General features: G+C 65.1%; 48 protein-coding genes and 1 pseudogene (1 of these 49 running past the window's edge). 32 read left to right on the forward strand and 17 right to left on the reverse strand.

The window, feature by feature from the left end; all coding sequences use genetic code 11:
- The 4 genes from infB to M529_RS42125 all read left to right on the forward strand — a co-directional run.
- A partial coding sequence (gene infB / locus M529_RS42110; protein WP_021319237.1) for a translation initiation factor IF-2 occupies positions 1-2297 on the forward strand: 2297 nt, incomplete at its 5' end.
- Between the two features lie 123 nt (positions 2298-2420).
- Positions 2421-2813 carry a 30S ribosome-binding factor RbfA gene (rbfA, locus tag M529_RS42115; protein WP_021319238.1) on the forward strand — a complete coding sequence of 131 codons (393 nt, stop codon included), beginning with the start codon at positions 2421-2423 and terminating at the stop codon, positions 2811-2813.
- Positions 2814-3112: 299 nt separating this feature from the next.
- A complete protein-coding gene (locus M529_RS42120; protein WP_021319240.1) occupies positions 3113-4015 on the forward strand; it encodes an alpha/beta hydrolase family protein in 903 nt (300 codons plus the stop codon).
- A gap of 8 nt (positions 4016-4023) precedes the next feature.
- Complete coding sequence (locus M529_RS42125; protein WP_021319241.1) at positions 4024-4602, forward strand: thymidine kinase; 579 nt, start codon at positions 4024-4026, stop codon at positions 4600-4602.
- 4 nt (positions 4603-4606) lie between these two features.
- Here M529_RS42125 and M529_RS42130 read toward each other — a convergent pair whose 3' ends face one another.
- Complete coding sequence (locus M529_RS42130) at positions 4607-5302, reverse strand: HAD family hydrolase (protein WP_021319242.1); 696 nt, start codon at positions 5300-5302, stop codon at positions 4607-4609.
- Positions 5303-5399: 97 nt separating this feature from the next.
- Between M529_RS42130 and truB the strand changes: the two genes are divergently transcribed.
- The 8 genes from truB to ligA all read left to right on the forward strand — a co-directional run bounded on the left by truB (position 5400) and on the right by ligA (position 15839).
- A complete protein-coding gene (truB, locus tag M529_RS42135) occupies positions 5400-6392 on the forward strand; it encodes a tRNA pseudouridine(55) synthase TruB (protein ID WP_021319243.1) in 993 nt (330 codons plus the stop codon).
- Between the two features lie 17 nt (positions 6393-6409).
- A complete protein-coding gene (rpsO, locus tag M529_RS42140) occupies positions 6410-6679 on the forward strand; it encodes a 30S ribosomal protein S15 (RefSeq protein WP_021319244.1) in 270 nt (89 codons plus the stop codon).
- A gap of 178 nt (positions 6680-6857) precedes the next feature.
- Positions 6858-9179: a polyribonucleotide nucleotidyltransferase gene (pnp, locus tag M529_RS42145; RefSeq protein WP_021319245.1), complete on the forward strand. Its 2322-nt coding sequence runs from the start codon at positions 6858-6860 to the stop codon at positions 9177-9179.
- Between the two features lie 149 nt (positions 9180-9328).
- Positions 9329-10342, forward strand: coding sequence for a sensor histidine kinase (locus tag M529_RS42150; RefSeq protein WP_031295298.1), 1014 nt, complete (start codon positions 9329-9331; stop codon positions 10340-10342).
- Positions 10343-10409: 67 nt separating this feature from the next.
- Positions 10410-11195, forward strand: a complete 786-nt coding sequence (locus M529_RS42155; RefSeq protein ID WP_031295300.1) for an outer membrane protein assembly factor BamD — start codon at positions 10410-10412, stop codon at positions 11193-11195.
- Positions 11196-11296: 101 nt separating this feature from the next.
- Positions 11297-12961, forward strand: coding sequence for a DNA repair protein RecN (gene recN, locus M529_RS42160; protein ID WP_021319248.1), 1665 nt, complete (start codon positions 11297-11299; stop codon positions 12959-12961).
- Positions 12962-13052: 91 nt separating this feature from the next.
- The gene (locus tag M529_RS42165; RefSeq protein WP_021319249.1) at positions 13053-13424 is read left to right on the forward strand and encodes a putative quinol monooxygenase; all 372 of its coding nucleotides are present in this window, start codon (positions 13053-13055) and stop codon (positions 13422-13424) included.
- Positions 13425-13727: 303 nt separating this feature from the next.
- A complete protein-coding gene (gene ligA, locus M529_RS42175) occupies positions 13728-15839 on the forward strand; it encodes an NAD-dependent DNA ligase LigA (protein ID WP_021319251.1) in 2112 nt (703 codons plus the stop codon).
- Positions 15840-15848: 9 nt separating this feature from the next.
- On the opposite strand, the gene chrA is transcribed toward ligA, so the two are convergent.
- The 3 genes from chrA to M529_RS42190 form a co-directional block, all read right to left on the reverse strand.
- Positions 15849-17174 (reverse strand): chromate efflux transporter, encoded by a 1326-nt coding sequence (chrA, locus tag M529_RS42180; RefSeq protein ID WP_021319252.1) that lies wholly within the window; start codon positions 17172-17174, stop codon positions 15849-15851.
- A gap of 146 nt (positions 17175-17320) precedes the next feature.
- A complete protein-coding gene (gene yghU, locus M529_RS42185; protein ID WP_021319253.1) occupies positions 17321-18193 on the reverse strand; it encodes a glutathione-dependent disulfide-bond oxidoreductase in 873 nt (290 codons plus the stop codon).
- An 86-nt stretch (positions 18194-18279) separates the two neighbouring features.
- On the reverse strand, positions 18280-18714 hold the full coding sequence (locus tag M529_RS42190) for a universal stress protein (protein ID WP_021319254.1): 435 nt from the start codon (positions 18712-18714) through the stop codon (positions 18280-18282).
- A gap of 356 nt (positions 18715-19070) precedes the next feature.
- On the opposite strand from M529_RS42190, the gene groES reads away from it, so the two are divergent.
- Positions 19071-19358, forward strand: coding sequence for a co-chaperone GroES (gene groES / locus M529_RS42195; RefSeq protein WP_021319255.1), 288 nt, complete (start codon positions 19071-19073; stop codon positions 19356-19358).
- A gap of 58 nt (positions 19359-19416) precedes the next feature.
- The gene (groL, locus tag M529_RS42200; RefSeq protein WP_021319256.1) at positions 19417-21060 is read left to right on the forward strand and encodes a chaperonin GroEL; all 1644 of its coding nucleotides are present in this window, start codon (positions 19417-19419) and stop codon (positions 21058-21060) included.
- A gap of 530 nt (positions 21061-21590) precedes the next feature.
- On the opposite strand, the gene M529_RS42205 is transcribed toward groL, so the two are convergent.
- Positions 21591-22274 (reverse strand): GNAT family N-acetyltransferase, encoded by a 684-nt coding sequence (locus M529_RS42205; RefSeq protein WP_021319257.1) that lies wholly within the window; start codon positions 22272-22274, stop codon positions 21591-21593.
- A 66-nt stretch (positions 22275-22340) separates the two neighbouring features.
- On the opposite strand from M529_RS42205, the gene M529_RS42210 reads away from it, so the two are divergent.
- Entirely contained in the window at positions 22341-23252 is a 912-nt protein-coding gene (locus tag M529_RS42210) for a bifunctional helix-turn-helix transcriptional regulator/GNAT family N-acetyltransferase (protein WP_021319258.1), read from the forward strand.
- A gap of 73 nt (positions 23253-23325) precedes the next feature.
- The gene (locus M529_RS42215; protein ID WP_031295305.1) at positions 23326-25317 is read left to right on the forward strand and encodes a putative bifunctional diguanylate cyclase/phosphodiesterase; all 1992 of its coding nucleotides are present in this window, start codon (positions 23326-23328) and stop codon (positions 25315-25317) included.
- Positions 25318-25323: 6 nt separating this feature from the next.
- On the opposite strand, the gene M529_RS42220 is transcribed toward M529_RS42215, so the two are convergent.
- On the reverse strand, positions 25324-26181 hold the full coding sequence (locus M529_RS42220; protein ID WP_408021302.1) for a crotonase/enoyl-CoA hydratase family protein: 858 nt from the start codon (positions 26179-26181) through the stop codon (positions 25324-25326).
- Between the two features lie 321 nt (positions 26182-26502).
- On the opposite strand from M529_RS42220, the gene M529_RS42225 reads away from it, so the two are divergent.
- Together M529_RS42225 and tgt are read left to right on the forward strand one after the other, a co-directional pair.
- Entirely contained in the window at positions 26503-26682 is a 180-nt protein-coding gene (locus M529_RS42225; RefSeq protein WP_031295307.1) for a hypothetical protein, read from the forward strand.
- A gap of 47 nt (positions 26683-26729) precedes the next feature.
- Entirely contained in the window at positions 26730-27875 is a 1146-nt protein-coding gene (tgt, locus tag M529_RS42230; RefSeq protein WP_021319262.1) for a tRNA guanosine(34) transglycosylase Tgt, read from the forward strand.
- 14 nt (positions 27876-27889) lie between these two features.
- On the opposite strand, the gene M529_RS42235 is transcribed toward tgt, so the two are convergent.
- Complete coding sequence (locus M529_RS42235; RefSeq protein ID WP_021319263.1) at positions 27890-29428, reverse strand: sensor histidine kinase; 1539 nt, start codon at positions 29426-29428, stop codon at positions 27890-27892.
- A gap of 91 nt (positions 29429-29519) precedes the next feature.
- Positions 29520-29807, reverse strand: coding sequence for a NepR family anti-sigma factor (locus M529_RS50380; protein ID WP_021319264.1), 288 nt, complete (start codon positions 29805-29807; stop codon positions 29520-29522).
- A 233-nt stretch (positions 29808-30040) separates the two neighbouring features.
- Between M529_RS50380 and M529_RS42240 the strand changes: the two genes are divergently transcribed.
- The 5 genes and pseudogenes from M529_RS42240 to M529_RS48600 all read left to right on the forward strand — a co-directional run.
- Entirely contained in the window at positions 30041-30832 is a 792-nt protein-coding gene (locus M529_RS42240; RefSeq protein WP_031295311.1) for a response regulator, read from the forward strand.
- Positions 30833-30911: 79 nt separating this feature from the next.
- Complete coding sequence (locus tag M529_RS50615; RefSeq protein WP_031295313.1) at positions 30912-31043, forward strand: hypothetical protein; 132 nt, start codon at positions 30912-30914, stop codon at positions 31041-31043.
- A 119-nt stretch (positions 31044-31162) separates the two neighbouring features.
- Positions 31163-31825 (forward strand): sigma-70 family RNA polymerase sigma factor, encoded by a 663-nt coding sequence (locus M529_RS42250; RefSeq protein WP_021319267.1) that lies wholly within the window; start codon positions 31163-31165, stop codon positions 31823-31825.
- Between the two features lie 127 nt (positions 31826-31952).
- A complete protein-coding gene (locus tag M529_RS0125000) occupies positions 31953-32135 on the forward strand; it encodes a hypothetical protein (protein WP_021319268.1) in 183 nt (60 codons plus the stop codon).
- Between the two features lie 70 nt (positions 32136-32205).
- A pseudogene (locus M529_RS48600) lies at positions 32206-33042 on the forward strand (DUF817 domain-containing protein); the annotation flags it as partial.
- 31 nt (positions 33043-33073) lie between these two features.
- On the opposite strand, the gene M529_RS50385 reads toward M529_RS48600, so the two are convergent.
- On the reverse strand, positions 33074-34438 hold the full coding sequence (locus tag M529_RS50385) for a methyl-accepting chemotaxis protein (RefSeq protein ID WP_031295319.1): 1365 nt from the start codon (positions 34436-34438) through the stop codon (positions 33074-33076).
- Positions 34439-34580: 142 nt separating this feature from the next.
- Between M529_RS50385 and M529_RS42260 the strand changes: the two genes are divergently transcribed.
- From M529_RS42260 to M529_RS42285, 6 genes are all read left to right on the forward strand, one after another.
- A complete protein-coding gene (locus tag M529_RS42260; protein WP_021319270.1) occupies positions 34581-35756 on the forward strand; it encodes a vWA domain-containing protein in 1176 nt (391 codons plus the stop codon).
- A gap of 219 nt (positions 35757-35975) precedes the next feature.
- Positions 35976-38300 (forward strand): GH92 family glycosyl hydrolase, encoded by a 2325-nt coding sequence (locus M529_RS42265; RefSeq protein ID WP_031295321.1) that lies wholly within the window; start codon positions 35976-35978, stop codon positions 38298-38300.
- Between the two features lie 291 nt (positions 38301-38591).
- Positions 38592-39980, forward strand: a complete 1389-nt coding sequence (locus M529_RS42270; protein WP_031295322.1) for a TIGR03013 family XrtA/PEP-CTERM system glycosyltransferase — start codon at positions 38592-38594, stop codon at positions 39978-39980.
- Between the two features lie 10 nt (positions 39981-39990).
- Positions 39991-42072 carry an XrtA/PEP-CTERM system histidine kinase PrsK gene (gene prsK, locus M529_RS42275; protein WP_031295323.1) on the forward strand — a complete coding sequence of 694 codons (2082 nt, stop codon included), beginning with the start codon at positions 39991-39993 and terminating at the stop codon, positions 42070-42072.
- The gene (gene prsR / locus M529_RS42280) at positions 42072-43442 is read left to right on the forward strand and encodes a PEP-CTERM-box response regulator transcription factor (protein ID WP_021319274.1); all 1371 of its coding nucleotides are present in this window, start codon (positions 42072-42074) and stop codon (positions 43440-43442) included. Before prsK ends, prsR begins: the two co-directional genes overlap by 1 nt.
- A complete protein-coding gene (locus tag M529_RS42285) occupies positions 43439-45478 on the forward strand; it encodes a tetratricopeptide repeat protein (protein WP_021319275.1) in 2040 nt (679 codons plus the stop codon). Before prsR ends, M529_RS42285 begins: the two co-directional genes overlap by 4 nt.
- A 45-nt stretch (positions 45479-45523) precedes the next feature.
- On the opposite strand, the gene katG is transcribed toward M529_RS42285, so the two are convergent.
- From katG to M529_RS42325, 8 genes are all read right to left on the reverse strand, one after another.
- Positions 45524-47731: a catalase/peroxidase HPI gene (gene katG, locus M529_RS42290; protein ID WP_021319276.1), complete on the reverse strand. Its 2208-nt coding sequence runs from the start codon at positions 47729-47731 to the stop codon at positions 45524-45526.
- Between the two features lie 175 nt (positions 47732-47906).
- Complete coding sequence (locus M529_RS42295) at positions 47907-48926, reverse strand: hypothetical protein (RefSeq protein WP_021319277.1); 1020 nt, start codon at positions 48924-48926, stop codon at positions 47907-47909.
- Between the two features lie 93 nt (positions 48927-49019).
- Positions 49020-49433, reverse strand: a complete 414-nt coding sequence (locus tag M529_RS42300) for a GFA family protein (protein ID WP_021319278.1) — start codon at positions 49431-49433, stop codon at positions 49020-49022.
- A 38-nt stretch (positions 49434-49471) separates the two neighbouring features.
- Positions 49472-50317, reverse strand: a complete 846-nt coding sequence (locus M529_RS42305) for an AAA family ATPase (RefSeq protein ID WP_021319279.1) — start codon at positions 50315-50317, stop codon at positions 49472-49474.
- A gap of 92 nt (positions 50318-50409) precedes the next feature.
- Positions 50410-51090, reverse strand: coding sequence for a DUF6975 family protein (locus M529_RS42310; RefSeq protein ID WP_021319280.1), 681 nt, complete (start codon positions 51088-51090; stop codon positions 50410-50412).
- A gap of 135 nt (positions 51091-51225) precedes the next feature.
- A complete protein-coding gene (rpoD, locus tag M529_RS42315; protein ID WP_021319281.1) occupies positions 51226-53271 on the reverse strand; it encodes an RNA polymerase sigma factor RpoD in 2046 nt (681 codons plus the stop codon).
- Between the two features lie 42 nt (positions 53272-53313).
- The gene (dnaG, locus tag M529_RS42320; protein WP_021319282.1) at positions 53314-55179 is read right to left on the reverse strand and encodes a DNA primase; all 1866 of its coding nucleotides are present in this window, start codon (positions 55177-55179) and stop codon (positions 53314-53316) included.
- Positions 55180-55191: 12 nt separating this feature from the next.
- Positions 55192-55644 (reverse strand): GatB/YqeY domain-containing protein, encoded by a 453-nt coding sequence (locus tag M529_RS42325; protein ID WP_021319283.1) that lies wholly within the window; start codon positions 55642-55644, stop codon positions 55192-55194.
- Positions 55645-55798: 154 nt separating this feature from the next.
- On the opposite strand from M529_RS42325, the gene carA reads away from it, so the two are divergent.
- The 3 genes in view from carA to carB are tightly spaced (each overlapping or abutting the next) and all read left to right on the forward strand, a layout consistent with a single transcriptional unit that may run on beyond the window.
- On the forward strand, positions 55799-56968 hold the full coding sequence (gene carA, locus M529_RS42330; RefSeq protein ID WP_021319284.1) for a glutamine-hydrolyzing carbamoyl-phosphate synthase small subunit: 1170 nt from the start codon (positions 55799-55801) through the stop codon (positions 56966-56968).
- Entirely contained in the window at positions 56965-57249 is a 285-nt protein-coding gene (locus tag M529_RS49810; RefSeq protein ID WP_161626369.1) for a class II D-tagatose-bisphosphate aldolase, non-catalytic subunit, read from the forward strand. Before carA ends, M529_RS49810 begins: the two co-directional genes overlap by 4 nt.
- Positions 57249-57671 carry the 5' portion of a carbamoyl-phosphate synthase large subunit gene (gene carB, locus M529_RS42335; RefSeq protein WP_021319285.1) on the forward strand. It continues 2913 nt past the right edge of the window, so only the first 423 of its 3336 coding nucleotides appear in the window; its start codon is at positions 57249-57251; the stop codon falls past the right edge of the window. The genes M529_RS49810 and carB overlap by 1 nt, the downstream gene beginning before the upstream one ends.

Consider the following 57671-nt stretch of genomic DNA (forward strand, 5'->3'; position numbering starts at 1 on the left):
GCCATACCCCGCCGCAGAGCCTGATGTCGCGTCAGGAGCTTCAGGCGAAGCTGCTGCGCGAGGCTGAGGAAGCCCGCATGGCCGCGCTGGAGGAAGCGCGCCGCCGCGAGGATGCCGCGCGCCTGGCGGCCAGCGAGGAAGAGAAGCGCCGCGCCGAGGAGAACCGTCTCGCCGCGGAGGCTGCCGAGGCGGAACCCGCGCGCCAGCCCGAGGAACAGGCCCCGGCCGAAGCACCCGCGCCCGCCGCGGAGGCAGCGCCTGCCGCCGAGGGGCAGGAGAGTCCGGCGTCCACCGCCACCACGACTTCGGCTGCCCCGCCGCCGCGCCGCTTCACCCCGGTCGCGCCGGTGAAGCGTCCCGAGCCGGCCAAGCCCGATCGCGCCAAGCGCGGCGACGACAACCGCCGTCAGGCGGGCAAGCTCACCGTCACCCGGGCGCTTGCGGACGACGACAGCGCCCGCGCCCGCAGCCTCGCCGCGCTCAAGCGCGCTCGCGAGAAGGAGCGGCGCGCCCATTATGCCGGCGGCGCGCAGCAGCGCGAGAAGCAGGTTCGTGACGTCGTGGTGCCCGAGAGCATCACGGTGCAGGAACTCGCCAACCGCATGGCCGAAAAGGGCGCGGATCTGGTGAAGGCGCTGTTCAAGATGGGCACCGCCGTCACGCTCAACCAGCCGATCGACCAGGATACGGCGGAGCTGCTGGTCGAGGAATTCGGCCACCGCATCCAGCGCGTGTCCGAAGCCGACGTCGAAATCGGCATGGAAGGCGAGGTTGATGCGCCCGAGACGCTGAAGCCGCGTCCGCCCGTGGTCACGATCATGGGCCATGTCGACCATGGCAAGACCAGCCTGCTCGACGCGCTGCGCGGCACCAATGTGGTGTCGGGCGAAAGCGGCGGCATCACCCAGCATATCGGCGCCTATCAGATCAAGACCAAGGGCGGCGACCTCATCACCTTCCTCGATACGCCGGGCCATGAGGCGTTCTCGGAAATGCGCGCCCGCGGCGCCAACGTCACCGACATCGTCATCCTGGTGGTGGCGGCCGACGACGGGCTGATGCCGCAGACGATCGAAGCGATCAACCACACCAAGGCGGCCGGCGTGCCGATGATCGTGGCGATCAACAAGGTCGACAAGCCGGAGGCCAATCCCCAGCGCGTGCGCGAGCGCCTGCTGGAGCATGAGATCGTGGTCGAGGACATGGGCGGCGACGTCCAGGACGTGGAGGTTTCCGCGCTCAAGAAAACCGGCCTCGACGATCTGCTCGACAAGATCATGCTCCAGGCCGAGCTGATGGAACTCACCGCCAACCCCGATCGCCCGGCCGAAGGCAATGTGATCGAGGCGCAGCTCGACAAGGGCCGCGGCGCGGTCGCCACGGTGCTGGTGCGCAAGGGCACGCTCAAGGTCGGCGACACCTTCGTCATCGGCGCGGAAAGCGGCAAGGTGCGCGCGCTCATCAATGACAAGGGCCAGAATGTGAAGGCCGCCGGCCCCTCGACCCCGGTCGAGGTGCTGGGCCTGTCGGGCGTGCCGATGGCGGGCGACCAGCTGACCGTCGTGGAGAACGAGGCGCGCGCCCGTGAGGTCGCGGCCTATCGCCAGGAGCAGGCGACCAGGAAGCGGACCACCACGGCCCCGACCAGCTTCGAGCATATGTTCTCGGCGCTGCACAACAGCGTCATCGAATATCCCGTGGTCATCAAGGGCGACGTGCAGGGTTCGGTCGAGGCGATCGTCAGCTCGCTGAATCGCATCTCCACCGACGAGATCAAGGTCCGCATCCTGCACTCGGGCGTCGGCGCGATCACCGAAAGCGACGTGACGCTGGCCGCGGCCAGCCGGGCGCCGCTGATCGGCTTCAACGTCCGTCCCAACGCCAAGGCACGCCAGCTGGCGGAGCGCGACAAGGTTTCGCTGCGCTATTATGACGTGATCTACGACCTGATCGAGGAAGTGCGCAACGAGATGGCGGGTCAGCTCGCCCCCGAACGCATCGAGACGATCGTCGGCCGCGCCGAGGTGCTGCAGGTCTTCCCGGCCGGCAAGAAGGACAAGGCGGCGGGCCTGCTGGTGCTCGACGGCATCATCCGCAAGGGTCTGTCGGCGCGTCTCACCCGCGACGACGTCATCGTGTCCCGTACCCACATCGCCTCGCTCCGCCGGTTCAAGGACGACGTGGCGGAGGTGCGCGCGGGCATGGAATGCGGCGCGGTCCTTCAGGACACGAACGACATCAAGGTCGGCGACACGCTCGAACTGTTCGAGGTCGAGGAACGCGCGCGGACGCTGTAACTATGTTCCCCCCTCCCGCGTGCGGGAGGAGGGGGTAGGGGGTGGGCTCGCCCTCTCCTGAACTGAAAGGCCGGTGGGAAGAGCCCACCCCCGGCCCCTCCCGCGAGCGGGAGGGGAGGAAGCATGTCCAACCAACCCGAAGGCCCCTCCGTCCGCCTCCTCCGCGTCGGCGAACAGGTGCGCCATGTCCTGTCCGACATCCTGATGCGCGGCGACGTTCATGACGACGTGCTGGCGAAGCATGTGGTGAGCGTGACGGAAGTGCGCATGTCGCCGGACCTGCGCCACGCGACCGTTTTCGTGAAACCCCTTCTGGGCCAGGACGAGGAGGCGGTGCTGAAGGCGCTGCGCACCAACACCGCCTATCTCCAGCGCGAGGTCGCGCACCGCATCCGCCTCAAATATGCGGCGAAACTCAAATTCCTGGCGGACGAGAGCTTCGACGAAGGCAGCCACATCGACCGACTGCTCCGCGACCCCAAGGTCGCCCGCGATCTGGAGCAGCCCGACGATTGACTCTCCCATCGGTAAGACGCATCTTTTCTTGAAACGGCGTGGCTGTTGCGGTCGCGCTATCGATTGAGCCGCGAAGAGACCGTCACGGCCTTGCAGGTGCTGCTGGAATTGCCGGATGTGGAGATAGAGGCGCGGTAGGGCGTCGTCTGGGCCGTCGAGCGTTTCGCCTTGAGGAGCGACTTCGCCGATCTCGTTCATTTGGTCGCGTCGGCGCAGGCGGACGCTTTCGTTACGTTCGATCGTGCGTTAGCAGCGCATGCAGGCGAACATGCGCCGGTGCGGGTGGAGACGCTTGTCCTATGAGGAAGCTGCATATTCCGGTGTCCCTGGCGATGGCCTTGGCCTGCTTGCCGTCCGCCTCCGCCAAGGAACCGCCCATCCACCCCGCCGTCATCGCCGACCCGGCGCCGGATGCCGCCAATCCGCCGGGCATGAGCGCCTTTGTCATCCCGGCGCAGGACGGCGCGATGAACGCGGTCATGTACACCGCGGCGGGCGCCGGGCGGCATCCCACGCTCCTCCTGCTGCACGGCTTTCCGGGCAATGAGCAGAATCTGGACCTGGCGCAGGCCGCGCGCCGTGCCGGGTGGAACGTGCTGACCTTGCACTATCGCGGCTCCTGGGGCAGCCCCGGCACCTTCTCCTTCACCCACGCGGCCGAGGATGCGTGGACGGCGCTGCTGTTCCTGGAGGAGCCTTCGACCGCCGCGAAATATCGCATCGACCCCAGCGCCATCGTCGTCGCGGGGCACAGCATGGGCGGCTTCATGGCCGCCGATGCGGCAGCGTCGGAACCGCGCGTCGCGGGCCTGTTTCTGATCGACCCCTGGGATCCCTCGCAGACCGTCGCCTCGCTCGCCACGCCGCAGGGCGAGGCGGGGTGGAAGGCGGAGGTGGCAGGCGATCTGCCACCCCTAAATGGCGCGACCTATGAAAGCCTGACTGAAGAGATCAAGGCCGGCACCGAAAAGTTCGACCTCGGCCGCCGCCTTGCCGGCTATGGCCGCCGCCCGGTGATGATCGTCGGCGCGGAACGGGGGATCGGCGCCATGGCGCGCAAGGTCGCCGCCGACGCGCAGGCGGTCAACCCGGATGCGCGGCTGATGGTCTGGCCGACCGACCACAGCTTTTCCGACAAGCGCATCGCGCTGGCCGACGCGCTGGTGCGTTTCCTGGCGGTCGTGGCGCCGACCATCCGTTAGGCATCCCGATGGCCAAGCTCTATTTCTACTATTCCTCGATGAACGCGGGGAAATCGACCACGCTGCTCCAGTCGAGCTTCAACTATCAGGAGCGCGGCATGGAAACGATGCTGTGGACCGCGGCGGTCGACGATCGCTACGGCCGCGGCCGCGTGGTGTCGCGCATCGGGCTGGAGGCGCGGGCCCATCTGTTCGATCCCGCCGTGGATATGTTCGCGGCTGTCGCTGCCCGGCATCTCGAAACCCCGCTCGCCTGCGTGCTGATCGACGAAGCGCAGTTTCTGACCCAGGCGCAGGTATGGCAACTCGGCCGGGTGTGCGACGACCTCGGCATCCCCGTGCTCTGCTATGGCCTGCGCACGGACTTCCAGGGCGAATTGTTCGAAGGCAGCGCCTATCTGCTGGCCCTCGCCGACACGCTGAGCGAGATCAAGACGGTGTGCGAATGCGGGCGCAAGGCGACGATGAACCTGCGCGTCGATGTCCATGGCCGCGCGGTCCATCAGGGCGCGCAGACACAGATCGGCGGCAATGACAATTATGTCGCGCTTTGCCGCCGCCATTTCGTCGAGCGGATGCGCGGCTGAGCCGTCAGTCCAGCGTCGCGATCCAGCCCGGCAGATCGCCGAGCCGCTCCAACTGCACGAACCGCGCATGGTCGGACGGCGCACGGGCGACCTCATGTGCCCAGGCGCCCTCTTGCGGAATGAACGCGGCCCATGCGCCCGCCTCCAGCGCCGGCAATATGTCCGACCGCATCGAATCGCCCGCCATCACCGCCGCCCGCGCCGCGACATCGTGCCGCGCGAACAGGCTGCGGAAAGTGTCGGCCCTCTTGTCGCTGACGATCTCGATCCCGGAAAACAGGTCGCCCAGCCCCGACGCCGCCAGCTTGCTCTCCTGATGCAGCAGGTCGCCCTTCGTCACCAGCACCAGCGGTGCAATGTCGGCCAGCGCGCGCAGTGTCTCCTCCACACCGTCGAACAGCTCGACCGGATGCGCCAGCAGCGCGCGCCCGGCCGCCAATATCTGCTCGATCATCCCGGCCGAAAGCGCCTGGCCCGCCAGCTCCACCGCCGTCTCGATCATCGAGAGGGTAAAGCCCTTCGCGCCATAGCCGTAGAGCGGCAAGTTTCGCGTCTCGCACGTAATGAGCCGCTCGCGCGTCACATCGGCGTCGGCGAAGGGGCGCAGCATGTCGAGCAGCGCATCCTCAGTCGCGTTGAAATGGCGCATATTGTGCCAGAGCGTGTCGTCGGCATCGAGGCAGATGAGCTGGATCGTCATGCGCGTCCCCTTATCGCGCGTGCGTGCTGCACGACAAGTGGTTGGGCCGGGTGGGGGGGGCTGACAGGGCAGGGCAGTGGGGCTAGGGACCGCCGCCATGCACGGCTGGATCATCCTCGATAAACCCCATGGCCTCGGCTCCACCCAGGCGGTCAGCGCGGTCAAGCGCGCGCTGCGCGTCAGCGGAGCGGGCAAATGGAAGGTCGGCCATGGCGGCACGCTCGATCCGCTGGCGACCGGCGTGCTGCCTGTCGCGGTCGGCGAGGCGACGAAGCTTGCGGGCCGGATGCTCGACAGCGACAAGATCTACGACTTCACGATTGCCTTCGGCACGCAGACCGACACGCTCGACCTGGAGGGGCAGGTGATTGCCACCAGCGACCATCGCCCGACGCTTGCGCAGGTGGAGGCGGTTCTCCCCCGCTTCACCGGCCCGATCGAGCAGGCCCCGCCCGCCTACAGCGCCATCCTGATCGACGGCCAGCGCGCCTATGACCTCGCCCGCGCCGGGCAGGACGTGGATATGAAGACGCGGTCGGTGACGATCCATGCACTCACCTTGAAGTCCTCCCCTGCAAGGGGAGGGGGACCGCCCGCGAAGCGGGTGGTGGAGGGGTGTCACCCTCTCGACGGCGGGACACCCCTCCGTCAGGGCTTCGCCCTGCCACCTCCCCTTCCAGGGGAGGATGTTCATCAGATCACCCTCACCGCCCATGTCTCGAAGGGCACCTATATCCGCTCCCTCGCCCGCGACATCGCGCTGGCGCTCGGCACGGTGGGCCATGTCACCATGCTCCGCCGGATCAAGGCCGGGCCGTTCACCCTGGATTCCGCGATTTCGCTGGACAAACTGGACGAAGCTGCTAGGGGCGGCGCCATCGCGCAGCTCATGCTGCCGTTGACGGCGGGGCTGGACGACATCCCGGCTCTCTCCGTCTCTCCCGATGAAGCGCTGGCTCTCCGACAGGGGAAAGTGCTGGTCGGGAAACCGCACACCGGTCTCCTGCTGGCGATGGAGGGCGATACGCCCGTCGCGCTGGTGGAGTCCAGTGGCCCGGAAATCCGGGTGGTGCGCGGCTTCAATCTCTAGATACGAAAGGAAGCCCGATGTCGATCACTGCGGAGCGCAAGGAAGCGCTTATCAAGGAACATGCCCGTGCCGAGGGCGACACCGGTTCGCCGGAAGTCCAGGTTGCGATCCTCTCGGAGCGCATCGCCAACCTGACCGAGCACTTCAAGGGCCACCACAAGGATAACCACAGCCGTCGCGGCCTGCTGATGCTGGTCAACAAGCGCCGTTCGCTGCTGGACTATCTGAAGAAGAAGGATGAGGGCCGCTACAGCGACCTCATCGCCAAGCTGGGCCTGCGCAAGTAAGCCTGCTACAGAAGGGACGGCCCCCCAGCGGGGCCGTTTCCGATTCCGGAAGAGGCGCAATCCGGCGACCTGTTCCGTTCAAGGGGCCAGACGATGCCCCAAAACCGCTGCGGGCCGGTTTAGTCCGCAAGACAGGCCCCGCCCGGCAATAGGGCCGCGCGGGCGAAGGAAAAAACCAATGTTCGATGTAAAGAAAGTTTCGATCGAGCTGGGCGGCAAGACCCTCACGCTCGAGACCGGCCGTATTGCGCGTCAGGCCGACGCCGCCGTGCTGGCGACCTATGGCGAGACGGTGGTGCTGTGCGCCGTGACCGCCGCCAAGTCGGTGAAGGACGGGCAGGACTTCTTCCCGCTCACCGTCCACTATCAGGAAAAATATTCGGCCGCGGGGCGCATCCCCGGCGGCTTCTTCAAGCGTGAGCGCGGTGCGACGGAAAAGGAGACGCTGGTCTCCCGCCTGATCGACCGTCCGGTCCGCCCCCTCTTCCCCGAGGGTTTCTACAACGAAATCAATGTCATCGCCCAGGTGCTGAGCTTCGATGGCGACAGCGAGCCCGACATCGTGGCGATGATCGCCGCTTCGGCCGCGCTGACCCTGTCGGGCGTGCCGTTCCTCGGCCCGATCGGCGCCGCGCGCGTCGGCTACAAGGATGGCGAATATCAGCTCAACCCCTCGCTCGACGAAGTGAAGGAAGGCGAGCTCGACCTGGTCGTCGCCGCCACCCATGACGCGGTGATGATGGTCGAATCCGAAGCGAAGGAGCTGTCGGAAGAGGTCATGCTCGGCGCAGTGCTGTTCGCCCATGAAGCAAGCCGGAAGGTCGTCGACGCGATCATCCAGCTCGCGGAGAAGGCCGCCAAGGAGCCTTGGGAAATGGCCGCGCAGGACGATCTGGGCGCGCTGAAGGCGAAGCTCAAGGGCCTGATCGGTGCCGACATCGCCGCCGCATACAAGCTGACCGACAAGTCGGCCCGCTCCAGCGCCCTCAACGCCGCGCGCGACAAGGCGAAGGCGATGTTCGCGCAGGACGGCCTGGACGCCCAGACCGTGATGGCCGGCATCAAGCTGACCAAGAAGCTGGAGGCGGAGATCGTCCGCACGGCGATCCTCAAGGACGGCCAGCGCATCGACGGCCGCACCACCACCCAGATCCGTCCGATCGAGGCGATGGTCGGCTTCCTGCCCCGTACCCATGGTTCGGCGCTGTTCACCCGGGGCGAGACGCAGGCGATCTGCACCACCACGCTCGACACCAAGGACGCCGAGCAGATGATCGACGGCCTGACGGGCGTTCATTATGAAAGCTTCATGCTGCACTATAACTTCCCGCCCTATTCGGTCGGCGAAGTGGGCCGCTTCGGCGCGCCGGGCCGTCGCGAAGTCGGCCATGGCAAGCTCGCCTGGCGCGCGCTGCACCCCGTGCTGCCCAGCAAGGAAGATTTCCCCTACACCATCCGCGTCCTCTCCGACATCACCGAGTCCAACGGCTCGTCGTCGATGGCGACGGTCTGCGGCGGTTCGCTCTCGATGATGGACGCCGGCGTTCCGCTGAAGCGTCCGGTGTCGGGCATCGCCATGGGCCTGATCCTGGAAGGCAAGGATTTCGCTGTCATCAGCGACATTCTGGGCGACGAGGATCACCTGGGCGACATGGACTTCAAGGTGGCGGGCACGGAAGCGGGCATCACCACCATGCAGATGGACATCAAGGTCGCCGGCATCACGCAGGAAATCTTCGAAGTCGCGCTGCGTCAGGCAAAGGAAGGCCGCGCCCACATTCTCGGTGAGATGAGCAAGGCCCTGTCCTCGACCCGCACCGAGCTGTCGGCCCATGCCCCGCGCATCGAGACGATCCAGATCGACAAGGCGAAGATCCGCGACGTCATCGGCACCGGCGGCAAGGTCATCCGCGAGATCGTCGCGGAAACCGGCGCGAAGGTTGACATCGACGACGAGGGCATCATCAAGATCAGCTCGTCCGACATGTCGCAGATCGAAGCCGCCAAGAAGTGGATCCTCGGCATCGTCGAGGAAGCGGAAGTCGGCAAGATCTACACCGGCAAGGTCGTCAACATCGTCGATTTCGGCGCCTTCGTGAACTTCATGGGCGGCAAGGACGGCCTCGTCCACGTCTCCGAGATGCGCAACGAGCGTGTCGAGAAGCCGACCGACGTCGTGTCGGAAGGTCAGGAAGTGAAGGTCAAGGTGCTCGAGATCGACCCGCGCGGCAAGGTTCGCCTGTCGATGCGCGTCGTCGATCAGGAAACCGGCGAGGAGCTGGAGGACACCCGTCCCGCCCGTGAACCGCGGGAACCGCGCGGCGATCGTGGTGACCGGGGCCGTGGCCCGCGTCGCGACGGCGGCGATCGGGGCGGACGCGGTGGCGACCGGGGCGGCGATCGCGGCCCGCGTCGGGATCGCGGTCCCCGCAACGAAGGTGGCAAGGGCGATGATGACGGCTCCAATGCGGGCCTGCCGGACTTCCTGACCCAGGACTGATCCGCCGCATCATCAACGAATCTGCCTGAATGAGGGGTGCCCGGAACGACGGGCACCCCTTTTTGCTGTCATTCGCCGTCAGACTGATCCAGATCAGTGGCGTCCCCGCAAAGTTTTGTTACTGTAACGACAGATTATCAGGGGGCGCTATGCAGCGCAGGAACGAGCGTTTTGTAGAGCGGCTGCCGTTGGTGCTGCCCCACCCGCTATACGCTTATCTTCTGTCCGGCTTGTTATGCCTGGTCGGGCTCGGCATCCGTCTCGTCACCGCGGATATGGTGCCGTCGGGCTTTCCATTCCTGACCTTTTTCCCAGCCGTCATCCTTTCTTCCTTCCTGTTCGGTGTGCGGCCGGGCATTTTCGCCGCGATCTTGGGCGGCCTCATGTCCTGGTATTTCTTCATCCCCGGCGGTCACAGCTTTTCCCTGAACCCTGCCGTGGCGATGGTCTTGCTCTTCTATTCGGGCGTGGTTGCCGTCGACATCACGCTCATCCACTTCATGCAGAACGCAAATTTCAACCTGGCGGTGGAACGGGAGCGCAACCGTGTGCTCGCCGAAAATCGCGAGTTGCTGTTCCACGAGTTGCAGCATCGCATTTCCAACAACCTGCAGGTGGTGGCCGCCATGCTCTCGCTCCAGCGGCGCCAGGTCGACCATGACGCTGCCCGCAGGGCGCTGGATGATGCCTCGGCCCGTCTCGCCCTGGTGGGGAAGATCAGCCGCGAACTCTATGATCCTTCGGGGGGAGGGCGGGACATGCAGGCATTCCTGTCCACGCTCGTGGCCGACGTGATCGAGGCGAGCGGCCGGCGCGACATCGTCGTCGCGGTATCCGTGCCGGGGGAGGTACGGGTGGAAACCCATGTCGCCGTGCCATTGGCCCTGATCGTGGCGGAAGCCGTCGCCAATACGATCGAGCATGGCCTGCCCGACCGTGCCGGCCAGATCCTCATTTCGATGGAAGAGGAGGGGGGGCGGCAGGTGCTTCGCGTGGTCGACGACGGCAGGGGCCTTCAACCCGGCTTCCGGATCGACGGCCAGTCCCTTGGCCTGCGCATCGCCAGCGCGCTGGCGACGCAGCTGGGCGGCAGCTTCGCGCTGGAAGCCGCACCGGGCGGCGGCGCCTGCGCCCGGCTGGACCTGCCGGCCCCGCCTCGTTGACGCGCGGGGAGCGGTGGCCCCCATTCTGCCGCTTGGCGCGGGGCATCGGCTTCGCTATGACCCGGCCATGCTGACGAAAAACCTGACGCGCATCGGCGCGGCCACCGCACCGCTCCTGCTTGCTGGCCTGCTTGCCGGCTGCGCGACGTCGAAGAACAAGGCCGACACCCAATATGTCGCCCGCGATGTCTCCACCCTCTACAATGCGGGCAAATACCGGCTCGACCGCGGCCAGTACAAGCTTGCAGCCGCCCTGTTCGACGAGGTCGAGCGCCAGCACCCCTATTCGCCCTGGGCCCGCCGGGCGCAGCTCATGTCCGCGTTCAGCTACTATATGAACCGCGACTATCCCGAATCGATCTCGGCCGCGCAGCGCTTCCTGTCGATCCATACCGGCAACAAGGACGCGCCCTACGCCTATTATCTGATCGCGCTCTGCTATTATGAGCAGATCGCCGACGTCACCCGCGACCAGAAGATCACGCAGCAGGCGCTCGATGCGTTGGGCGAACTGATCCGCCGCTATCCCGACACCCGCTACGCCGCCGACGCGCGGCTGAAGGTCGACCTGGTCAACGATCACCTTGCCGGCAAGGAGATGGAGATCGGCCGCTTCTACCAGCGGCGCGGCCAGTGGCTCGCTGCCACGCTGCGCTTCCGCACGGTGATCGACAAGTACCAGACCACCACCCACACGCCCGAGGCGCTGGAGCGGCTGGTCGAATCCTATCTCTCGCTCGGCATTCCGGCCGAGGCGCAGAAGGCCGCCGCCGTCCTCGGCCGCAACTATCCCGGCTCGGAATGGTATGAGCGCAGCTACAAGCTGATGGAGCGGCATGGCGGGAAGGCATAAATCCGGGAGGTAAATCCCATGTCCGTTCGCCCTGAGTTTGTCGAAGGGCTCCACTTCTCTTTAAGAAGTCCCGGAACGGTTTTGAGATTGGACCGAGTGGAATGCTGACCAGTCTCTCCATCCGCAATGTCGTGCTGATCGAGGCGCTGGACCTGGAATTCGGTGCGGGCCTTTCCGTGCTCACGGGTGAGACGGGGGCGGGCAAGTCGATCCTGCTCGACTCGCTCGGGCTGGCGCTCGGCGCCCGGGCGGACAGCGGGCTCGTGCGAGCCGGGGAGGCGCAGGCGAGCGTCGCGGCGACCTTCGATCCGCCCGCGCATGATCATCGCGCCTGGGCGCTGCTGGCGGAAAACGGCATCGAACCGGAGCCGGGCGAGTCGCTTCTCATCCGCCGCACGCTGAAGGCCGACGGCGGCAGCCGCGCCTTCGTCAACGACCAGGCCTGCTCCGCCGCCCTGCTGCGGGAGCTGGGTGGCGCACTGGTGGAGATTCACGGCCAGCATGACGATCGCGGCCTGCTCAACCCGCGCGGCCACCGGGCGCTGCTCGACGCCTATGGCCGCAGCGACCTCGCCGCCGTGACGCAGGCGCATGCCGCCTGGCGCGACGCCGTAGATCGGCTGGCGCAGGCCCGCGCAACGCTGGATAACGCCACGCGCGATCGCGACTATCTGGCCCATGCGGTCGAGGAGCTGTCCCGCTTCGCCCCGGAGCCGGGGGAGGAGGCGACGCTAGCCGACGAACGCGCCGCGATGCAGAAGGGCGCGCGTCTGTCCGACGACCTGTCGGCGGTCGCGGAATGCCTCACCGGATCGGACGGCGGCCTCGCCCAGTTGCGGCAGGCGGCACGGCGGCTCGACCGGATCGCGGGCGAGCATCCTGCGCTGGCCGAGGTTCTGGCCTCGCTCGACCGCGCGGTGATCGAAGCGGGGGAGGCGGAGGACCGGCTGGCCGAGGCGGCTGAGGCGCTCAGCTTCGACCCGGCCCGCCTCGATACGATCGAAACCCGCCTGTTCGACCTGCGCGGCCTCGCCCGCAAGCATCAGGTCCAGCCCGACGATCTTGCCGCGCTGGCGCAGGACATGGCGGCCCGGCTCGCCGCGATCGAGGGCGGAGAGGAGCATGTCGCCGCACTGGAGGCGGAGGTGGTGAACAAGGCTGCTGTCTATCGTTCCGCCGCGCAGGCGCTGTCGGCCGAACGACAGATGGCTGCTGGCCGGCTCGACGCGGCGGTCGCGGCCGAACTGGCGCCGCTCAAGCTCGATGCCGCGCGCTTCCGCACCGTCGTCGCGCCGCTCGACGAGGGGCAATGGGGCCCGCAGGGCATGGACCGGGTGGAGTTCGAGATTTCCACCAACCCCGGCGCGCCCTTCGCGCCGCTGGTCAAGATCGCCTCGGGCGGCGAGCTGTCGCGCTTCATCCTGGCGCTGAAGGTCGCGCTGGCGGAGCAGGGCGGGGCGGACACGCTGATCTTCGACGAGATCGACCGGGGCGTGGGCGGCGCGGTCGCCTCCGCCATCGGCGAACGGCTGGCGCGGCTTGCCCGGACTAACCAGATCCTCGTCGTCACCCACAGCCCCCAGGTCGCCGCGCGCGGCGCCGGCCATATGCTCATCGCGAAATCCAGTGACGGTACCGTGACCCGCACCGGCGTCCACGCGCTGGACGAGGCCGAACGGCGCGAGGAGATCGCGAGAATGCTCTCCGGCGCGGAAATCACGGCGGAAGCACGTGCGCAGGCCGAGCGGTTGCTGGAACGGGTGTGACCCTCTTCCCGTTCGCCCTGAGCTTGTCGAAGGGCCTTTCTTTCTTCAAGAAAAATGCAGGACTTCAAGCGCAGCCCGAACGGAGTAGAGGATGCAAAGTCGCCGCGAACTGATAGCGATTGGCTCCGGGATGCTCGCCGCCAGCGTGCTCCCCGCCGCAGCGCAGGAAACCAAGCCCCGCTACGGCCTGATCGGCCAGATGCTCGCCCAGCCTGGCAAGCGCGAAGACCTGGTCGCCATTCTCACGGAATCGACGCAGGCCATGCCCGGCTGCCTGTCCTATGTCGTGGCGCTCGACACCGCGAACCCGGACGCGATCTGGATCACCGAAGTCTGGGACAGCCGCGAAAGCCATGCCGCCTCGCTCAAGCTCCCCACCGTCCGTGCCGCCATCGCGAAAGCCCGCCCGATCATCGCGGGCTTCCCGCAGCATTTCGAAACGGTGCCGGTTGCGGGGGTGTGATGGTCACGATGCTTGCGATCTGGGGCATGGCTTTCGCGGGCGTCTTCTGCCTCGCCCGCGCCGCCGTCGATTTTCGGGAAAAGCGGTACGTGCTATGCGCTCTCGGCCTAATCAGCGGTGGCATTATCCTGCTCACGCCTATTCCTACGCACGCCGTGAAGATTGACCTCCCAACCGCATCGAACCGATAGGCCTCACTCCACCGTGCTCCTGCGAAAGCAGGAGCCCATGGTTGACGGGAGTGACCCCGAACCCTGGGCTCATGCTTTCGCAGGAGCACGACTGGGGCTATGCACCGCTGATATGACCGACCCCGCCACCCTCACCGAAGCCGATGCCGCCAACCGCCTGATGCGCCTCGCGAAGGAGATCGCGCGGCACAATCGCCTCTACCACGATCAGGACGCGCCGGAGATCACCGACGCCGCCTATGACGCGCTGATCCGCGAGAACAACGCGCTGGAGGCGGCCTATCCGCACCTCGTCCGCGCCGATTCCCCCAATCGGCAGGTCGGCGCCGCGCCCACCTCCGCGCTGAAGAAGGTCGTCCACGCCGTCCGAATGATGAGCCTCGACAACGGCTTCGCCGATGAGGACATCGCCGAGTTCCTCGCCCGCGTGCGCCGCTTCCTCGCGCTGCCGGAGGATGCGCCGGTCGCGCTGACGGCCGAACCGAAGATCGACGGCCTGTCCTGCTCGCTGCGCTACGAGCAGGGCGAACTGGTGCTGGCCGCGACGCGCGGCGACGGCACCACCGGCGAAGACGTCACCCCCAACGCCCGCACCATCGCCGATATTCCGCAGACGCTCGCAGGCGCGGATGTCCCCGACCTCTTCGAAATCCGCGGCGAGGTCTATATGGCCAAGGCCGATTTCGTTGCCTTGAACGAGCGCCTGCTCGCCGAGGCAGAAGACCCCGAAAAGGCCCGCCAGTTCGCCAACCCACGCAACGCCGCCGCCGGCTCGCTGCGCCAGAAGGACGCCGCCGTCACCGCCAGCCGCCCGCTGCGCTTCCTCGCCCATGGCTGGGGCGAGCATAGCGCGCTCCCCGCCGACACGCAACTCGGCGTGATGCAGGCGATCGCGGGCTGGGGCCTCCCCGTCTCCGACCTGCTCACCTGCGTCGACACGCTCGACGCCGTGCTCGCCCATTATCGCGCGATCGAGGCGGCGCGCGCCGACCTGCCCTTCGACATCGACGGCGTGGTCTACAAGGTCGACCGGCTCGACTGGCAGCAGCGGCTGGGCTTCGTGGCGAAGGCGCCCCGCTGGGCCATCGCCCACAAATTCCCCGCCGAACGGGCGCAGACCACGCTCGAAGCCATCGACATCCAGGTCGGCCGCACCGGCAAGCTGACCCCCGTCGGCCGTCTCACCCCCGTCACCGTGGGCGGCGTCACCGTCTCCAACGTCACCCTGCACAATGCCGACGAGATCGCGCGGCTGGGCGTGCGCCCGGGCGACCGCATCGTCGTCCAGCGCGCGGGCGACGTCATCCCGCAGGTGGTGGAGAACCTGACGAGGGAAGAGGACCGCCCGCCCTTCGTCTATCCCGACCATTGCCCCGTCTGCGGCTCGGAAGCCGTGCGCGAGGAGGGGGAGGTCGACATCCGCTGCACCGGCGGCCTCATCTGTCCGGCCCAGCGTTTCGAGCGCCTCCGCCATTTCGTCAGCCGCGCGGCGCTCGACATAGAGGGCCTCGGCGAAAAGACGATCCAGGAGTTTCTCGACCTCGGCTGGATCAGGGAGCCCGCCGACATCTTCCGCCTGAAGGCGCATCGGCAGGAACTGCTGGCGCGCGAGGGCTGGAAGGAAACCTCGGTCAGCAATCTCCTCGCCGCGATCGAGGCGAAGCGGCAGCCGGACGCCGCGCGCCTGCTCTTCGGCCTCGGCATCCGCCATGTCGGCGCGGTGACGGCGCGCGACCTGCTCCGCCGCTACACCACGCTGCCGGCGATCCGCGCGCTGGCGGAGGAGATCATCGCCCTGCGCGACCAGCCTCATGAAACCCAGGCGAAGCTGGACAAGGCGATCGCCGAGCATATCGGTGTGGAGAATGTCGGCGCCGCGGTCGGCCATGCGCTCGCCGATTTCTTCCACGAACCGCATAATCAGGAGCTGTGGGACGACCTGCTCTCCGAAGTGTCACCGCCCGACTATGTGGTGGAAACCACCGCCAGCGCCGTCACCGGCAAGACCGTCGTCTTCACCGGCAAGCTGGAAACGATGAGCCGCGACGAGGCGAAGGCGCAGGCCGAGCGCCTCGGCGCCAAGGCGGCGGGATCGGTCAGCGCCAAGACCGACCTGGTCGTCGCCGGCCCCGGCGCGGGCTCCAAGCTCAAGCAGGCGGCCGCGCTCGGCATAGAGGTGATCGACGAGGCGGCCTGGGCGGAGATCGTCAGGGCGGCGGGATAGTTTCGGAGCCTAGGTCAAACCGCTCAGCACCAGCCCCGCCGCCGCGCTCAACCCCAGCACCGTCATCACCCCGCGCTTCGCCACGAACACGAGCAGCGCCGCCCCGGCCGCGATCAGCGCGATCCGCCAGTCGATGCTCGCCCAGTCCGGCACCTGCAACCGCGCCGGCCCGGCGGCGACCGCTTCCACCCGCGCGAACAGCACATGCAGCGCGAACCACAGCGTCAGGTTGGCGATCACGCCCACGATCGCCGCCGTCAGCGCCGCCAGCGCGCCCTGCAGCCTGGGCGCCCGCTCCAGCCGCTCCATCCATGGCGCGACGCTGAAGATCCACAGGAAGCAGGGCGCGAAGGTCACCCAGGTCGTCAGCATCGCCCCCAATATCCCCGCGACCAGCGGCGAAAAGGGCGCGGGCGCGCGGAACGCGCCCAGGAAGCCGACGAACTGCGTCACCATGATCAGCGGCCCCGGCGTCGTCTCCGCCAGGCCCAGCCCGTCTGTCATCTCCCGCGGGGAAAGCCAGTGCATCGATTGCACCGCCTCCTGCGCCATCCAGGCGAGCACCGCATAGGCCCCGCCGAAGGTGACGACCGCCAGTTGCGAGAAGAAGGCGCCGATCTTCCACAGCACATGGTCCGGCCCCAGCGTCAGCAGGATGACCGCCATCGGCGCGGCCCAGATCGCAAGCCACAGCGCGACCGATCGCAGCGTGCGCCCCCAGGGCAGCGGCCCGGCCGGTGCCTCGCCATGCCCGCCATGCGCCTTCAGCCAGGCCGGCCGCCATCGCGCCGCAAGAAAGCCGATCGCCGCCGCTCCCAGCACGACCGCGGGGAAGGGCAGGTTCAGGAGGAACAGGGCGAGGAAAGCCGCCACCGCCAGCCCCATCTTGAACCGCGTGTCGAGCGCCCGCCGCCCGATCCGGATCAGCGCCTGGACGACGATCGCCAGCACCGCCGCCTTGATCCCCAGGAACAGGGCGGCGACCGGCCCCAGCCGGGCGGCATAGGCATAGAGGATCGACAGCCCCAGCATCACCGCCGCGCCGGGCAGCACGAACAGCAGGCCTGCAGCCAGCCCGCCCTTCGTCCCATGCAGCCGCCACCCTATCCAGGTCGCAAGCTGCTGTGCCTCCGGGCCCGGCAGCAGGTGGCAGACGTTCAGCGCGCGCAGGAACGGGCCTTCGGCGATCCAGCCCCGCTCGTCCACCAGTTCGCGGTGCATCAGCGCGATCTGGCCGGCGGGACCGCCAAAGCTGATGAGGCCGATGCGCCCGAAGACGCGGATGAGGTCGGAAAAGCCGGGTTGCTGCACGGTCGTCCCCTCGGAGGGGCGCACGCACCCTTCCGCTTCGAAAGCCGCAACGCTTGGGCGGGGAACGCCTGATCGGGAGGTTGCCTTGCCCCGATGCGCACAGAATGGCGCAATCGGGGCAGGGGATCAAGAACCTCCTCCGCGCGACCGGACGGAGGGCAAAGGAGCGATCAGGCCGCGCCCTGCAGCTTGTCCTGCGTCTTCGTCTCGAAATCGCTGGCGTCGTGCCGCTCGTGCAGCTGTTCCTCCAGCGGCCCATTCGCCTTGTTGACGATGCGGCCGCGCTTCACCGCGGGGCGCGCGTCGATCTGCTCCGCCCACCGCATCAGATGCTTGTACTTCGGCGCGTCGAGAAAGACGTTCGCGCCCTCATAGCTGCGGCCCAGCGCGATCCCGCCATACCAGGGCCAGATCGCGATGTCGGCGATCGTATAGTCGTCGCCCGCCATGTAGTCATGCTCTGCCAGATGCCGGTCGAGCACGTCCATCTGCCGCTTCACCTCCATGGCATAGCGGTTGATAGGATATTCCCACTTCTCCGGCGCATAGGCGAAGAAATGGCCGAAGCCTCCGCCCAGGATCGGCGCGGCACCCATCTGCCAGAACAGCCAGCTCAGCGTCTCCGTGCGCGCGGGTCCGTCGGCCGGCAGGAACTTGCCGAATTTCTCGGCCAGATAGACCAGGATAGACCCCGATTCGAACACGCGGCGGGGCGGCGACACGCTATGGTCGACCAGCGCGGGGATCTTGCTGTTGGGGTTGATGTCGACGAAGCCGCTCGAAAACTGGTCGCCATCGCCGATCTTGATCAGCCAGGCGTCATATTCCGCCTCGGCGACGCCCGCGGCCAGCAGTTCCTCCAGCATGATGCCGACCTTCTGCCCGTTGGGCGTGGCGAGCGAATAAAGCTGGAGCGGGTGCGTGCCGACCGGCAGGTCCTTGTCGTGCGTCGGCCCGGCGATCGGCCGGTTGATATTGGCGAACGCGCCGCCGCTCGCCTTGTCCCAGGTCCAGACGCGGGGCGGTGTGTAGCTGTCGGTCATGCGGGTCACTCCGGTGCTGACGAATGTCGCACCGGCAGGTAGGGTGCGGCTGCTGGCGCCGCAACCGCCTGCTCGACGGTCGGGGATTATTTCGGCTCGGCCCTGACCACCAGGACGCTGACGGGCGAATGGCGGATGATGGCGGCGGCGTTCGATCCCAGCAGATAGGATCCGATCGACGGCTGGTGCGAGCCGATCACGATCAGGTCGGCGCCGGTCCGGGCTGCTTCGTCGATCACCTCGTCCCTGACCCGGCCCCTGCGGGTGTTGATCCTGAAACGGCTCTCGTCCAGCCCGGCTTCGGCACACCATCCCCGCATGGCCTTGATCGCCTCCCGTTCCTCCCGCGTGTCGAAATCGTCGGCCAGCAGGTCGGAATAGCGGGCGGGCAGGAAATAGCGCACGTGAAGAAGGTGCAGCATGCCGGCGTCGTCCACGATCGCCGCGGCGCGCGTGACGGCGGCGCGGGCATGGATCGGATCGTTGACATCGACCGCCACGACGATGGTGGAATAACGCATCCTTGCTCTCCTTTGCCTGGTTCAATGAGGGGGAATGTTCCGGGGCCCGGCGAGGACGCATGCGAAACGAAAAAAAGCGGTGGGGAAAGCGAAGGGAGACATGGCTTCGGGAAACAGAAAGACCCGGCTTTCCCATGGTCCGTCCCATGCCGCTCGACGGACGACGGATTTTCTGCATGGACCCCTTGACCAGACTTTAGTGCCGACCATATGAAGCCGCGCTAGCACTCCTCCTCTGGGAGTGCTAACAACAGGAAGTTCATCGGGAGAAGGACAAGGCGCAGCGGATTCGCACGGGGGGTTCCCATCGATCGCGCGCCTGACCCGATCCCAAAATTGAGGGAAAGGCAATCAACATGGCATTTCGTCCGTTGCATGACCGCGTTCTCGTCCGCCGCGTCGAGGCGGAAGAGAAGACTGCTGGCGGCATCATCATCCCCGACACCGCCAAGGAAAAGCCGCAGGAAGGCGAGATCGTCGCCGTCGGCACCGGTTCCAAGGCCGAAGACGGCAAGGTGACCCCGCTGGACGTCAAGGCCGGCGACCGCGTCCTGTTCGGCAAGTGGTCGGGCACCGAGGTCAAGGTCGATGGCGAAGACCTGCTGATCATGAAGGAATCGGACATTCTGGGCGTCGTCGGCTGAACGACTGATCCCGATTTCCCCCATTCTCCAGATTGTAAGAAAGTAGAGGTAGAAGACCATGGCAGCGAAGGACGTAAAGTTTTCGCGTGACGCCCGTGAGCGCATTCTGCGCGGCGTCGACATCCTGGCCGATGCGGTCAAGGTGACCCTGGGCCCCAAGGGCCGCAACGTCGTCATCGACAAGAGCTTCGGCGCGCCCCGCATCACCAAGGACGGTGTTTCGGTCGCGAAGGAAATCGAACTGAAGGACAAGTTCGAGAATATGGGCGCCCAGATGGTCCGCGAGGTTGCCTCGAAGACCAACGACATCGCTGGTGACGGCACCACCACCGCGACCGTGCTCGCCCAGGCGATCGTGCGCGAGGGCATGAAGTCGGTGGCCGCCGGCATGAACCCGATGGACCTGAAGCGCGGCATCGACCTCGCCACCGCCAAGGTGGTCGAGGACATCAAGGCCCGCTCCAAGCCGGTCTCCGGCTCGCAGGAAGTGGCCCAGGTCGGCATCATCTCGGCCAATGGCGACGTGGAAGTCGGCGAGAAGATCGCCGAAGCCATGGAGAAGGTCGGCAAGGAAGGCGTCATCACCGTCGAGGAGGCCAAGGGCCTCGAATTCGAGCTGGACGTCGTTGAAGGCATGCAGTTCGACCGCGGCTACCTGTCGCCCTACTTCATCACCAACCCGGAAAAGATGCAGGTCGAGCTCGCCGATCCGTATATCCTGATCCACGAGAAGAAGCTCAGCAACCTCCAGTCGATCCTGCCGATCCTCGAAGCGGTCGTGCAGTCGGGCCGTCCGCTGCTGATCATCGCCGAGGATATCGAGGGTGAGGCGCTGGCGACCCTGGTCGTCAACAAGCTGCGCGGCGGCCTGAAGGTCGCGGCGGTCAAGGCCCCCGGCTTCGGCGATCGCCGCAAGGCCATGCTGGAGGACATCGCCGTCCTGACCAAGGGCGAAGTGATCTCGGAGGATCTCGGCATCAAGCTCGAGAACGTCACCCTCGGCATGCTCGGCACCGCCAAGAAGGTCACCATCGACAAGGACAACACCACCATCGTCGATGGCGCCGGCGCAGCCGAGTCGATCAAGGCCCGCACCGAGCAGATCCGCGCCCAGATCGAGACCACCACGTCCGACTATGACCGTGAGAAGCTCCAGGAGCGTCTCGCCAAGCTGGCCGGCGGCGTTGCCGTCATCAAGGTCGGCGGTGCGACCGAGGTCGAGGTGAAGGAGCGCAAGGACCGCGTCGACGACGCGCTGCACGCGACCCGCGCGGCTGTCGAGGAAGGCATCGTCCCCGGCGGTGGTACGGCGCTGCTGTACGCCACCAAGGCGATCGAGGGCCTGACCGGCGCGAACGAAGACCAGACCCGCGGCATCGACATCGTCCGCAAGTCGCTGACCGCCCTGGTTCGCCAGATCGCCAGCAACGCCGGTCATGACGGTGCGGTCGTCTCGGGCAAGCTGCTCGACCAGGGCGACACCTCGTTCGGTTTCAACGCCGCGACCGACACCTATGAGAACCTGGTGAGCGCCGGCGTGATCGACCCGACCAAGGTCGTGCGCACCGCGCTGCAGAACGCGGCTTCGGTCGCCGGCCTGCTGATCACCACCGAGGCGACGATCGCCGAGCTGCCCGAAGACAAGGCTGCTCCGGCGGGCATGCCCGGCGGCATGGGTGGCATGGGCGGCATGGACTTCTAAGTCCCGTCCTCAGGCGAACCGGAAGAGGCCGGCGGAGCGATCCGCCGGCCTTTTTCCTTTCGGGGGCGAAAGGGGGTAATGGCTGCCTGCGACATTGGCAGCCATGGCATCTTCCCCCCATAAGGTTCGGCAGAGGCACGCGACTCTGCCGAAGGGGACCGGCGGAGCCGGTGGAGGGGTGCCCACGACCCCTGAAACTTCTGCAATCGCCTGCTCCTCGCCGCCCCGTTTGAACTTCCCAAGTAGGATTTCCTCTGATCTACCATGGCGGTGGAATCCGATCCCTCCCTTCGCTGGCCAACCCCTTTCCCGCGCCTGCTCGCCCGCGGCCCAGCTGGCGCCGCCCTGTCGCGTCGCTGTCGCGTCGGTGTGACCTTGTCGTTACCTGACTGGCGCGTAGGTGGCGCGTCAGTGTCGCGCCACTGTGGCGTTCCTGTCGCGTCGCGGGGGCTTTTCCGCCACTTTTGGCCCGAAACGCCCTACGACGCTGTGAACTTCGCCCCAGCGCGCCGCTGTCGCGCCGCTGGCCCTCATCCGTCGCGGGCGACCACCATCATGTGCATTTCCGCCCGCACCCGGAAGCCGAGCGTCTCGTACAGCGCGATCGTGGCGCCATGGTCGGCATAGGCATGGAGAAAGGGGATCTCGTCCCGTTCCAGCATGGCGCGCGCGACGATCCGCATCAGTGCCTTGGCATGGCCCCGCCCGCGATGATCGGGATGGGTGCACACGCCGCTGACCTCCGCCAGGCCGGGCAGGCGCATCCGCTCGCCGGCCATCGCGGCCAGGCGGCCATTCTCCCGGATGCCGATGAACCGGCCGAGGCGGTGGGTGAGGGGGTGGAAGGGGCCGGGTTTCGTCATCAGCGCGAGCGCGCGCATCTCGGCAGCGTCGTCCTCGGTCAGCACCAGCGGCTCCAGATCGGTGTCGCCCCGGATGTCCTCCGCAACCATCTGCGCCAGGCGGGCCTCGCGCAGGATGCGGGTGCCGGGCGGCGCCGCAATCGGATCGCGCTCGACGATCCAGAGTTCGCCGCCCGGCGGGACCAGCGCGGCAAGGGCCTCCTGCGCCTGAGGGCTGCTATCGGCCGCGGCGCCGAAGGGGCCGTAAAGCGGGTCGATCCGGCGGGCGAGGTGCCCTCCTTCCGACAAGGCGGACCAGCCCGACTGAAGGGCGTTCCAGACCGGGCGGTCGAGCGGGACGAAGGAAGGCATGAGAAGGAAGCTCCGGCGAAGCTATTAGTTGACGATAGCAACTATCAGGCCTTATCCTGCCACGCAATGACCGATGCCGTGACCGCCCTGCGCGCCTTCAATCGCTTCCACACGCGCTTCGCCGGTGTGCTGCAGCCAAGCTATATGCAAAGCGGCCTTGGCGTCACGGCCGCCCGGCTGCTGTATGAGGTGGCGCAGGCGCCCGAGGGTGTGCTCGCGCGCCAGCTGGCGGAACGACTCGGACTCGACGCCGGGCAGACCAGCCGGATCGTGGCGGGGCTGGAGCGGCGCGGGTGGATCGCCCGTGAGCGGGGAGAAGATGGGCGCCAGCGGCCGATCCGGCTGACGGAGGAGGGCAGGGCTTTCTTCGCCGCGCTCGATGCACGCACCCGCGCGGATACGGAGGCGCGCATCGCCGGCCTGGATCAGGCGCAGCGCGACGCTTTGATGGAGGCGCTGTCGCGGGTGCGTCTGTTGCTGGGCGACGGCGCGGCCATGGCCTGGCGCTTGCGCCCGTTCCGCATCGGCGACCTGGCGGAGGTGGCCGCCCGGCAGGCCCGTCTCTACGACGCCGAATATGGCTGGGGCAGCGCGATGGAACGGCTTCAGGGCGAGATCACGACCACCTTCCTTCGCGATTTCAAGCCCGGCCGCGAGCAGGCGTGGATCGCCGATTGCGAAGGGGCGATGCTTGGCGCGGTGCTGGTCGCCGATGCGGGGGACGATGCCGCGCAGCTGCGGCTGCTGCATGTGGAGAAGGAAGCGCGCGGCATGGGCATCGGCAGCGCCCTGGTCGACCGATGTATCGCCTTCGCCGGGGAAGCCGGCTATGATCGCATCATCCTGTGGACGCAGGATGTGCTGACCAGCGCCCGCCGGCTCTACGAGGCCGCGGGCTTCCGCCGGGTGTCGGTGGAGCGACACGCGATCTTCGGCACCGAAATGGCTGGGGAACGCTGGGAACGCCCCTTGCCATAATTCGGCCTTTCCCGCCGCCGTCCGCGCTATGGTTTACCAAATCGCAAGGCTGATCGGTCATTATACGGGTGACGTGTTACGCCTCATCCGCCACTGGTGCGCAGTCCTGCGTACGCGCTTCGCGCCCGGCACTCAGCAGAGTGCTGAGGTGCGGGACAGCCTCGTCAAGGCGCTCTACGCTTCCCCCGCCTCGCTGCTTTCCGGTGCGATTTCAGGTGGTTCGCTCAGCCTTGTGATCGCATGGCAGGCCGCTGTCCCGACCATGAGCGTCATCGCGGGGCTGGTGCTGCTGGTCGGAATCAGCCGGTCCGTTTCCGCTGTCTATTTCCAGCGGCAGCTCGCGCACAAGGATGGACCCGCCAGGCCGATCTGGGGCATCGCCTATGAACTGGGCGCCTGGGCCTATGCCGCGCTGCTGGGCCTGCAGGCGCTCGCCACGCTGGTCATGACCCAGGACGCGACCCTGCACGTGCTCGCCGTGGGCATGGTGGCCTCCTATGCCGGCGGCATTTCCGGCCGCAACGCGGGCCGCGTCCATGTTGCGGTGGGACAGACCTGCTTCTCGCTGCTGCCCACGTCGCTCGGCCTTATCCTGGCGGGAGGGCTCGGTTATACCATCCTGGGCGTGCTCTGCTTCCTGATGATCTTCGCCATGGCGGAGATCACCAAGACCACCCACCGCATCGTGCTGGAAGCGCTGCAGGGCAAGCATGAGAAGACCAAGCTCGCCGCCAAGTTCGAACGGCTGGCGCGCTATGACAGCCTGACCGGGGTCGAAAATCGCATGGCGATGCACATGCGCCTGCGCGAGCTGTTCGATCGTGCTCCATCGGATACGGATCGGATGGCGGTGCTATGGATGGACCTCGACCGTTTCAAGGAAATCAACGACACGCTGGGCCACATCATCGGCGACCAGCTGCTCTGCCGGGTCGCCGAACGGCTGACCCGCGCATTGGACGGGCGGGGCCATGTGGCGCGCTTCGGCGGCGACGAGTTCGTGCTGATCTGTCCCGGCGCGGACAGCTATCGCGCCGAGTTGATCGCAACCGATCTCATGGCCGTGCTGGCGGAGGATTTTGAGGTCTGCGGCTATCATCTGGCTGTTACCGCCTCCATGGGTATCGCCATCGCGCCGAGCGACGGGCGCGACGGCGATGAACTGCTGCAGCACGCCGACCTTGCGTTGTACAAGGCAAAGCATGCGGGGCGGAACCGCCATGTGCGGTTCGACTGGAGCATGAAGGAACGGCAGAACCGCGCCTATGATCTGGAAATGGGACTCCGCAACGCCCTCGCCAATGGCGAGCTGGAGCTGCACTACCAGCCGATCTTCGACACGGAAAGCAGCCGCATCACCATCTGCGAGGCGCTCATGCGCTGGCGCCATCCGGAAATGGGGTGGATCACGCCTGCCGAGTTCATCCCGGTCGCGGAAAGCTCCTCCCTGATCGAGCCGATGACCGCTTGGGCGTTGCAGCAGGCCTGCCGCGACGCGATGGATTGGGACGAGGACATCCGTGTCGCGGTGAATATCTCTCCCGCGCTGCTCCGGACCGACGGCCTTCCCCGCGCGGTCATGACGGCGCTGCTGGAATCCGGGCTCAAAGCGCGGCGGCTGGAACTGGAAGTCACGGAATCGACCTTCCTGGAGGACGACCGCCGCACGCACCTCATCCTGGGGGAGTTGCGCCGCGTCGGCCTGCGCCTGGCGCTCGACGATTTCGGCACGGGCTATTCGTCCCTGGGCTCGCTGCGGACCCATGAGTTCGACACGATCAAGGTCGATCAGAGCTTCATGCGCGGGGTCGGCGAAAGTTCGCGCGACCGCGCCATTGCGCAGTCGGTCGCCTATCTGGCGCGTGCGCTTCAGGTGGAGACGGTGGCCGAAGGCATCGAGACCGAGGAACAGTTGCGCTACGCCCGGGAGACCGGCTTCACCAACGTCCAGGGATTCGTGCTGAGCCGCCCCATGCCCGCCGCTGCGTTGCTGGACCTGATGGAGCAGCGCCGCGGCGAGGTGGTGGACATGGCAGCCGTCATCCGCCAGCGTCGGCTGGCCTGAACGGCCTTAGCGACCGAGCCTGGTCTGCGCCTGGGCCAGGCGCCGCATCATGCGAAGATCCTTGAGCGCGATCTTCAGCGCAGACGCTGCCCAGTTTTCGACGATGTCCTTGAGCTCCTCATAATGAAGCGGATCGACGCGGCGACCTGCCTCGAACACGCCGACATGGCCGGCATGGTGCGGCCGGTTGGCGGCGATATAATCGCGCACCGCCTGCTCGCCCTCTCCATCCTCGACCAGCGTGTGCACGATGCCCATGTCGTACATTTCCTGTGCGCTGAACACCTTGCCCGACAGGATCATGCGTTCCGCCTGCAGGCGCCCCAGCTTGCGGGCGAGGATCGAATAGGCGCCCATGCCGGGAAACAGCCCGAACAGCATTTCGGGCAGGCCGAAGCGGGCGCTGCGCTCGGCGATCACCACATCGAAGCACAGCAGCGCCTCGAACCCTCCACCCAGCGCGTCGCCCTGCGCCAACGCGATCGAAATGACCGGCAGGTCGCCGTTGCACCAGGTGCGATGGACCACATCGATACAGGCATGGCCATAGTTGACCAGGCCGGGCAGGTCTCCGCGCTCGATGCAGCCGGCGAACAGTTCCAGGTCGCCGCCAAGATTGAACACGCCGGGGAATCGGGAACCGGCCACCATATATTTGACGGGCATTTGGCCCGCATCGAACAGGCGCTTGGTTTCGACATACCAGGTGCGGACATCGCGGAGCATCGCCGGGCTGAAATTGGGCCGATCGACAGGGGTCATGAACGCCCAGAGCGTTTCGGCAGCGGCATCCCATTGCACGTCGATCTGGCCCAGGTCGAACATGGACGACTGACCGGTCAGGCCGACATCCGGCCCGTCCATGACAATGTCGTCGATCGCGAGTTCCCCTTCAGAGACAGGCAGCGCCACGCTGGCCTCCCTTTCATCGGCCGGATTAAACCGTCCGGAATCAATCATCTGCGACCTCTTTTTGTGACAGCAACTGAGATAGGCTCAGTCGAATGCCATGATGCAGTGAGTGCCATTTCGTTGACAGTCCCTTAACCATTTTTATCTGAAACTGTTGCTCAAAAGACTCATTAATTCGCTAAGGAAAAGGAGGCTATGTTGCGTCAATGCAACATGCGGTCCTGTTTGTCCCGAAGAGTTTTCATTAACCATTCCGCTTTAATGTCTTGGCGCATGGAACGACGCCACCTGGACCCCAACCCCGTCACCCTGACCCTGCAGGACTCGCATGGGGATGCCTGGCCCTTGACCCTTTCGGCCGATTGCCTGCGCTTCATCGGCCCCTATCGCCGGGTGGAAGGTTTCTCGGTGGATGCGATGCTGTTGTTCGAAGGGCTGCGTAAAGCCGGCTGATTCCGCCCCGCTTGTGCCGCGGTCCATTCGCCAGTAGATCGCGGCCGGTGACAAATCCCCGCTTTTCCTTCTCCATCGCCGCGACTGACGGCAAGGCGCGCACCGGCGCGATCGCCATGCGTCGGGGCGAGATCCGTACGCCCGCCTTCATGCCGGTCGGTACCGCCGCGACGGTAAAAGCCATGCGCCCTGCGGAAGTGCGGGCGGCCGGCGCCGACATCATCCTCGGCAACACCTATCACCTGATGCTGCGGCCCGGCGCCGAACGCGTGGCTCGATTGGGCGGGCTGCACGGCTTCATGGGCTGGGACCGGCCTATCCTGACCGATAGCGGCGGATATCAGGTGATGAGCCTTTCCGCGCTCACCAAGCTGAGCGAGGAAGGGGTGGCCTTCTCCAGTCATATCGACGGATCGAAGCATATGTTGACGCCCGAGCGGTCGATGGAGATCCAGCGGCTGCTGGACAGCGACATCGTGATGGCGTTCGACGAGTGCACCAGGAATGGCTGCACGCGCGATGAGGCGGCGAAGTCCATGGAGCGCTCGATGCGCTGGGCGAAGCGATCGCGCGACGCCTTCGATGCGGGCGGAAAGCATGCGGCACAGGACCACCCCGAACGCGCGGCGCTATTCGGCATCCAGCAGGGTTCGCTGGACGAGGGGTTGCGGCGGGAGTCCGCGCAGAAGCTGATCGAGATCGGCTTTGACGGCTATGCCGTGGGCGGCCTTGCGGTGGGCGAGGGGCAGGATGCCATGTTCGCCACGCTGGACTTCGCGCCGGACATGCTGCCCGCCGATCGGCCGCGCTATCTGATGGGCGTCGGCAAGCCCGACGACATCGTCGGCGCTGTGGAGCGCGGCATCGACATGTTCGATTGCGTGCTGCCGACGCGCAGCGGGCGCAATGGCCAGGCCTTTACCTGGCAAGGGCCGCTCAACATCCGGAACGCGAAATTCGCGGAGGACAAGGCGCCGCTGGATCCCCGCTGCGACTGTCCCGTATGTGTGACCTGGGGGCGGGCCTATCTTCACCATCTGGTCAAGGCGGGCGAGATGCTGGGCGCCATGCTCATGACCCAGCACAATATCCATTTCTACCAGGCGCTGATGCAGGCGACCCGATCCGCTATCGAGCAAGGGCGGTTCGCCTCCTTCGTGAGCGAGTTCCGGCGGGACTATCTTCGGCGCTGACGTCTTTCGGGAAATTATGGGATCACGGATATGGTGATCGCATATTCGCCGTTCTGTCCGTCATGTTCCAGCGGCGAGCGGAGCTGTCGCGACAGGCCGGTAAGGACGCGACCGTAGCGCTCGTCAAGCAGGCGAACGATAGCGGGCGACCCGGTGAGCGCTGGGCTGGCGATGCGCAGCTCGGCGCGGGCCGGGCTCTCGGGTAGCTGGTGGATGGAGATGCGCATGGCGCTGGTGGGCGCCGAAAGCATTGCCAACTCTACCAGTTCCGTGACGAGGAAGGCCACAGGCACGGCCACATCCTGGCTGATATGCAGATTGTCGCTATCGATCTGGATCGCGAAGCGACGCGCCTCGGCTGGAGCCGTGCCGCGCAGGCTGGCCGATAGCTCGCTGATCAGCGAGCGCACGCCCACGCCGCGATTCTCCTCCAGCTCCGCGAAATGATTGCGGTGCACGACCGACAGCGCGTCGACCCGGCGCTGGATGGAGGCGTAGGCTTCGACCGCTTCAGGGTCGTGCGCCGATCGGGCGTGCAGGCTTATGAGGCTGGCGATGATCTGGAGGTTGTTCTTGACCCGGTGATGGACTTCACGGGTGAGCTTGCGCTGCGTGTCGAGCGCGCCCGCCATCTCCGCTTCATGAGTGGCCACCTTCTCGGTGATGTCACGGAAGGTTGCGCCCAGCGCCGCGATTTCCTGCGCCGGAGTGCGCACCCGACGCAGCGGCTCCAGCACCTCGCCCGGCCGGTAGGCGGCGACCGAACGACGCAGCAGCACGAGCGGTCGGATCAACAGGCGGTTCACCACGAACCAGCCCACCGCTGCGGCGGCGAACCACATCAATAAGGGCAGGAAGAGCGACAGCGTACGCGCCAGCGTGGCGGGCGGGTCGTACACCGTGAGCGTCAGCAGGATGTCCGGCGGATCGAGCCGCGCCGAGAGGCTGGTTGGGCGACCGCGATCTCGCAGCGCCGGGCGGCTCACCCGCATCGCCTTGGGACCTTGGCGGAGCGTGAGCTGGCGGTTCTGCAGTGCGGTCGCCGGATCCGCCACGGATTCGAGGTGACGGCGTGAATAATAGGCCAGCGCCACGATCCTGTGATCGCTGCTCCGCACGCGGCTTACCATATAGCCCGGCTCGGGGAGCAGGTCGATGAGCCGGCGGGCAAAGCGGTCCTGTGCGGCAATACCGGAAGGCTCCGGTTCCGCGCTGCCGCACAGGCGCCGACCGTTGCGATCGTAAATGTAGAAGCGCCCGCCGTCGCGATCCTGCGCCGCAAGGAAGAAGGCAAGGCGATTGCACATGCGGCTGTCCGCAGTGCGGTTGGCTAGCGCATTCACCGTCAACTGCAAGGCTGCGCGGTCCGAGGCCAGGTCGGCCGTGAGTTTTCGCGCGCTTTGCGTTACGGCGATGCGCAGCAGCGCTTCCTTTTCGAGATCCGCGGTACGGATTGCCTGAAGGGAAGCCACGAGCGCGACAAGGCCCAGCGGCAGCAGCGCAAGCGTCAGGATCAGGAACATCCTGAAGCCGGTCGAGTGAAAGAAAGGCATGGCAGCCCAGAGACCGGACCTACTCTTCCGCGATGGCGTAACCTGCCCGGTTGTAGGGGCCGGAGAGTGGCTGCCCCCGATCATCGGCAGGTCAGTCCAGCTTACTGAGCAGGTCTAGCATTTCGGAAGGAATATCTTCATTCACCGTCCGCTGATAGGCATTGCGCAGCGCCTGCGCGACATGGCCTTCGTCCTTCGTCGTCGTGGCGCGACGGCGGCGCGAGACATTGCCGGCGGCCTTCATGTCAGGCGCCCGGACGCTCTCATCCGCATTCGTGTCCCCTCCCGTCACGTTCTGTCCCGTGGTCCAAGAAACAAAATCCAGCCCCTTTGCAGCGATTGCCAAGTCTGCGCGGTCTTTCTTGCGGCTTTGCGCCATGGCGTCAATTCGTCCCGTACGCAGAACCCAAGATATTTGATATTATGCTCGAAAAAACCGAACATCCGTGAAACAAATTCTCGCATTGTTGGTTCCGGTCCCTACAGCTTTTTTTGCACCGTTCGGCGGGACGGTGAGGGGGCGGCGGGGGCTTGCTTAATAGGCGGCATCATACCATCCTCACGCGCCGGCCGAAATCCGGAACGCCCAGAGGGCAGGGAGACGATCTGACGATGTCGCTTGGACAACAACTGCACCCCCATCTTCCCTTTTTGCGCCGTTATGCTCGCGCGTTGACCGGCAGTCAGGCGCATGGCGATGCATATGTGCGTGCCACGTTGGAGGCCATCGTGGCGGCTCCGGAGGAGTTCCCGCGCGAGGTGGATCCACGTCTCGGCCTCTACAAGACCTTTCATGCGATCTGGTCATCCTCGCATCTCGAGGATACGCCTTCGATTGGCGGCGGCGGTCAGGAAGCGATCGCTCAGGCGCGGCTTGCCAGGCTGACGCCGCTGCCCCGCCAGGCGCTGCTGCTCACCGCGCTGGAAGGCTTCACGGTCGATGACGTAAGCTATCTCATCAGCCTCGAACCCGATGAAGTGGAAGGGCTTGTCGAGGAGGCGCTCAGCGAGATCGAGGCGCAGACCCGTGCCAAGGTCCTGATCATTGAGGACGAGCCGATCATCGCCATGGACATCGAGACGATCGTGCGTGACCTTGGTCATGAGGTGACCGCCATAGCCGTCACCCGCGAGGATGCGGTGCGGGAAGCGATGGCGGATCGACCTGGCCTGGTGCTCGCCGACATCCAGCTGGCGGACGACAGCAGCGGCATCGATGCCGTGAAGGACATCCTCACCGAGTTCTCCGTACCCGTGATCTTCATCACCGCCTTTCCGGAGCGGCTGCTGACCGGGGAGCGGCCGGAGCCGACCTTCCTCATCACCAAGCCGTTCCAGCGGTCGACGGTAAAGGCGGCGATTTCCCAGGCACTGTTCTTCGATGAGGCAACGGCGCCGGTCTGATCGTCCAAAGGTCTGACGGTAAGGAACTCCGGCGTACGCATCCGCGTTAATGATGCGTAACGACCGGGAGAGACGGGCCATGGCCGAACAGGAACAGCATGTCACCACCGATGAAGCCCGCGCTGGCTCCACGCCGCATATCATGCGGTATGTACTGGCGATCTCCCTCGCATTGGCGGTGGTCGCGATGCTTCTCGTTCTATGGCTCTGAACGGGCAGGCAGCAGGCATGAGCCGGTGAGGATTTCGGGGATAGGATGCGGGCGCTTTTATGGCTTTGACGACGTCGGTTCATGCAGCGAGAACGACAGCCGGCATGGGGGTTGTTGGCATGGATGAAGATATAGCGAACGCTTCGGAAAAGGCGGAGGAGCGGGCAAGTCTGTCGGACACCGACTTCAAGCGGGAGCTGGCTGCCGTGATCCCGCATCTGCGTGCCTTCGGACGATCGCTTTCGGGAAACCGCGATGTGGCGGACGATCTGGTGCAGGAAACGCTGCTGAAAGCATGGGCGGCGAGGACTCGTTTCCAGGCCGGCACCAACATGCGTGCCTGGACCTTCATCATCCTGCGCAACCACTATCTCTCCCAGATGCGGCGCTCTCGCTTTCGCGGCGATTGGGATGATCTCGCGGCGGACCGGCTGCTCGCCGCACCTGCGGGGCAGGACAAGCATGTCGAGCTCAGCGACATGCAACGCGCGTTGCTGCAACTGCCGCAGCCTCAGCGCGAAGCCTTGATCCTGGTTGGCGCTGGCGGTTTCGCCTATGAAGAAGCGGCAGAGATTTGCGGCGTCGCGGTCGGCACCATCAAGAGCCGCGTAGCACGGGGACGCGCAGCGCTGGAGCAAATTCTGGAAAATGGCGATTTGCCTTCTCGTCGCAGTCATGAAACGACAGACGCTGCGGTGATGGACGAGATTATGGACGACGTGGACCGTCTGAGCCGTGGCCGCGAGGTTACCGGGACGAGCGGGGCCGACGAAGAGGATTGACGTTCGGAACGGCAGATGCTTCCCGTTCGTTGAGCGGGGGGAGGAATGTGCCATGGGAACGCCTAGAAGGCCTTTGCCTGAAGATTGTCTGGCCAGGCAGGGTCGGCGTCGAGGATTGGTTTTTACGTTGATCGCCGTAGCTCTGCTGTTGGCGATCGCCTTTTTCTACCTCACGCACCATCGACGGGACGACCGAGCCGCGGATGATCTGACGCAAGCTGCAAGTTCCGCCGACAATGCGGTGATTTCCATCAGCGATGCCGCGAAGAACGCCGCGGATACCATGCGCAAGGACAGGAAGGAGCCGTAGGGCCAGACAGCGCTCTGCCGTAATCCGGGTGACGGTTTTCTTTCCGGTTCGCATCTTCTAAGCGGGGATCATGATCCCACCTGCGGGCGCGACGCGCTTTGCGCGGGTTCGCGCATATCTGGAATCGGTCCATATTCCACCGGGCCCCGCGGCCTGGGCCTTCGAGTTCCTGCTCTTCGGCTTCAAGCAGGGCTGGGCCTGCCTGTTCGGTGGCTTGATGCTGGCGCTGCTGCTTGGCACGCACCTCTTCTACCCGGCGGACGCGCCGCTGCATCGTTATGATTTTCTGACCCTGGCCGCCATTGCAATCCAGGCGGCGATGCTCGCTTTCCGACTCGAAACTGTGCGTGAAGCGGTGGTGATCTGTGCCTTCCACGTCATTGGAACCGTCATGGAACTGTTCAAGACGCACGCCGGATCATGGATCTATCCCGAGGCAAGCCTGCTGCATATAGGATCGGTGCCGCTCTTTTCCGGATTCATGTACGCGGCCGTCGGCAGCTATATCGCGCGGGTGTGGCGCATCTTTGAATTTCGTTTCACGGTCTATCCCTCGGTCCGGGCGACCGTGCTGCTGGCGGCGGCGATCTACGTCAATTTCTTCGCGCATCACTGGCTACCGGATATGCGGCTTGCGCTGTTCGCCGCCGCGATTTTGCTGTTCGGGCGCACGTGGATCCTGTTCAAACCCTGGCGGGAGACGCGGCGCATGCCGCTGCTGCTGGGCTTCTTCCTGGTGGCGCTGTTCATCTGGTTTGCGGAGAATATCGGTACCTTCGCAAATGCGTGGACTTATCCGGATCAGCGGCACGGATGGCAGATGGTGGGCTTCGCCAAGTTGGGAAGCTGGTACCTGCTGATGATCATCTCCTTCGTGCTGGTGTCCGTCGTGCACGGCGTTGACCGCGATCCGGCCGGCTCTCCGGACTCTGAGCCCCTCAGATCAGATAGCCCACCTCGTACAAGCCCCAGCGGCGTCCCTCGAAGACGAGGGGAACAAAGACGCTGCGCAGCGCGCGATACCGACCTTCCCCCAGGTCCTGCCGATAGGTGTAGAGAAAGAAGTCGCTTTCCCCGTCCAGGGCGCGTCGCGTCTGCGCATCCATGAATATCTGGCGGTTGCGGGCATGCTCCATGTTCCAGAGCGGCTCACCCGGGCGCTGCGGATGGCTGCGCGCGCTGATATGGGTCGGCAGATAGCCGTTGATGTCGATCAGGCAGCAGCCGACGATGGCGGCATCCTCCGCCGTTCGCCGGTCGAGCAACGGGCGCAGCCATGCATCGGCAAAGGCGGTGAAGCCATTCTCATATTGCGCGGGGTCGGAACCGGCTATGGGGCGGTAGGCGGTATCGAACAGGGCGCCGGCGTGGAGATCGCCGCGGGCAAGCGCGCCCTCCACGATCGCGCTCACCTCGTCGGCGCCATCCTCGGCAAGCGCGATGTAGCGGCTGTTGCGGGTGCGCTGCCCGCCATGGGCGGAACGGTCGAGCATGTCGTTCGCCATGCCCTCCAGCTTTTCGAGCTGGATGCGGGCGGCGTCCACGCGGGCGGCGCTTTCGGCTGCGCGGTTGCCGAACAGGCTGAGGCCATTGCGCAGCGCTGCCACGTCGCCTTCCGCCTGCCCGGTGCAGGCGACGATGCTTTCGGAGCGCTCGCCGAACTGGGTTACGAGACCGGCAATATCAGTCAGCGCCGCGCGCAGCGTGTCGATCCGGTCGCCGACCGCACGTCCGCGGTCGATATTGGCCTCCACCCCGCCGATCAGTCGCCGGGCGTCGCGATCGAGCCTGCCGAGCTGGTCGCCCACGGACGACGCGGATTCTCCGGCCTGTTCGGCCAAGCGGCGAATCTCGTCCGCGACGACGGCAAAACCCTGTGTCGCCTCGCCGCCACGCGCCGCCTCGATCGCGGCATTGATGCCCAGCAGGCGCGTCTGGCGAGCGATAGCGCCCAACTGGCCGGAAATGTCACCGACCGTCTCGATAACGGAAAGGAACTCGCGAAGGTCGCCCTCCAGGCCGGTAACCTGCTCCACAAGGCCGGCGATCTGCTCCAGCGACAGGCCGATCGTGTCGTGTCCGTCTGCGACGATGCGCCCAGCGCGACGAGCGGTCAGGCTGAGCTCTCGCGCCGCCGTCACGCTCTCGCTCTGGCTGGTGACCAGCGTCTCCATATTGGATTGCAGATCCGAGAGGCGCTGGGAGTCATTCTGGATGCGTCGGTTGAGGCGCGCCAGAAAGCCGGCAGTTTCGCTGCATTGCAGCGCAATGTCACCGGACCGCTCCCCAAGATCGGTCAGCAAGTCATGATTTTCCAAAGCTGGATGCCCCCAGATCCTGGAGTGGATAGTGCGGAATTAACCATGCAATGCAACAATTAAGATTTCGCAGCTGTCACAAACCGCGTGCTTGCATCGCGCCCGGCGCTGGCCGACAAGACTGTCCATGCTTCTGAACTTCCTCGACGCGCTGCGCGCTGCGGGCATTCCCGTCGGCATCAAGGAGCATCTGTTGCTCATCGAAGCATTGGAGAGCGACGTCATTACTCGACGGCCGGAGGAATTCTATTATCTGGCTCGTGCCACCTATGTGAAGGACGAGGGGCTGATCGATCGCTTCGATCAGGTGTTCGCCCGGGTTTTCAAGGGCGTGCTGGGCCAGGAGGGACTGGAAGCGGAAATTCCCGACGAATGGCTGCGCCTGGTCGCGGAGAAATATCTGACGCCTGAAGAAAGGGCGCGGATCAAGTCGCTAGGCGACTGGGACGAGATCATCGAGACGCTGAAGAAGCGGCTGGAGGAGCAGCAGGGCCGCCACGAAGGGGGGAGCAAGTGGATCGGCACCGGTGGCACATCGCCCTTCGGCCATGGTGGCTATAATCCCGAGGGAGTGCGGATCGGCGGGGAGAGCCGGCACCAGCGCGCGATCAAGGTGTGGGAAAAACGCGAGTTCCAGAATCTCGACAATGCGCGGGCGCTGGGTACGCGCAACATCAAGGTGGCGCTGCGGCGGCTGCGCCGCTTCGCGCGGCAGGGTGCTGCGGACGAGCTGGATCTGGACGAGACGATCCAGGGCACGGCGCGACAGGGCTGGCTCGATATCCGGATGCGACCCGAGCGGCACAATGCGGTGAAGCTGCTGCTGTTCCTGGATGTGGGCGGCTCCATGGACCCGTTCATCCAGCTGTGCGAGGAACTGTTCTCAGCCGCCACGGCCGAGTTCAAGAACTTGGAATTCTTCTATTTCCACAACTGCCTGTACGAAGGTGTGTGGAAGGACAACCGCCGCCGCTTCTCGGAACGGATACCCACCTGGGATATCCTGCACAAATATGGTCACGATTATAAGGTGATCTTCGTCGGCGATGCGGCGATGAGCCCCTATGAGATCAGCCATCCGGGCGGCTCTGTCGAGCATATGAACGAGGAATCCGGAGCGATATGGCTGCAGCGGGTGACCAGCACCTATCCGGCGACAGTGTGGCTGAACCCCGTGGCGGAGGCGTACTGGAGCTACAGCCAGTCGACTCAGGTCATCCGGCAGCTGATGAACGAGCGCATGTATCCCCTTACCATCGAGGGGATAGATGCGGCCATGCGAGAACTGACGCGCAAGCGCTGAGCAGTTGTTCTGCGTAATTTCGGGAAATATTGTGCTATATTTATGTAATAATATTACGAGTTATAGACATTATATTCCAATGAGGCGGAAGGCGGATGAGCGATTCAACTGACCGCCTCGCTCTACGCCTTGCCCCCGCACCCAGCGCCGTCATCCCTGACCAAGCGAAATTCCATCTATCCGCTTGGCCCGTTCCTGCAGCCATGGTTTAAGCGCCGCATGACCATCCTCCGTTGCGCCCGTGCGTTGCTCCTCGCCGGCTTGTTCGCCTCTTCCTCATTGTCCGCCCAGTCCGTGCCGGAACCGGTCGACGCCGTCGATCCCTTCATCGGCACGGGCGGGCAAGGCCACACATTTCCGGGCGCCGTCGCGCCCTTCGGCATGGTGCAGCTCTCGCCCGACAGCCATGTCGGCGCGGCGCGGCAGACCTATGACTGGGCGTCGGGATACCGGCACGAGGATCCCACTATCCTGGGCTTTTCCCACACGCATTTTTCAGGTGCGGGGCATAGCGACCTGGGCGATTTCCTGGTGATGCCGGCCAGCGGCGATGTGGTGCCGCTGGAAGCCGGGGCGACGGACAAGCCTGGCAGCGGCTATCGCTCTCGCAAGGCGGACGAGGTGGCGACCCCCGGCTATTACGCGGTCACGCTGACCGATCCGGGTGTGCGGGCGGAGCTGACGGCTGGCACGCGGGTGGGCGTACACCGCTACGCCTTTCCCGCAGGCAAGGCGGCTCATCTGGTGCTGGACCTGCGCTCGATCATCTATGATTATCCCGGCAAGATCCTGTGGTCGTCCATCCGCTTGAGGCCCGACGGCGTGATCACGGGCATGCGCGAAGTGCGCGGCTGGGCGGCGCCGCGCCGCATCTTCTTCGCGATGCGCTTTTCGGCGCCGCCGACGGGCCACCGCTTTGTGAGCACCGAGGAGAACATCCTCTACAAGGGGTTCAAGGGGCCGGGTCGCGGACCGGAAACGCTGGATTCCCTGTCGGGCCGCGCGATCGTCGCGCAGCTCGACTTCGGGACTCTTGCCAAGCCGCTGGAGGTGAAGGTCGCGCTTTCCGGCGTGGACGAAAATGGAGCGCTTGCCAATTTGGCGGCCGAAGCCGGAGATTTCGACGCGATCCGGGCGAAGACTCGCTCTGCGTGGGCCGATGCGCTCGGCGCGGTGAGGATCGATGCGCCGGCGCCGATGCGGACCAACGTCTACACCGCGCTCTATCACAGCCTGATGGCGCCAAGTATATGGAGCGACGCCGACGGGCGCTGGCGCGGGCCGGACGACCAGGTGCATGAAGGCAAAGACTTCACCTTCCATTCCACCTTCTCGTTGTGGGATACGTTTCGCGCCGAGCATCCGCTGCTGACGCTGATCCAGTCTCCGCAGAAGAATGCCGACTTCGTGAACTCGCTGATCGCCAGCCAGCAGACCAGCCCTTTCAATATCCTCCCGGTCTGGCAGTTCGCGGGCAAGGAGACCTGGACGATGATCGGCTATCATGCCGTTCCGGTGATCGCCGATGCGTGCCTGAAAGGGATCGCCGGGATCGATTGCCGCGCTGCGCTGAAAGCCATGGTGGCGAGCGCGGACTACGGCCCCTATGGCGGGCTGTCCGACTATATGAAGCTGGGTTATGTCCCGATCGACCGGGAACCGGAGGCGGCATCCAAGACGGTCGAATATGCCTATGACGACTGGACCATCGCGCGCCTTGCCCGCAAGCTGGGTGACGTCGCCATCGCCGAGCGATTCGAGAAGCGCGCCGCCAACTGGCGCAACAGCTTCGATCCTAAGAGCGGTTTCCTGCGTGCGCGCAAGGCGGACGGGACTTTCCGTACGCCCTTCGATCCGACCGCGATCAACTATGGTAGCGACTATACCGAGGGCAATGCCTGGCAATATAGCTGGTTCATGCCGCACGATCAGGGCGGCCTGTTCCGCCTGCTGGGCGGCGATGCGAAGGCCGTGGCGAAGCTCGACGCCATGTTCGACTTCGACAACAGCAAGATAGACTACAGCCATGCCGAGGACATTGCGGGCCTGATCGGGCAATATATCCATGGCAACGAGCCGAGCCACCATGTCGCCTATCTATACGATTATGCCGGCCAGCCCTGGCGCACGCAGGAAAGGCTGAAGCAGATCGTCGACAGCCAGTACAAGCCGACCGTCGACGGGCTGGCGGGCAATGACGATCTGGGGCAGATGTCCGCCTGGCTGGTGTTCACGGCGCTGGGTTTCTACCCCGTGGCGCCGGGCAGCGGTGAATATGTGATCGGACGGCCCTTTGTCGATCGCGCGGAGATAGTCCTTCCTTCGGGCAGGCGCTTCATCATGATCGCCGAGGGGTTGTCCGAGGAGAACCGCTATATCGGCAAGGTGACGCTGAACGGACGTCCGCTGAATCGCAGCTATATCCGCGACGAGGAAATCCGCATGGGTGGCGAATTGCGCTTCATCATGCAGCCGGCGCCGAACAAGGGATGGGCGACGGACACCAAGACGCGGCCCTATTCGATGACGGGATACGGGCGGTAGGGACGGTCGTCCGGCAGCGGCGTACCTCGCTACCGTCGCCCTTCCTCCAGTACCTCGGGCCGCCTGGGGGATTCAGCCATCGACCATCCAGCGCATTTCCCTGGCTGCCGGGAAGTGCAGTACAACCCAAGGTCTGTCGCGGACCGCCCCGCCGAAGCTTCATTCGCCCATTCAGATTTTCTTTGCCATTTTCGGGCATGGTGCGGGCACTGTCGGAATGGCTTACACCCGGTCGTAAGACTTTCCGATCCATGGTCGCCGTCCGGCAGGCCAGTGGGATGGGCGCTGCGCATGATAAGGCTGTTTAAACATTATGTCCCGCATGCCGTGCTGCTGCTCGGTTTGCTTGATTTCGTGCTGCTGCTCTGCGCGGCTGAGGGTGGCTGGATTCTGCGCGCGCGACAGATCGGCATGGATGTTGACCATGTGCTGACTCGCCTGCCGCCGCTGTTGACCTTCGCCATCGCCATCCAGACCGGCATGATCGCGGTTGGCGTGTATGGAACCGAAGCGCTGCAGTCGATCCGTTTCGCCTTCGCACGGTTGCTGGTTGCCATCTCGCTCGGAGTCATTTTCCTCTCCGTCCTTTACTTCCTGCTGCCCGGCATCACGCTTTGGCGGTCCAATTCGCTCTACGCCATGATGCTTGCTTTGACCCTGCTGCTGGCGGTTCGGTTGTTGCTCGGCTCGATGCTGGGCGGCGAGGCGTTCAAGCGACGGTTGGTGGTGCTGGGGGCTGGCGACCGCGCCAGTCGCATCCGGCAGATCGAGCAGCGCAAGGGATCCGGCTTCCTCGTCGTCAACTATATCGCGATGAATGACGGCCCCCAGGTCATCGAGGACGCGATCAACCGCAATGCCATCTACAATCTGGCCGACTTCGTCGTACGCATGGGGGCGAGCGAGGTGGTTCTGGCGCTGGAAGAGCGGCGCAACGCACTGCCATTGCAGGACCTGCTGCGGATCAAGACCACAGGTGTCCATGTCAACGAGATATCCACCTTCCTGGAGCGTGAGACGGGGCGCGTCGACCTGGACAGCGTCAATCCCAGCTGGCTGATCTTTTCCGACGGCTTTTCCGCTGGTCGGCGCCTGTCGAGCATGGCCAAGCGGTTGTTCGACATCGTTGCCAGCCTGATCCTTCTCGTGCTGACCAGTCCGGTCATCCTGATCGGCGCGATCCTGGTGAAGCTGGACAGCAAGGGGCCTGCTTTCTACCGGCAGGAGCGCGTCGGGCTTTACGGCCAGGAATTCTGGATCGTGAAGCTGCGGACCATGCGGCAGGATGCCGAAGTCGCGGGGCAAGCAGTGTGGGCGGAGAAGGACGACCCGCGCATCACGCGGCTCGGCTACTGGCTGCGCAAGCTGCGCATCGACGAGTTGCCGCAAAGCTGGACGGTGCTGAAAGGCGAGATGAGTTTTGTCGGGCCCCGCCCGGAGCGGCGCCAGTTTGTCGAGGATCTGGAGCAGCATCTGCGCTATTATGCCGAAAGGCATATGGTGAAGCCGGGCATCACCGGCTGGGCGCAAATCAACTACCCCTACGGCGCGTCGATCGAGGATTCCCGCAACAAGCTGGAATACGACCTTTATTATGCCAAGAACTACACGCCCTTCCTGGACCTGCTGATCCTGATCCAGACGGTGCGGGTCATTCTGTGGCCCGATGGGGCGCGCTGAGGCGCGGGTCATGGACGCATTGCTGCAATTCGTCGGGGATTGGGGACATGCCCTCGCTGCCGTGCTGTTCGCGGCGCTGGGAATATTCCTACTGCGGCGCCGGGACGAAGCTGCCGAGCCGCGCCTGCTGGCTGTTGCGCTGCTGCTGACCTCCTGCTGGGCGCTCTACGTCTCTTTCGGCGGGGTGGACAAACCGCTGTCCGGCATTGCCGAAAGCATCCGGAATGCCGCATGGTTGCTGCTGATGTTCGTGATGCTCCGGCGCGGCCCGGTGCGGCCGGCTGACGCGATGGTTGCCGTGGCGGCGGTCTATGCCGCGGTCGCAGGCCTCATCCTGCTGCAGACTTTCACGGATCTGAGCTGGCGGCAGCTTTCGCCGTTCAGCGATCTGCACAGGGCACTGGTCACCTGCTCGCTGATCCTCCGGATGATGACCGCTATCGGCAGCCTTGTGCTGGTCCATCATCTCTATACCGCCTGGCCTTCACGCGAGCGGGGAAGGGTGGCGCTGCTCTTTGGTGCACTGGCGGCGATGTGGACCTATGACCTGATGCTCTACGCGCTCTGCTACATGGCGCCGCAACGGGTGCAGGAACTCTACGCCCTGCGCGGGCTGCTGATGGCACTGCTGGCGCCCGCAGTGGCGGTGGGCATGCGCAAGGACATGGCAGGGCGGCTGCAGCTTTCCCGCACGCTGACCTTCCAGTCGCTCTCGCTGGTCGCGGTGGCGCTCTACGTCATCGTGCTCACTGCGGGAGCAGTGCTCATGGATATCATCGCTGGGCCCTATGCCCGCGTGGTGGAGATCGGCGTGGTGTTCTTCACGGCGGTGACTGCACTGGTCGTGCTTCCTTCGCCGCAGTTGCGCGCCCTGTGGAAGGTGCAGGTCGCGAAGCATTTCTTCCAGCACCGCTATGACTATCGCACCGAATGGTTGCGTTTCGGCGAGACCATTGGCCGCGCGGGCGCTGATGCCCCACCGCTGGGCGAACGCGTCGCAAAGGCGGTGGCGGACATCACTGATTCCCCCGGCGCGTTGCTGCTGCTGCGCGATGAGGGGGGAGCCCTGTCGTTCGAGATGCAGTGGAACTGGACGGGACCGCTGCCTACGGGGGCCGTCGTGCCCGCGTCGGTCGCAGCGATCCTGGAGGCGAGCGGCTGGATCCTTGACATCGACAAGGCGAAACGCGGCGAGGCGAAGATCGAGGCGCCGGACTGGATGCGCGACGAACCGCGTGCTTGGGCACTGGTGCCGCTGGTTCATTTCGGCCGGTTGATCGGGGCGATCCTGCTTGCGCGGCCGCCGGTCGACCGGCGCCTCGATTGGGAAGACTTCGACATGCTGCGCGCGGCCGGGCGGCAGGCCGCAACCTATATCAGCGAGGCGCAGGGTCAGCAGGCGCTGGACGACGCACAGCGCTTCGACGAGTTCAATCGCCGCTTCGCCTTCATCATGCACGACGTCAAAAATCTGGTCAGCCAGCTGTCGCTGCTCGCCCGCAATGCCGAGCGCCATGCCGACAATCCGGAATTCCGCGCCGACATGGTGCTGACGTTGAAGGAGTCGGTCGGGCGGATGAACGAGATGCTCGCGCGCTTGTCGCAGCATAACAAGGCGCGCGCCGAGGAGCCCCGGCCTATGGACCTGCGCGCGGTGGCGGAGCGAGTGGCACAGGCGCGGTTGCGTCAACATGCCGTGCACGTCACGGGCGATGCTCCCGCTGCCATGGCGGACCCGGTGCGGGTCGAGCAGATCCTGATTCACCTGGTCCAGAACGCCATCGATGCCAGTGCGCCCGACAGCCCCGTCGAACTGCGCCTGTCGCGCGAAGCGGACGATGCGCTGGTCGAAGTGATCGACCGCGGCAGAGGCATGACTGCAGAATATATACGACGCGAGCTGTTCAAGCCCTTCTCTTCGAGCAAGGCAGGGGGCTTCGGTATCGGCGCGTTCGAGGCGCGGACGCTGGCCGAGGCGATGGGCGGCCGTATCGAGGTCGAAAGCAAGCCGGGCATGGGGAGCCGCTTCACGCTGCGCCTGGTGCCAGCGCCGGAGGGTGTGCTGAAGGAGAGACAGGGGAAGGCTGCCTGATGAGCGACACGCGACCCAAATTGCTGATCGTGGAGGACGATCCTGGCCTGCAGCGGCAGCTGCGCTGGGCCTATGAAGAATATCAGCTGTTCATCGCGGGCGATCGCGAGGAAGCAATCGAGATGCTGCGTGCCGAGGCACCCGACGTGGTGACCCTGGACCTTGGCCTGCCGCCCGATCCCGACGGAACCAGCGAGGGCTTCAAGACGCTGGCCGAGATATTGCGGATCAAGCCCGGTACCAAGGTTATCGTGGCATCGGGCCATGGTGCGCGGGAAAGCGCGCTCAACGCCATTTCGGGCGGTGCCTATGATTTCTACCAGAAGCCGGTTGATATCGACGAACTGGGATTGATCGTGCGCCGCGCGTTTCACGTCCACGCGCTGGAGAGGGAGAATGCGCGGCTCGCGGAGACGGCGCCCGAGGAAGGGAGAGTGCTTGGCCGTCTCATCACCGCCGCACCCGAGATGATGAAGGTCGCGCGGACCATCGAGCGGGTGGCGAGCGCGGACGTGTCGGTGCTGCTGCTGGGCGCGAGCGGAACGGGTAAGGAACTGCTGGCGCAGGGGTTGCATGACGCCAGCCCGCGCCGGGGTGACGCCTTCGTCGCGATCAACTGCGCCGCTATCCCGGAGACGCTGCTGGAATCCGAACTGTTCGGGCATGAGAAGGGTGCCTTCACCGGTGCGGTCAAGACCACGCCCGGCAAGATCGAGCTGGCACAGGGCGGCACGCTGTTCCTGGACGAGGTGGGAGACATACCGTTGGCGCTGCAGGTCAAGCTGCTGCGCTTCCTGCAGAACCGCGTGATCGAGCGAGTAGGCGGGCGCCAACCGATCCCGGTCGACACCCGGATCGTCTGCGCGACGCATCAGGATCTGGAGGCGATGATCGCAGGGGGCACCTTCCGCGAGGATCTCTACTATCGCCTGGCTGAAATCGTCGTGCGTATCCCGGCCCTCAAGGAGCGGCCCGGCGATCCGGCACTGCTGGCGCGGCATTTCCTCCACCGCTTCGCCAAGGAGATGAACCCGCAGGTAAAGGGGCTGGCGCCGGACGCGCTCGCAGCGCTCGACGCCTGGGTCTGGCCGGGCAATGTCCGAGAGCTAGAGAACCGTATGAAGAGGGCGGTCATCATGGCGGACGGCAGGCTTGTCACGGCAGCTGACCTCGATCTGGACGGCGAGCGGGCAGAGGGTGCCGAGGTGGTGAACCTGAAGGCGGCGCGTGAGATGGCGGACCGCCGCGCGATCCGCCGCGCCATCGCCCGCACCGATGGCAATATTTCCGGTGCGGCCAAGATATTGGGGATCAGCCGGCCGACACTGTACGACCTGCTCAAGCAGTATCAGATGCAGGGTCAGGGGTGAGCAGGGGGCGCCTGATCCTTCTCGCTGCGGTGGCGCTGCTGCTGCTTGGCGGAGCCGCCGTCTGGCAAAGGCTTGCGGCCGAGCGCGATGGCAGCGCGCCGCTGGAGCGCGGCACCGCGGCGCTGATGAAGGGGGACATGCGCACGGCGCGCGTGGAACTGATGAACGCGATCAAGGTCGACCCTCGATCGGTCGCGGCGCGAATGGCACAGGCGCGCGTGTTGGTGGCGCTGGGCGACGGAGCGGGCGCGCAGGCGGAACTGGTGCGGGTACGGCAGCTCGGCGGCAGAATCGGGAAGACCCGGGCACCGATGGCGCAGGCGCTGCTGTTGCAGGGTGACGCTGATGCGGCGCTCAGGGAGCTGCGGGCCGGTGACATCCCTGCCGAAGACGCCGCTTTGGCTGAACGGGTCGAAGGAGAGGCGAGCGCCGCGAAAGGCGATATGGCGGCGGCGGTAGCAGCCTTTGACGGCGCACTGAGGTTGGCGCCGCGGGACCCCGCCACCTGGATTGCGGCGGGCCGGTTCCGGCTAGCCATCGGTGATCAGGCTGGGGCGATCGGCGCTGCGGACGGCGCCGTCGCGATCGATCCCAACAATGCGCGGGCGCTCACTCTGAGAGGCGAACTGACGCGAGATCAATATGGGTTGAAGGCCGCCTTGCCGTGGTTCGAACGTGCACTGGCTGCAAGCCCTGACGACATGTCGGCTTTGACGGCCTATGCCGCTACTCTGGCGGAGTTGGGAGAGGCAAGCCGGATGCTGAGTGTCACTCGCCGCATCCTGGCGCTGGACCCCGGCAATGCGCGCGCATGGATGATGCAGGCGGTGATGGCTGCGCGGGCGGGCCGGGACGATCTGGCCCGCGCACTGCTGGACCGTACGCAGGGCCGGCTGGATGGCGAGCCGGCGACCATGCTGTTACGCGGCGTGCTGCAGCTGGAGGAAGGCAATGCCGTGCTGGCGGTCGAGGCGCTGGCGCCGCTGGTGGCGCAGCAGCCGGAAAACCGCGCCGCGCGGGTGCTGCTCGGCAGGGCTTATCTTGCCGGGGGTGATTATGGTGCGGCGGCGGCAGCGCTGGCGCCGCTGGTGGCGCAGCGTGATGCAGACCCCTATGTGCTGACGCTTGCCGCCCGCGTGCAGGAGCAGTTGGGCAATCGGCGCATGGCCCAGGACATGCTGGCGCGTGCCGCCTGGCCGCAACGTCCTGCCACCGACATATTCGCCAGCGCGCAGGATGCCGGTCTTGCAGCAGGCGCGCCTCCCCCGAGCTTTGCGACGGCATGGGACAATATTCCCTACATCCGCGCCATGCTGCGAAGTGGCCGTGCCAGCGAGGCAGTAGACCGGGCAGCTCTGGTGGCGCGGGCCAACCCTGGCGCGCCGGCGGCGCAGATCGTGCTAGGCGACGCACTGGATGCCGCGGGGCGATTTACCGAAGCGACAGAAGCTTATGAGCAGGCTGCCAATATTCGCTTTGGCCGCGACGTGGCGCTGCGGCTGGCCGCTGCTTGGGGCAAGGCCGGTAATCCGGCGCGCGGAGTGCGGGTGATGCGTCTCTATCTCGCGCAGAATCCCAATGATATTGTGGCGCAACGGCTGGCCGCGGCTGTCGCGATGCAGGCGCAGGACTGGCGCGGCGCGTTGCGTCTGCTGAAAGCCATAGAGGCGCAGATAGGCGGGCAGGATGCGTTGCTGATGACCGATCTGGCCCGCGCCTCCCTTGAGACGGGAGACGGGGCGGCTGCGCGGGCCTATGCAGCCCACGCCTATCGGCTGCTGCCCATGAGTCCCGCCACCGCCGATATCTTCGGATGGACTCTGCTCCGCACGGGGAGGAGGAATCAACAGGCCATAGATTTGCTGGAAAAGGCGGCGGCATTGGCGCCCGGACATCCGACTCTGCAACTCCATCTCGGCCAAGCCTATGCCGCGATGGGACGGCGCGGCGAAGCGAAGCTGGCGCTCGCTCGCGCTGCTGCCGTGCCAGGTTTCGCGGAACAACGGCAGGCGCGGGAGGCGCTGGCGGCTTTGTGAGATACCGGCCCCGCCGCCATGTGACGGCGGGCCGGCATTCCTGCGTCAGGCTCGCAGGTCGAAGCGATCGGCGTTCATCACCTTCGTCCAGGCCGCGATGAAATCGGCCACGAACTTTTCGGCCGCGTCCGCCGATGCGTAGACTTCCGACAACGCACGCAGCTGCGAATTGGAACCGAACACAAGGTCCGTGCGCGTAGCCGTCCATTTTTGCTCGCCGGTGGAGCGGTCGCTGCCGACGAAGACCTCGTCGGCATCATCATCCACCTGCTTCCACGCCGTGCCCATGTCGAGCAGATTGACGAAGAAGTCGTTGGAAAGCTGCCCCGGGCGGTCGGTGAACACGCCGCGTGGCGATCCGCCATGATTGGCGCCCAGCACCCGCAGGCCGCCGACAAGCACCGTCATCTCCGGTGCGCTGAGACCCAGCAGTTGGGCGCGGTCCACCAGCAACTCCTCCGTCGGCACGTTGAAGCGGACCTGGAGATAGTTGCGGAAACCGTCCGCCTTGGGCTCCAGCGGCTCGAAGCTGTGGGCGTCGGTCTGCTCCTCGCTCGCGTCGCCGCGACCGGAGGAGAAGGGGATGCTCACCTCGTGACCGGCCGCCCTGGCCGCCTGCTCGATGCCGACATTCCCGCCGAGCACGATCAGGTCCGCAATGCTGACATCGTCTTCGAAGCTGGCTTGGATGCCTTCATAGACCGCCAGCACGCGGGCAAGCTCAGCGGGCTCATTCACATCCCAGTCCTTCTGCGGCGCCAGGCGGATGCGGGCGCCGTTGGCGCCGCCGCGCTTATCCGATCCGCGGAAAGTCGCGGCGGAAGCCCAGGCTGTCTTGACCAACTGTCCGATGCTGAGCCCGGACGCAGCGATCCTGCTCTTGAGTGCGGCGACATCCGCTTCGCTCAGCACCGGACCCGGCGGGACGGGATCCTGCCAGATCAGATCCTCGGCAGGGACATCGGGGCCAAGATAGCGCACCTTCGGCCCCATGTCGCGGTGTGTCAGCTTGAACCAGGCGCGGGCGAAGGCGTCGGCGAACTGGTCGGGATTGGCGTAGAAGCGCTCGGCAATCTCCCGATATTTGGGATCGACCTTGAACGCCATGTCGGCGGTCGTCATCATCGTCGGCACGCGCTTGCCAGGGCTGTGCGCTCCGGGCGCCATGTCTTCCGGCTTTTGGTCCTTGGGCTGCCACTGCCAGGCGCCCGCCGGGCTTTTCACCAGCTCATAATCATAATCGAGCAGCATGCGGAAATAGTTCATGGACCATTGGATCGGGGTGGGTGTCCATGGTCCTTCCAGACCGCTGGTGATGGTATCATCCCCGATGCCGCTTTCATGCCCACTTTGCCAGCCGAGGCCCTGTTGCGCGATGTCGGCGCCCTCCGGCTCTGCGCCGACCTTGGAAGCGTCGCCTGCTCCGTGGCACTTGCCGAAGGTATGGCCGCCCGCGGTCAGGGCCAGCGTCTCCTCATCGTTCATCGCCATGCGGGCGAAGGTTTCACGGATGTCGCGGGCCGATTGCACCGGGTCGGGCACGCCGCCCGGGCCTTCGGGATTGACGTAGATGAGGCCCATCTGGATCGCGGCCAGTGGGCTTTCCAGCACCATTTCCTTGTCGGGCTGGATGCGTGTCTCATTCCCCTCCTGTCCGACCCAGAACTCTTCGGTGCCCCAGTAGATGTCCTTCTCCGGTTCGAAGACGTCCGCACGGCCCCCGCCAAAGCCGAACACCGGCCCGCCCATCGATTCGATTGCGACATTCCCGGCAAGGATCAGCAGGTCTGCCCAACTGAGCTTGCGGCCATATTTCTGCTTGATCGGCCAGAGAAGCCGGCGCGCCTTGTCCAGGTTGGCGTTGTCGGGCCAGCTGTTGAGCGGCGCAAAGCGCTGCGTGCCCGAAGAGGCACCGCCGCGACCGTCTCCAGTGCGGTAGGTGCCGGCCGAATGCCAGGCCATGCGGATGAAGAAGGGGCCATAGTGGCCGTAGTCGGCGGGCCACCAAGGCTGACTGTCGGTCATCAGCGCGGTCAGGTCGCGCTTTACCGCTGCGAGGTCCAGCGTCTTGAACTCGGCGTCATAATCGAAATCGTCGCCCATCGGATCGCCGCTCAGCCCATTCTGGTGCAGGATGTCCAGCGACAGCTGGTTGGGCCACCAGTCGCGGTTGGTCCGCCCCAGCAGCGATCGCATTGCCAGAGGCTGTTTGGCGGGATCGTTCAGCGGGCTGCCACTCGTTTTCGCATCCATTTCTCGACTCCTCTCAGACCAAAGTAGGGGAAGGATAAACCCCGGTCTGGCGCCGGAGAAATGATCTTCGTCGGTCAAGTAGAATTGGAAAATCGATCAGCGGTGGGCAATCTGAAACGGAAAAAAGGCGCGGATGACCCGCGCCTCCCCATCAAATCCGGTGTTTTTTAGTAAGTCAGCGAGCCTTTGCGCTTGCCGTCCGGAGCGTCACGGTGCCGTTGGCGGCGTGGTCCGCTATGGCTCCGGCCTGGGCGGTCTGCGGGTCCTTGCCTTCCAGGATCGCCGCGATCTGGCGGGCGCTCGGTATCTTGTCATAAAGGCCGTAAAGGTCGGTCTGCCCGACCGAATGGATCGACAGACGATAGCCACCCTTCCCGGCAGGATCCACCGCGAGCAGGGTGCCCGCGTCGTCCACCGGCACCAGAATCGCACCGCCCTGCACGCCTGCCTGCTGCAGCATGTCGTAATGCCCTTCGGCGGTTTCCACGGCGCCCCGAACGCACAACCGTCCTGCGCCGCCATGCGGCACCGACAGCGTGGCGGTTTCGGTGACAGGGGCCGCGCTCGTCAGCCGGGCATCGGCTCCGTCGGTCACTGGGCAGGGAGCAAATTCTGCCGGAGCGGCTGCATGCAACGACTGCGGATCGTCGAAGCGGAGCGCAGCCAGCATGCTGTCTAGTCCTGCCAGCACCTCCTTGCGCCGTTCGGAGGGACCGGTGACGCGTAGCTTCACCATCCAGCGTCCAGCGTGGACAAAGGCGGCGCCAGTCGTCAACGCTCCATCCGCGGCATCGTCATAGACCGCGCGGATCGCCGTGCCCTGTCGACCGCCCGCGGCCGCCCCGGCATAAGCGGTGCGGCGGGTCTTGGTGCCGAAACGCTCCATCACCGCCTTGTCGGTCATATAGGCCGCCAGCGCCGCATCGGCGTAGCTCGGCATATAAACGTAGAGCGTGGCCTGGATGGCCCCGTCTTCCGACAGATATTGGGCGTAATTGTCCACGCCCTTGCCGCCGTTCGACAGCTCGCCGCTTTTGGAGAGCGACAGGCCGGCGATCGTCTGCGGTAGGGCTATGCCGGCCGCGTTCGCGCGCAGGGCCGTGTCGGTCGGTGTCCAGGCTTCCACGTCCTGCGCCATCGCAGGCGCGGAAAAGGCCAGCAGGGCCGGCAGCAGGGGCAGGGCGAAACGCCGCATCGGTCATCCTCTCTCGATCAGACCGTCTTGTCGCGGCCTTGAACACAAGAGAACAGACTTACGGGCTTTCCCGCCGTGCGCAAGCGCCTTTCATCAGGCTGCGGGTGGAATCTGCCCCGGATAATGGGGCAGGTCGGGGTCGAAATGCGCCCAGCCCGGCGCCTCGTCCGTCCAGATGATCGCCTCGGGACCCTTCAAATCCGGATCATCGAGCGCGCCGGCACGGATGAAGGTCAAATGTTTGCGGGTTTCGGCGATGCTGAACAAGGGCGTTCCACATTTCGGACAGAAGCCGCGCTGCATCGGGGTACCGCTGTCGGCAACACTGGCATGCCAGCGGACCTCCCCGGTGGTCGAGACCTTGTCGGAGGGAAAGCAGACGTTCACCGTCGCGGTGCCGGCGCCCAGATACTGGCACAGCCGGCACCAGCATGCGCGGGCAGCCACCGGTTCGGCGTCGATCATGATGCGCACCTGCCCGCATAGGCATCCGGCTTCATGTGGCATATGGGCTCCTGGAGAAAGAGAGGCTGTTTGAGATCAATCTACCGTCCCTGCCGACGGTTCATGAAGGCCAGTCGTTCGAACATCATGATGTCCTGTTCGTTCTTCAGCAGCGCGCCATGAAGCGGCGGAATGGCCTTGGCAGGATCGCTGGCCTGCAGCGCGTCGAGCGGCATGTCTTCGTTCAGCAGCAACTTCAACCAATCAAGCAACTCGCTGGTCGAGGGCTTCTTCTTCAGGCCCGGCACCTCTCGGATGTCGTAGAAGATGTCCATTGCGCGGCTGACGAGAATTTTCTGGATGCGGGGGAAGTGGACGTCGATGATCGCCTGCATCGTCTCGCGATCCGGGAACCGGATGTAGTGAAAGAAGCAGCGACGCAGAAAGGCGTCGGGCAGTTCCTTTTCATTATTGGAAGTGATGATGACCACCGGCCGTTCCTTGGCTGCGATCGTTTCCCCGGTTTCGTAGACATGGAAGGCCATGCGGTCGAGTTCCTGCAACAGGTCGTTGGGGAACTCGATGTCTGCCTTATCGATCTCGTCGATCAGCAGAACCGGCAGGGTGGGAGAGGTGAACGCCTCCCACAGCTTGCCCTTGCGGATATAGTTGGAGATGTCGTGCACGCGCGGGTCGCCGAGCTGGCCGTCCCGAAGACGCGCCACCGCGTCATATTCATAGAGACCCTGGTGTGCCTTGGTCGTCGACTTGATGTTCCATTCGATCAGCGGAGCACCCATGGCTTTGGCGATCTCCTGGGCCAGCACAGTCTTGCCGGTGCCGGGCTCACCCTTCACCAGCAGCGGACGCCGCAGCAGCACGGCGGCGTTGACCGCGACCTTCAGATCATCCGTAGCAACATAATCCTGTGTGCCTTCAAAGCGCATCGGCTGGTTCGCTTTCCTTCAAGTCCTGCCGGACTAGGAAATGCGGCAAAAGGGCGCAATGTGTTTTCACGCCGTATTTTGGGCCCTGCGAATTAGCGCTGGCGCGTGCGGAGATTGGCGCGGGCCTGCAGCAGATCCCACAAGCCGCGATGCTGGGCGAGCAACTGGCGTGCGCCGAACTGGATGGCACGGGAAATTTGTTCGTCGCGGCCGATGGCGCGTGCGACCTCCAGCGTCGCAGCGCGATCCGGCAGGGTGCATGAATAGGGTTCGATGCCTGCGCGCACCGCCGCCATGTCGAGCACATGCCGCACAGCGCGCCAGTCGAGCACCAGCGCCATCGCCGCGCCCATTGCGCAGCCGCGCCGGTCGGACTGGGCGAGCATGTCAAGCGCGTGGCGCTGCTGGTTGACCACCGGTTCGCAATCCGCCTGACCGGTCGTGCTGGGCGCAGGCCCCACGGCAACCGTTACCTGGGTCAGATAGGCGCGCTCGCGCGCAAAGGCGTCGGCGGCGAGTATGAGCCATTCGCGCGCGGCGTTTTCGGCTGATCGCGTAGCGGCATGATCTATGATCCCCGGATGGCGGCCGTGCAGCAGGCAAAGATAATAGGCAGCGTCGGCCAGGTCGGAAAGGGATAGCAGGCCACCTGGCGTGGCGCTGATGCCCGCGCTCTGGGCATAGACGTGCGCGCCAGTGCCGTCGGCCGCAACCAGCGCTTCCAGAATTCGCGGAATATGGCCAAACTGATAGCGTGGTGCCGCTTCGCCCATCGTCAAACCCCTGTCTGCCGCGCGTCGCGGTTCGTCACGAACGATATCCTATGGCCAAGCGGGTAAACGGGGAGTTTACACCCGACGAAAAAGGGCGGCCGGAAGCCGCCCTTTCCACGTCGCGTGAGGAGCGCATTATTGATCGAGGAATGATCGCATCTTCCGGCTGCGGCTGGGATGCTTCAGCTTGCGCAGCGCCTTCGCCTCGATCTGGCGGATGCGTTCGCGGGTCACGCTGAACTGCTGGCCCACTTCCTCCAGCGTGTGGTCGGTGTTCATGCCGATGCCGAAACGCATGCGCAGCACGCGTTCCTCGCGCGGGGTGAGGCTCGCCAGGACGCGGGTGACCGTTTCCTTGAGGTTCGCCTGGATCGCGGCGTCCACCGGGATGATCGCGTTCTTGTCCTCGATGAAGTCGCCGAGGTGCGAATCCTCCTCGTCGCCGATCGGCGTTTCGAGCGAGATCGGCTCCTTGGCGATCTTCATCACCTTGCGCACCTTCTCGAGCGGCATGCTCAGGCGCTCGGCCATCTCCTCGGGCGTTGGCTCACGGCCCTGCTCGTGCAGGAACTGGCGGCTGGTGCGGACCAGCTTGTTGATCGTTTCGATCATATGGACCGGGATACGGATGGTCCGCGCCTGATCCGCGATCGAGCGGGTGATCGCCTGCCTGATCCACCAGGTCGCATAGGTGCTGAACTTGTAGCCGCGGCGATATTCGAACTTATCCACGGCCTTCATCAGGCCGATATTGCCTTCCTGGATCAGGTCCAGGAACTGCAGGCCGCGGTTTGTATATTTCTTCGCGATGGAGATGACCAAGCGCAGGTTCGCTTCGACCATTTCCTTCTTCGCGATGCGTGCTTCGCGTTCGCCCTTCTGCACCATGTTGACGATGCGGCGGAATTCGCTGAGCGACATGCCTGTCGCCTGGGCGATTTCGCTCACCTCGTTGCGGATGCGCTCGACCGCGCGCGCCTCTGCGGCAGCGAAGGCAGCCCACTTCTTGTCGAGGCCGCTCACCTTGTCGAGCCAGCCGTCGTCCAATTCATGGTTCACATAACGATCGAGGAAATCCTTGCGGCTCACCTTGTGACGCTCCGCCAGACGCAGCATCTGCCCGCCCAGCGCGGTCAGGCGGCGGTTGTAGGCGTAGAGCTGGTCGACCAGATATTCGATCTTCTGCTGGTGGAACTGGACGCTCTCGACCTCGGCAGTCAGGCTCTCGCGCAAGGCCTGGTAATCGTCCTCATCCTTTTCGCTCAAGGTCTCGCCATTGGCCATGGCGGCCATGCGCGCTTCCTGCGCCAGGGAGAAGGTACGGAAAATCTCAGTGATGGCGGCGAATTTTTCCAGCGCCATCGGCTTTAGGGTCTCTTCCATCTGGGCGAGGGACAGCGTGTTGTCTTCCTCGTCCTCTTCCTCCATCCGGCGGGCGCGGCGCTCGGTCAGACCATCCTCATCCTCGTCGGAATCGGCAGCCTCCTCTTCAGGCTCCTCCTCTTCCTTGAAGCTGGGGCCGGCGGTCTTCTCGCTGATCTCGCCGTCATCGTCCTCGGCGCCTTCCTCCAGGCTTTCCGGGGCAGGATCCTTGGAGAGCATCGCGTCGAGATCCAGGATCTCGCGCAGCTGCATCTCGCCATTGTTGAGCGCGGTCGACCATTCGATGATCGCGTTGAAGGTCGTGGGACTTTCGCACAGGCCCAGGATCATCGTGTCGCGACCTGCCTCGATGCGCTTGGCGATCGCGATCTCGCCCTCGCGGGAGAGAAGTTCGACGGCGCCCATCTCGCGCAGGTACATGCGCACAGGGTCGTCCGTGCGGTCGACGGTTTCCTTCTTCTTCTCGGTCACCGGCCGCGGCGAGCCATCTTCCTCTTCCATCGAGTCGGATGTATCGTCGTCGCTATCGTCGCGCTGGTCGTCGCCGTCCTCGCTGGCTTCCTCATTCTCGACGATATTGATGCCCATCTCGTTGAGGGCGGCGCTGATGTCCTCGATCTGGTCGGAGGACATCTCGCCCTGGGGCAGGGCGTCGTTCAACTCGTCATAGGTGATGTAGCCGCGTTTCTTCGCGCGGGCGATCAGCTTTTTGACCGACGCCTCGTTGAGGTCGAGCAGCGGCGCATCGCCGGTATCCGTATCCTCGCCCGCACCCTTGCCGTTCGCCTTCGTCGCCATCTATTCGCCTTAACTCCGTCGCCCCTATATAAGGCGATCCGATCAGATAATGTCCTCGGACTGGGCCAGTTCCGCCAGGCGGCGATCATGGTCCATCTTCAGCCGATGGGCCCGTTGCTGCTCGGCGAAGGTTTCCTCGGTGAGGTTGTCCTTCGCACGCCTGGTGGCTTCCGCCAGTGCCGTCTCTAGCTCCGGTCCCTGCGCCATCACCCGGATAGCCTCGTTAAGGTCGCGCAGGGCGCGATCCGAGTCGGCGGCTGTCCTGTGAGGGGTGAATGTGAACGTGTCGGCCCGGAGCATCCCCTTAGCCATATTATACACTTCACCTTGCCCCAATATGGTAAGGAGGCCATCGGTTTCAACTGTTTCTTTGCCGAAGGACGCGGCGATCATCGCTTCGAGCAACCGGGCGAGGTGCGGGTCTGCAATCCGCAGGCTGCAAAGCGCCTCGCGATGGATGACGATCTGCTCGGGATGGCGCAGCAGGCTGGCGAGAATGGCGCGCAGCAAGCGTTGCTCCATGCCGCTGGCGCCGATCGCGTGGGCCTCCTTCCCAACGGGTGGTAGGGGTGGTTTCCAGTTGCCGCGCCGGTCCCGCTGCCACCCCTGGCCTCTTTGATGGCGCGGGGAGGGCGAGGCGGCGGGACGGGCGAAGAACAGCGCGTCATAGCGCTCCCGAAAGGCCTGGACATAATGTGCCTTCACATCTGGGTGCTGGATTGCACCCGTGTGGGCAGCGAGCCGCTGCTTGAGCGCTGCTCGTTGCTCGGGCGTGTCGAGCGGCACGGTGTTCTGCTCATGCCGCCACAGCCGCTCGACCAGCGGCTCGGCTGCTGCCAACACCGCTTCCATGGCACCTGGCCCCTCGGCGCGGATCAGGTCGTCCGGATCCTGGCCCGTGGGGAGGGTGGCGAAACAGAGGCTCAGTCCAGGCCGCAGCAGGGGCAGGGCGCGTGCCGCGGCGCGGATCGCAGCCTTCTGTCCCGCCGTGTCGCCGTCAAAGCAGAGGATCGGCACGTCGGCCATCTTCCACAACCGCTCGATCTGATGTTCCGTGAGCGCCGTGCCGAGCGGCGCGACCGCTTCTGCGAAGCCCGCCTGCGCCAGGGCGATCACGTCCATATAGCCTTCGACCACGATGATGCGGCCGGCGCTCCTACTGGCAGGGGAGGCGCGGTCGATATTGTAGAGCGTGCGCCCCTTGTCGAACAACGGGGTGTCCGGCGAGTTCAGATATTTGGGTTCGCCCGTCCCAAGGATTCGCCCTCCGAAGGCGATCACGCGACCCCTGATGTCGCGGATGGGGAGCATGAGGCGGCCGCGGAACCGGTCGTAGCTTTCACGTTCTCCCTCGGGGTCGATCAGGAGACCGGCTTCGATCAGCATCGGCTCGCCGAAATCGCGCAGCGCGGTCTTGAGCTTGCCGCGAGCGTCGGATGAATAGCCTAATCCGAACGCCCGGCGCGTCGCATCGGTAATGCCCCGCTTGTGAAGATAGGCGCGCGCGTCCGCACCATCCAAGCCGCCGAGTTGATCCTCGAAGAAGCTTTGCGCAGCGGCCATGGCCTCGTGCAGCCCCTTCGCCTGCTCTGCTCGTTTCGCCGCGCGGGGATCGGCGGCCGGTACCTCCATGCCGGCGGTGGCGGCCAGTTCCTTCACCGCCTCCATGAACGGCAGGCCCCGATGATCCGTCATCCAGCGGATGGCGTCGCCATGCGCCCCGCAGCCGAAGCAATGATAGAAACCCTTCTCGTCATTGATCGTGAAGCTGGGCGTCTTTTCGTTATGAAAAGGGCAACAGGCCTTATATTCGCGCCCGGCCTTCTGCACCTTCACCGTCTTGCCGATCAGCGTCGACAGTGACGTCCGCGCGCGCAGCTCGTCCAGCCATTGAGGAGAAAGGCTCATCGCCCGGTCACGTCAGGAAAGCGCTGCCTTCACCAGCCCGCTCGCCTTGCTCATATCCACGACGCTGCCGTGCCGTTCCTTCAGCACCGCCATGACCTTGCCCATGTCCTTGACGCTCGCCGCGCCGACCTCGGCCTTGATGCTCTCGATCGCGGCCTTGGTCTCCTCCTCGGTCATCTGCGCGGGCAGGAAGCTCTCGATCACGTCCAGTTCGGCCTGCTCCTTCGCCGCCAGCTCCTCGCGTCCGCCGCTTTTGAACATGTCGATGGATTCGCGGCGCTGCTTCACCATCCTCTGCAGCACCTCGACCACAATCGTGTCGTCATCGGGCACGCTCGATGCGGTGCGCAGCTCGATGTCGCGGTCCTTCAGCTTGGCGAGGATCAGGCGCACGGCGGCCAGGCGATCCTTGTCGCCGGCCTTCATGGCTTGGACCTGGGCGCTCTTGATGGTCTCGCGAATCATGGGCGATGAAATCCTGTGTCTTGCGGAAAGAAGTAGATATAGCGGCAAAAGAGATTTTTAACAGACGTTGACCTTCGGGGCCTGCGGGCATAGGTGACCGGCCGTTTAACCCGCATCAGACGGGTTCCCGCAAAAGCATAAGGAACCGCAGACCATGGCTGACGCCAAGACCCTCACCGTGCCCAAAGGAGCGACAGGGGTCGTGGTTTTCGCCGATGGTAGCGCGGTGTTCGGCCGCGGTTTCGGCGCTGTGGGCGAGGCGGTGGGCGAACTCTGCTTCAACACGTCCATCACCGGCTATCAGGAGATCATGACCGATCCCAGCTACGCCGGCCAGATCATCAACTTCACCTTCCCCCATATCGGCAATGTCGGCACCAACCTGGACGATGTGGAGGCTGACAACCCTTACGCGCTGGGCTGCATCGTCCGGCAGGACGTAACCGCGCCCAGCAATTTCCGCAATGTGGAACCCTTCGACCAGTGGATGCGCGAACATGGCCGCATCGGCTTGGCCGGCGTGGACACGCGTGCGCTCACCCGGCTCATCCGGGTAAAAGGCGCGCCCAACATTGTCATCGCGCACGATCCCGAAGGCCAGTTCGATCTCGCGGCACTGGCCGCGAAGGCAGCGGCTTGGCCGGGGCTGGAGGGCATGGATCTCGCCATCGAAGTTACCGGCAAGGAAAGCCGCCTGTGGAAAGACGGCGTATGGCGGCTGGGCTTCGGCTATGGGCTGAACGAGGCGGGGGAGGAGCGCCCGCATGTCGTCGCGATCGACTATGGCGCGAAGAATAATATCTTCCGCAATCTGGTGAAGGCCGGTGCGCGCGTCACCGTGCTGCCCGCCACCGCGACCTTTGAACAGGTGATGGAACAGAAGCCCGACGGCGTGTTCCTCTCCAACGGTCCGGGCGATCCCGCCGCGACCGGCGCCTATGCCGTGCCCGTCATCGCCGCGCTGCTAGACCGAAATGTCCCGATCTTCGGCATCTGCCTCGGCCACCAGTTGCTGGGGCTGGCTGTGGGCGCGAAGACGATCAAGATGCATCAGGGCCATCGCGGCGCGAACCATCCGGTCAAGCGCCTGTCGGACGGACTGGTCGAGATCACCAGCATGAACCACGGCTTCGCGGTCGATGCCGACACGCTGCCCGACAACGTGAAGCCGACCCATATATCGCTGTTCGACGGCAGCAATTGCGGCATCGAACTGACCGACAAGAACGCCTTCTCAGTTCAATATCACCCCGAAGCCTCGCCGGGGCCGCAGGACAGCTTCTACCTGTTCAAGCGGTTCGTGGAGAGGTTGAAAACGGCGTGACCATGGTTTTGCCTTTGCTCTTGCAGGCAGCCGTTCCACAGGAGCCTGCCGATCAGCCCCAGATTGTTAGTCAAGCAATGCTCGACCATTTCTCTGCCGATTGTGGGACGCCTAAAAAGTGGCTGCGACACCGAGGCGCGAACACGGTTCAATTTCAGCCGTCGAGACGCGCAAGATATGCGCAGGTAGATTGCCTATTGCAGCATCTAAAAGACAGCAAAGTTCCGATGAACCTTGGTTTCGTCGGCAATGAAGCCCTTCCAGACGCCGGAAAACAATAATGCCCAAACGCACCGACATCTCCTCCATCCTCATCATCGGCGCGGGGCCGATCATCATCGGCCAGGCGTGCGAGTTCGATTATTCGGGCACGCAGGCGGTGAAGGCGCTCAAGGAAGAGGGCTATCGCATCATCCTGGTCAATTCCAACCCGGCCACGATCATGACCGACCCGGAATTCGCCGACGCGACCTATGTCGAGCCGATCACGCCGGAAATCGTGGCGAAAATCATTGAGAAGGAACGCCCCGACGCGGTGCTGCCGACCATGGGCGGGCAGACGGCGCTCAATACCGCGCTGGCTCTGTTCAACGACGGCACGCTGGAGAAATATGGCGTCAAGATGATCGGTGCCGATGCGGAGGCCATCGACAAGGCGGAGGATCGCCTGAAATTCCGCGACGCGATGGACAAGATCGGGCTG

It is taken from the genome of Sphingobium ummariense RL-3 (assembly GCF_000447205.1).
Lineage (GTDB): Bacteria > Pseudomonadota > Alphaproteobacteria > Sphingomonadales > Sphingomonadaceae > Sphingobium > Sphingobium ummariense.

Excerpts from the sequence above, each read along its gene's own strand:
- rbfA (WP_021319238.1), top strand. The coding sequence starts at position 2,421 with ATGTCCAACCAACCCGAAGGCCCCTCCGTCCGCCTCCTCCGCGTCGGC.
- M529_RS42120 (WP_021319240.1), top strand. The coding sequence starts at position 3,113 with ATGAGGAAGCTGCATATTCCGGTGTCCCTGGCGATGGCCTTGGCCTGC.
- M529_RS42125 (WP_021319241.1), top strand. The coding sequence starts at position 4,024 with ATGGCCAAGCTCTATTTCTACTATTCCTCGATGAACGCGGGGAAATCG.
- M529_RS42130 (WP_021319242.1), bottom strand. The coding sequence starts at position 5,302 with ATGACGATCCAGCTCATCTGCCTCGATGCCGACGACACGCTCTGGCAC.
- truB (WP_021319243.1), top strand. The coding sequence starts at position 5,400 with ATGCACGGCTGGATCATCCTCGATAAACCCCATGGCCTCGGCTCCACC.
- rpsO (WP_021319244.1), top strand. The coding sequence starts at position 6,410 with ATGTCGATCACTGCGGAGCGCAAGGAAGCGCTTATCAAGGAACATGCC.
- pnp (WP_021319245.1), top strand. The coding sequence starts at position 6,858 with ATGTTCGATGTAAAGAAAGTTTCGATCGAGCTGGGCGGCAAGACCCTC.
- M529_RS42150 (WP_031295298.1), top strand. The coding sequence starts at position 9,329 with ATGCAGCGCAGGAACGAGCGTTTTGTAGAGCGGCTGCCGTTGGTGCTG.
- M529_RS42155 (WP_031295300.1), top strand. The coding sequence starts at position 10,410 with ATGCTGACGAAAAACCTGACGCGCATCGGCGCGGCCACCGCACCGCTC.
- recN (WP_021319248.1), top strand. The coding sequence starts at position 11,297 with ATGCTGACCAGTCTCTCCATCCGCAATGTCGTGCTGATCGAGGCGCTG.
- M529_RS42165 (WP_021319249.1), top strand. The coding sequence starts at position 13,053 with ATGCAAAGTCGCCGCGAACTGATAGCGATTGGCTCCGGGATGCTCGCC.
- ligA (WP_021319251.1), top strand. The coding sequence starts at position 13,728 with ATGACCGACCCCGCCACCCTCACCGAAGCCGATGCCGCCAACCGCCTG.
- yghU (WP_021319253.1), bottom strand. The coding sequence starts at position 18,193 with ATGACCGACAGCTACACACCGCCCCGCGTCTGGACCTGGGACAAGGCG.
- M529_RS42190 (WP_021319254.1), bottom strand. The coding sequence starts at position 18,714 with ATGCGTTATTCCACCATCGTCGTGGCGGTCGATGTCAACGATCCGATC.
- groES (WP_021319255.1), top strand. The coding sequence starts at position 19,071 with ATGGCATTTCGTCCGTTGCATGACCGCGTTCTCGTCCGCCGCGTCGAG.
- groL (WP_021319256.1), top strand. The coding sequence starts at position 19,417 with ATGGCAGCGAAGGACGTAAAGTTTTCGCGTGACGCCCGTGAGCGCATT.
- M529_RS42205 (WP_021319257.1), bottom strand. The coding sequence starts at position 22,274 with ATGCCTTCCTTCGTCCCGCTCGACCGCCCGGTCTGGAACGCCCTTCAG.
- M529_RS42210 (WP_021319258.1), top strand. The coding sequence starts at position 22,341 with ATGACCGATGCCGTGACCGCCCTGCGCGCCTTCAATCGCTTCCACACG.
- M529_RS42220 (WP_408021302.1), bottom strand. The coding sequence starts at position 26,181 with ATGGACGGGCCGGATGTCGGCCTGACCGGTCAGTCGTCCATGTTCGAC.
- M529_RS42225 (WP_031295307.1), top strand. The coding sequence starts at position 26,503 with ATGGAACGACGCCACCTGGACCCCAACCCCGTCACCCTGACCCTGCAG.
- M529_RS42235 (WP_021319263.1), bottom strand. The coding sequence starts at position 29,428 with ATGCCTTTCTTTCACTCGACCGGCTTCAGGATGTTCCTGATCCTGACG.
- M529_RS50380 (WP_021319264.1), bottom strand. The coding sequence starts at position 29,807 with ATGGCGCAAAGCCGCAAGAAAGACCGCGCAGACTTGGCAATCGCTGCA.
- M529_RS42240 (WP_031295311.1), top strand. The coding sequence starts at position 30,041 with ATGTCGCTTGGACAACAACTGCACCCCCATCTTCCCTTTTTGCGCCGT.
- M529_RS50615 (WP_031295313.1), top strand. The coding sequence starts at position 30,912 with ATGGCCGAACAGGAACAGCATGTCACCACCGATGAAGCCCGCGCTGGC.
- M529_RS42250 (WP_021319267.1), top strand. The coding sequence starts at position 31,163 with ATGGATGAAGATATAGCGAACGCTTCGGAAAAGGCGGAGGAGCGGGCA.
- M529_RS42260 (WP_021319270.1), top strand. The coding sequence starts at position 34,581 with ATGCTTCTGAACTTCCTCGACGCGCTGCGCGCTGCGGGCATTCCCGTC.
- M529_RS42265 (WP_031295321.1), top strand. The coding sequence starts at position 35,976 with ATGACCATCCTCCGTTGCGCCCGTGCGTTGCTCCTCGCCGGCTTGTTC.
- M529_RS42270 (WP_031295322.1), top strand. The coding sequence starts at position 38,592 with ATGATAAGGCTGTTTAAACATTATGTCCCGCATGCCGTGCTGCTGCTC.
- prsK (WP_031295323.1), top strand. The coding sequence starts at position 39,991 with ATGGACGCATTGCTGCAATTCGTCGGGGATTGGGGACATGCCCTCGCT.
- prsR (WP_021319274.1), top strand. The coding sequence starts at position 42,072 with ATGAGCGACACGCGACCCAAATTGCTGATCGTGGAGGACGATCCTGGC.
- katG (WP_021319276.1), bottom strand. The coding sequence starts at position 47,731 with ATGGATGCGAAAACGAGTGGCAGCCCGCTGAACGATCCCGCCAAACAG.
- M529_RS42295 (WP_021319277.1), bottom strand. The coding sequence starts at position 48,926 with ATGCGGCGTTTCGCCCTGCCCCTGCTGCCGGCCCTGCTGGCCTTTTCC.
- M529_RS42300 (WP_021319278.1), bottom strand. The coding sequence starts at position 49,433 with ATGCCACATGAAGCCGGATGCCTATGCGGGCAGGTGCGCATCATGATC.
- M529_RS42305 (WP_021319279.1), bottom strand. The coding sequence starts at position 50,317 with ATGCGCTTTGAAGGCACACAGGATTATGTTGCTACGGATGATCTGAAG.
- M529_RS42310 (WP_021319280.1), bottom strand. The coding sequence starts at position 51,090 with ATGGGCGAAGCGGCACCACGCTATCAGTTTGGCCATATTCCGCGAATT.
- rpoD (WP_021319281.1), bottom strand. The coding sequence starts at position 53,271 with ATGGCGACGAAGGCGAACGGCAAGGGTGCGGGCGAGGATACGGATACC.
- dnaG (WP_021319282.1), bottom strand. The coding sequence starts at position 55,179 with ATGAGCCTTTCTCCTCAATGGCTGGACGAGCTGCGCGCGCGGACGTCA.
- M529_RS42325 (WP_021319283.1), bottom strand. The coding sequence starts at position 55,644 with ATGATTCGCGAGACCATCAAGAGCGCCCAGGTCCAAGCCATGAAGGCC.
- carA (WP_021319284.1), top strand. The coding sequence starts at position 55,799 with ATGGCTGACGCCAAGACCCTCACCGTGCCCAAAGGAGCGACAGGGGTC.